The organism is Herbihabitans rhizosphaerae (assembly GCF_004216555.1).
GTDB classification, from domain to species: Bacteria; Actinomycetota; Actinomycetes; order Mycobacteriales; family Pseudonocardiaceae; genus Herbihabitans; species Herbihabitans rhizosphaerae.
Genome location: NZ_SGWQ01000004.1, coordinates 56,084 through 111,816, shown reverse-complemented (window position 1 = coordinate 111,816; position 55,733 = coordinate 56,084). Strand labels below are relative to the sequence as shown.

At 71.0% G+C, this 55,733-nt stretch carries 60 protein-coding genes (2 of these 60 running past the window's edge); 24 read left to right on the top strand and 36 right to left on the bottom strand.

Annotation, left to right across the window (positions count from 1 at the left end; all coding sequences use genetic code 11):
- The 10 genes from EV193_RS13845 to EV193_RS13800 all read right to left on the bottom strand — a co-directional run.
- On the bottom strand, window positions 1-2,187 hold the 5' portion of the coding sequence (locus EV193_RS13845; RefSeq protein ID WP_242613369.1) for a Pls/PosA family non-ribosomal peptide synthetase. The gene continues 1,662 nt to the left of window position 1, outside the view; only the first 2,187 of its 3,849 coding nucleotides appear in the window; it begins with the start codon at window positions 2,185-2,187; its stop codon lies off the left edge, out of view.
- A 147-nt stretch (window positions 2,188-2,334) separates the two neighbouring features.
- Window positions 2,335-2,772 (bottom strand): VOC family protein, encoded by a 438-nt coding sequence (locus EV193_RS13840; RefSeq protein WP_207222631.1) that lies wholly within the window; start codon window positions 2,770-2,772, stop codon window positions 2,335-2,337.
- Between the two features lie 28 nt (window positions 2,773-2,800).
- The gene (locus EV193_RS13835; RefSeq protein ID WP_130344523.1) at window positions 2,801-3,967 is read right to left on the bottom strand and encodes a glycosyltransferase family 4 protein; all 1,167 of its coding nucleotides are present in this window, start codon (window positions 3,965-3,967) and stop codon (window positions 2,801-2,803) included.
- Window positions 3,968-4,095: 128 nt separating this feature from the next.
- Complete coding sequence (locus EV193_RS13830; protein ID WP_130344522.1) at window positions 4,096-5,457, bottom strand: peptidase MA family metallohydrolase; 1,362 nt, start codon at window positions 5,455-5,457, stop codon at window positions 4,096-4,098.
- Window positions 5,458-5,548: 91 nt separating this feature from the next.
- Window positions 5,549-6,610, bottom strand: a complete 1,062-nt coding sequence (locus EV193_RS13825; RefSeq protein WP_130344521.1) for a C40 family peptidase — start codon at window positions 6,608-6,610, stop codon at window positions 5,549-5,551.
- Window positions 6,611-6,911: 301 nt separating this feature from the next.
- Window positions 6,912-7,193: a hypothetical protein gene (locus tag EV193_RS13820; protein ID WP_130344520.1), complete on the bottom strand. Its 282-nt coding sequence runs from the start codon at window positions 7,191-7,193 to the stop codon at window positions 6,912-6,914.
- A 118-nt stretch (window positions 7,194-7,311) separates the two neighbouring features.
- Entirely contained in the window at window positions 7,312-9,090 is a 1,779-nt protein-coding gene (locus tag EV193_RS13815; protein ID WP_130344519.1) for a D-alanyl-D-alanine carboxypeptidase family protein, read from the bottom strand.
- 80 nt (window positions 9,091-9,170) lie between these two features.
- Window positions 9,171-9,548, bottom strand: a complete 378-nt coding sequence (locus tag EV193_RS13810) for a VOC family protein (protein WP_130344518.1) — start codon at window positions 9,546-9,548, stop codon at window positions 9,171-9,173.
- Window positions 9,545-9,985, bottom strand: coding sequence for an SRPBCC domain-containing protein (locus EV193_RS13805; RefSeq protein WP_130344517.1), 441 nt, complete (start codon window positions 9,983-9,985; stop codon window positions 9,545-9,547). The genes EV193_RS13810 and EV193_RS13805 overlap by 4 nt, the downstream gene beginning before the upstream one ends.
- Complete coding sequence (locus EV193_RS13800; RefSeq protein ID WP_130344516.1) at window positions 9,982-10,296, bottom strand: ArsR/SmtB family transcription factor; 315 nt, start codon at window positions 10,294-10,296, stop codon at window positions 9,982-9,984. The genes EV193_RS13805 and EV193_RS13800 overlap by 4 nt, the downstream gene beginning before the upstream one ends.
- Before the next feature lie 104 nt (window positions 10,297-10,400).
- Between EV193_RS13800 and EV193_RS13795 the strand changes: the two genes are divergently transcribed.
- Window positions 10,401-11,201 carry a TIGR04222 domain-containing membrane protein gene (locus tag EV193_RS13795; RefSeq protein WP_130344515.1) on the top strand — a complete coding sequence of 267 codons (801 nt, stop codon included), beginning with the start codon at window positions 10,401-10,403 and terminating at the stop codon, window positions 11,199-11,201.
- Between the two features lie 4 nt (window positions 11,202-11,205).
- Here EV193_RS13795 and EV193_RS13790 read toward each other — a convergent pair whose 3' ends face one another.
- Window positions 11,206-11,820 (bottom strand): histidine phosphatase family protein, encoded by a 615-nt coding sequence (locus tag EV193_RS13790; protein WP_242613368.1) that lies wholly within the window; start codon window positions 11,818-11,820, stop codon window positions 11,206-11,208.
- A gap of 22 nt (window positions 11,821-11,842) precedes the next feature.
- Window positions 11,843-13,201 carry an NYN domain-containing protein gene (locus EV193_RS13785; protein ID WP_130344513.1) on the bottom strand — a complete coding sequence of 453 codons (1,359 nt, stop codon included), beginning with the start codon at window positions 13,199-13,201 and terminating at the stop codon, window positions 11,843-11,845.
- A gap of 79 nt (window positions 13,202-13,280) precedes the next feature.
- Here EV193_RS13785 and EV193_RS13780 point away from each other — a divergent pair, with 79 nt between their 5' ends.
- The gene (locus EV193_RS13780) at window positions 13,281-15,002 is read left to right on the top strand and encodes a DEDD exonuclease domain-containing protein (RefSeq protein WP_130344512.1); all 1,722 of its coding nucleotides are present in this window, start codon (window positions 13,281-13,283) and stop codon (window positions 15,000-15,002) included.
- On the opposite strand, the gene EV193_RS13775 is transcribed toward EV193_RS13780, so the two are convergent.
- Entirely contained in the window at window positions 14,962-15,381 is a 420-nt protein-coding gene (locus EV193_RS13775; RefSeq protein ID WP_130344511.1) for a DUF7660 family protein, read from the bottom strand. The genes EV193_RS13780 and EV193_RS13775 overlap by 41 nt on opposite strands.
- A 66-nt stretch (window positions 15,382-15,447) precedes the next feature.
- Here EV193_RS13775 and EV193_RS13770 point away from each other — a divergent pair, with 66 nt between their 5' ends.
- Window positions 15,448-15,729 carry an Lrp/AsnC family transcriptional regulator gene (locus EV193_RS13770; protein ID WP_130344510.1) on the top strand — a complete coding sequence of 94 codons (282 nt, stop codon included), beginning with the start codon at window positions 15,448-15,450 and terminating at the stop codon, window positions 15,727-15,729.
- A 70-nt stretch (window positions 15,730-15,799) separates the two neighbouring features.
- Here the strand turns inward: EV193_RS13770 and qcrB are convergent, their stop codons facing one another.
- The 4 genes from qcrB to ctaE are packed head-to-tail and all read right to left on the bottom strand — an operon-like array spanning window position 15,800 to window position 20,028.
- The gene (gene qcrB / locus EV193_RS13765) at window positions 15,800-17,428 is read right to left on the bottom strand and encodes a cytochrome bc1 complex cytochrome b subunit (RefSeq protein ID WP_130344509.1); all 1,629 of its coding nucleotides are present in this window, start codon (window positions 17,426-17,428) and stop codon (window positions 15,800-15,802) included.
- On the bottom strand, window positions 17,425-18,564 hold the full coding sequence (qcrA, locus tag EV193_RS13760) for a cytochrome bc1 complex Rieske iron-sulfur subunit (protein WP_130344508.1): 1,140 nt from the start codon (window positions 18,562-18,564) through the stop codon (window positions 17,425-17,427). The genes qcrB and qcrA overlap by 4 nt, the downstream gene beginning before the upstream one ends.
- The gene (gene qcrC, locus EV193_RS13755; RefSeq protein WP_130344507.1) at window positions 18,561-19,358 is read right to left on the bottom strand and encodes a cytochrome bc1 complex diheme cytochrome c subunit; all 798 of its coding nucleotides are present in this window, start codon (window positions 19,356-19,358) and stop codon (window positions 18,561-18,563) included. Before qcrC ends, qcrA begins: the two co-directional genes overlap by 4 nt.
- Before the next feature lie 37 nt (window positions 19,359-19,395).
- Window positions 19,396-20,028, bottom strand: a complete 633-nt coding sequence (gene ctaE, locus EV193_RS13750) for an aa3-type cytochrome oxidase subunit III (protein ID WP_130344506.1) — start codon at window positions 20,026-20,028, stop codon at window positions 19,396-19,398.
- 162 nt (window positions 20,029-20,190) lie between these two features.
- Between ctaE and EV193_RS13745 the strand changes: the two genes are divergently transcribed.
- A complete protein-coding gene (locus EV193_RS13745) occupies window positions 20,191-20,601 on the top strand; it encodes a response regulator (protein WP_130344505.1) in 411 nt (136 codons plus the stop codon).
- A 4-nt stretch (window positions 20,602-20,605) separates the two neighbouring features.
- On the top strand, window positions 20,606-21,649 hold the full coding sequence (trpD, locus tag EV193_RS13740) for an anthranilate phosphoribosyltransferase (RefSeq protein WP_130344504.1): 1,044 nt from the start codon (window positions 20,606-20,608) through the stop codon (window positions 21,647-21,649).
- Here trpD and EV193_RS13735 read toward each other — a convergent pair.
- From EV193_RS13735 to ctaC, 6 genes are all read right to left on the bottom strand, one after another.
- Window positions 21,646-22,188: a phosphoribosylanthranilate isomerase gene (locus tag EV193_RS13735; protein ID WP_130344503.1), complete on the bottom strand. Its 543-nt coding sequence runs from the start codon at window positions 22,186-22,188 to the stop codon at window positions 21,646-21,648. The two genes, trpD and EV193_RS13735, sit on opposite strands and share 4 nt — an antisense overlap.
- A 45-nt stretch (window positions 22,189-22,233) precedes the next feature.
- Window positions 22,234-23,484 carry a DUF1501 domain-containing protein gene (locus EV193_RS13730; RefSeq protein WP_423202166.1) on the bottom strand — a complete coding sequence of 417 codons (1,251 nt, stop codon included), beginning with the start codon at window positions 23,482-23,484 and terminating at the stop codon, window positions 22,234-22,236.
- 13 nt (window positions 23,485-23,497) lie between these two features.
- Window positions 23,498-24,805, bottom strand: coding sequence for a DUF1800 domain-containing protein (locus EV193_RS13725; protein WP_130344501.1), 1,308 nt, complete (start codon window positions 24,803-24,805; stop codon window positions 23,498-23,500).
- A 63-nt stretch (window positions 24,806-24,868) separates the two neighbouring features.
- On the bottom strand, window positions 24,869-26,053 hold the full coding sequence (locus EV193_RS13720; RefSeq protein WP_130344500.1) for a lipase family protein: 1,185 nt from the start codon (window positions 26,051-26,053) through the stop codon (window positions 24,869-24,871).
- Window positions 26,054-26,163: 110 nt separating this feature from the next.
- Window positions 26,164-26,562, bottom strand: a complete 399-nt coding sequence (locus EV193_RS13715) for a cytochrome c oxidase subunit 4 (RefSeq protein WP_130344499.1) — start codon at window positions 26,560-26,562, stop codon at window positions 26,164-26,166.
- Between the two features lie 55 nt (window positions 26,563-26,617).
- Entirely contained in the window at window positions 26,618-27,589 is a 972-nt protein-coding gene (gene ctaC, locus EV193_RS13710; protein ID WP_130344902.1) for an aa3-type cytochrome oxidase subunit II, read from the bottom strand.
- A gap of 165 nt (window positions 27,590-27,754) precedes the next feature.
- Here ctaC and asnB point away from each other — a divergent pair, with 165 nt between their 5' ends.
- Complete coding sequence (gene asnB, locus EV193_RS13705) at window positions 27,755-29,683, top strand: asparagine synthase (glutamine-hydrolyzing) (protein WP_130344498.1); 1,929 nt, start codon at window positions 27,755-27,757, stop codon at window positions 29,681-29,683.
- On the opposite strand, the gene EV193_RS13700 is transcribed toward asnB, so the two are convergent.
- A complete protein-coding gene (locus EV193_RS13700) occupies window positions 29,680-29,952 on the bottom strand; it encodes a helix-turn-helix domain-containing protein (RefSeq protein WP_130344497.1) in 273 nt (90 codons plus the stop codon). The genes asnB and EV193_RS13700 overlap by 4 nt on opposite strands.
- A 33-nt stretch (window positions 29,953-29,985) precedes the next feature.
- Between EV193_RS13700 and map the strand changes: the two genes are divergently transcribed.
- The gene (gene map, locus EV193_RS13695; protein ID WP_130344496.1) at window positions 29,986-30,756 is read left to right on the top strand and encodes a type I methionyl aminopeptidase; all 771 of its coding nucleotides are present in this window, start codon (window positions 29,986-29,988) and stop codon (window positions 30,754-30,756) included.
- Here the strand turns inward: map and EV193_RS13690 are convergent.
- Together EV193_RS13690 and EV193_RS13685 are read right to left on the bottom strand one after the other, a co-directional pair.
- Window positions 30,753-32,129 carry an FAD-binding oxidoreductase gene (locus tag EV193_RS13690; RefSeq protein WP_130344495.1) on the bottom strand — a complete coding sequence of 459 codons (1,377 nt, stop codon included), beginning with the start codon at window positions 32,127-32,129 and terminating at the stop codon, window positions 30,753-30,755. The genes map and EV193_RS13690 overlap by 4 nt on opposite strands.
- Window positions 32,130-32,148: 19 nt before the next feature.
- Complete coding sequence (locus EV193_RS13685; protein ID WP_130344901.1) at window positions 32,149-33,084, bottom strand: carbohydrate kinase family protein; 936 nt, start codon at window positions 33,082-33,084, stop codon at window positions 32,149-32,151.
- Window positions 33,085-33,255: 171 nt separating this feature from the next.
- Here EV193_RS13685 and EV193_RS33270 point away from each other — a divergent pair, with 171 nt between their 5' ends.
- Window positions 33,256-33,426, top strand: a complete 171-nt coding sequence (locus EV193_RS33270; RefSeq protein WP_165401347.1) for a hypothetical protein — start codon at window positions 33,256-33,258, stop codon at window positions 33,424-33,426.
- Between the two features lie 78 nt (window positions 33,427-33,504).
- Window positions 33,505-34,533 (top strand): SMP-30/gluconolactonase/LRE family protein, encoded by a 1,029-nt coding sequence (locus tag EV193_RS13680; protein ID WP_130344494.1) that lies wholly within the window; start codon window positions 33,505-33,507, stop codon window positions 34,531-34,533.
- Between the two features lie 174 nt (window positions 34,534-34,707).
- Here the strand turns inward: EV193_RS13680 and EV193_RS13675 are convergent, their stop codons facing one another.
- Complete coding sequence (locus EV193_RS13675; RefSeq protein WP_130344493.1) at window positions 34,708-35,058, bottom strand: HesB/IscA family protein; 351 nt, start codon at window positions 35,056-35,058, stop codon at window positions 34,708-34,710.
- Window positions 35,059-35,156: 98 nt separating this feature from the next.
- A complete protein-coding gene (locus EV193_RS13670) occupies window positions 35,157-35,798 on the bottom strand; it encodes a TetR/AcrR family transcriptional regulator (RefSeq protein WP_130344492.1) in 642 nt (213 codons plus the stop codon).
- Between the two features lie 59 nt (window positions 35,799-35,857).
- On the opposite strand from EV193_RS13670, the gene EV193_RS13665 reads away from it, so the two are divergent.
- Complete coding sequence (locus EV193_RS13665; protein WP_130344491.1) at window positions 35,858-36,148, top strand: antibiotic biosynthesis monooxygenase; 291 nt, start codon at window positions 35,858-35,860, stop codon at window positions 36,146-36,148.
- Here the strand turns inward: EV193_RS13665 and EV193_RS13660 are convergent.
- Window positions 36,136-37,263: a glycerate kinase family protein gene (locus tag EV193_RS13660; protein WP_130344490.1), complete on the bottom strand. Its 1,128-nt coding sequence runs from the start codon at window positions 37,261-37,263 to the stop codon at window positions 36,136-36,138. The two genes, EV193_RS13665 and EV193_RS13660, sit on opposite strands and share 13 nt — an antisense overlap.
- Before the next feature lie 45 nt (window positions 37,264-37,308).
- Here EV193_RS13660 and EV193_RS13655 point away from each other — a divergent pair, with 45 nt between their 5' ends.
- The 4 genes from EV193_RS13655 to EV193_RS13640 all read left to right on the top strand — a co-directional run bounded on the left by EV193_RS13655 (window position 37,309) and on the right by EV193_RS13640 (window position 40,771).
- The gene (locus EV193_RS13655; protein WP_130344489.1) at window positions 37,309-37,971 is read left to right on the top strand and encodes a DUF3043 domain-containing protein; all 663 of its coding nucleotides are present in this window, start codon (window positions 37,309-37,311) and stop codon (window positions 37,969-37,971) included.
- 17 nt (window positions 37,972-37,988) lie between these two features.
- Window positions 37,989-38,978, top strand: a complete 990-nt coding sequence (locus tag EV193_RS13650; protein ID WP_130344488.1) for an aldo/keto reductase family protein — start codon at window positions 37,989-37,991, stop codon at window positions 38,976-38,978.
- A gap of 231 nt (window positions 38,979-39,209) precedes the next feature.
- A complete protein-coding gene (locus EV193_RS13645) occupies window positions 39,210-40,019 on the top strand; it encodes a DNA-processing protein DprA (RefSeq protein ID WP_242613367.1) in 810 nt (269 codons plus the stop codon).
- Entirely contained in the window at window positions 40,016-40,771 is a 756-nt protein-coding gene (locus EV193_RS13640) for a ComF family protein (RefSeq protein WP_130344486.1), read from the top strand. Before EV193_RS13645 ends, EV193_RS13640 begins: the two co-directional genes overlap by 4 nt.
- A gap of 44 nt (window positions 40,772-40,815) precedes the next feature.
- Here EV193_RS13640 and EV193_RS13635 read toward each other — a convergent pair whose 3' ends face one another.
- Window positions 40,816-41,022: a hypothetical protein gene (locus tag EV193_RS13635; RefSeq protein WP_130344485.1), complete on the bottom strand. Its 207-nt coding sequence runs from the start codon at window positions 41,020-41,022 to the stop codon at window positions 40,816-40,818.
- Window positions 41,023-41,046: 24 nt separating this feature from the next.
- Here EV193_RS13635 and cobU point away from each other — a divergent pair, with 24 nt between their 5' ends.
- From cobU to cobS, 3 genes are all read left to right on the top strand, one after another.
- Window positions 41,047-41,580 (top strand): bifunctional adenosylcobinamide kinase/adenosylcobinamide-phosphate guanylyltransferase, encoded by a 534-nt coding sequence (gene cobU / locus EV193_RS13630; protein WP_130344484.1) that lies wholly within the window; start codon window positions 41,047-41,049, stop codon window positions 41,578-41,580.
- 18 nt (window positions 41,581-41,598) lie between these two features.
- Entirely contained in the window at window positions 41,599-42,645 is a 1,047-nt protein-coding gene (gene cobT / locus EV193_RS13625) for a nicotinate-nucleotide--dimethylbenzimidazole phosphoribosyltransferase (protein ID WP_130344483.1), read from the top strand.
- A gap of 103 nt (window positions 42,646-42,748) precedes the next feature.
- Complete coding sequence (cobS, locus tag EV193_RS13620) at window positions 42,749-43,498, top strand: adenosylcobinamide-GDP ribazoletransferase (RefSeq protein ID WP_341273161.1); 750 nt, start codon at window positions 42,749-42,751, stop codon at window positions 43,496-43,498.
- Here cobS and EV193_RS13615 read toward each other — a convergent pair.
- The gene (locus EV193_RS13615; protein WP_130344482.1) at window positions 43,491-44,594 is read right to left on the bottom strand and encodes a branched-chain amino acid aminotransferase; all 1,104 of its coding nucleotides are present in this window, start codon (window positions 44,592-44,594) and stop codon (window positions 43,491-43,493) included. The genes cobS and EV193_RS13615 overlap by 8 nt on opposite strands.
- Before the next feature lie 74 nt (window positions 44,595-44,668).
- Here EV193_RS13615 and EV193_RS13610 point away from each other — a divergent pair, with 74 nt between their 5' ends.
- Window positions 44,669-44,953, top strand: coding sequence for a hypothetical protein (locus EV193_RS13610; protein WP_130344481.1), 285 nt, complete (start codon window positions 44,669-44,671; stop codon window positions 44,951-44,953).
- 185 nt (window positions 44,954-45,138) lie between these two features.
- Here the strand turns inward: EV193_RS13610 and gcvT are convergent, their stop codons facing one another.
- The gene (gene gcvT, locus EV193_RS34090; RefSeq protein ID WP_242613365.1) at window positions 45,139-46,263 is read right to left on the bottom strand and encodes a glycine cleavage system aminomethyltransferase GcvT; all 1,125 of its coding nucleotides are present in this window, start codon (window positions 46,261-46,263) and stop codon (window positions 45,139-45,141) included.
- Between the two features lie 11 nt (window positions 46,264-46,274).
- Entirely contained in the window at window positions 46,275-47,129 is an 855-nt protein-coding gene (locus EV193_RS34085; RefSeq protein ID WP_130344480.1) for a hypothetical protein, read from the bottom strand.
- Between the two features lie 144 nt (window positions 47,130-47,273).
- Between EV193_RS34085 and EV193_RS13595 the strand changes: the two genes are divergently transcribed.
- On the top strand, window positions 47,274-48,761 hold the full coding sequence (locus EV193_RS13595) for a leucyl aminopeptidase (RefSeq protein WP_130344479.1): 1,488 nt from the start codon (window positions 47,274-47,276) through the stop codon (window positions 48,759-48,761).
- Here the strand turns inward: EV193_RS13595 and EV193_RS13590 are convergent, their stop codons facing one another.
- Both EV193_RS13590 and EV193_RS13585 read right to left on the bottom strand, forming a co-directional pair.
- Window positions 48,762-49,487, bottom strand: coding sequence for a DUF998 domain-containing protein (locus EV193_RS13590; protein ID WP_130344898.1), 726 nt, complete (start codon window positions 49,485-49,487; stop codon window positions 48,762-48,764).
- Between the two features lie 138 nt (window positions 49,488-49,625).
- The gene (locus EV193_RS13585; RefSeq protein WP_130344478.1) at window positions 49,626-50,129 is read right to left on the bottom strand and encodes a methyltransferase family protein; all 504 of its coding nucleotides are present in this window, start codon (window positions 50,127-50,129) and stop codon (window positions 49,626-49,628) included.
- Between the two features lie 97 nt (window positions 50,130-50,226).
- On the opposite strand from EV193_RS13585, the gene EV193_RS13580 reads away from it, so the two are divergent.
- A complete protein-coding gene (locus EV193_RS13580) occupies window positions 50,227-50,787 on the top strand; it encodes a TetR/AcrR family transcriptional regulator (RefSeq protein ID WP_130344477.1) in 561 nt (186 codons plus the stop codon).
- A 6-nt stretch (window positions 50,788-50,793) separates the two neighbouring features.
- Here the strand turns inward: EV193_RS13580 and EV193_RS13575 are convergent, their stop codons facing one another.
- Window positions 50,794-51,147, bottom strand: a complete 354-nt coding sequence (locus EV193_RS13575) for an oxidoreductase (RefSeq protein ID WP_130344897.1) — start codon at window positions 51,145-51,147, stop codon at window positions 50,794-50,796.
- 174 nt (window positions 51,148-51,321) lie between these two features.
- On the opposite strand from EV193_RS13575, the gene lpdA reads away from it, so the two are divergent.
- The 4 genes from lpdA to EV193_RS13555 form a co-directional block, all read left to right on the top strand.
- Complete coding sequence (gene lpdA, locus EV193_RS13570) at window positions 51,322-52,710, top strand: dihydrolipoyl dehydrogenase (RefSeq protein ID WP_130344476.1); 1,389 nt, start codon at window positions 51,322-51,324, stop codon at window positions 52,708-52,710.
- Between the two features lie 53 nt (window positions 52,711-52,763).
- Window positions 52,764-54,551, top strand: coding sequence for a 2-oxoglutarate dehydrogenase, E2 component, dihydrolipoamide succinyltransferase (gene sucB / locus EV193_RS13565; RefSeq protein ID WP_130344475.1), 1,788 nt, complete (start codon window positions 52,764-52,766; stop codon window positions 54,549-54,551).
- Between the two features lie 136 nt (window positions 54,552-54,687).
- Entirely contained in the window at window positions 54,688-55,569 is an 882-nt protein-coding gene (locus EV193_RS13560) for a TIGR01777 family oxidoreductase (RefSeq protein ID WP_130344474.1), read from the top strand.
- On the top strand, window positions 55,566-55,733 hold the beginning of the coding sequence (locus tag EV193_RS13555) for a phosphatase PAP2 family protein (RefSeq protein WP_242613364.1). Its footprint extends 444 nt past the window's final position; 168 of the gene's 612 nt are visible here — the first part of the coding sequence; its start codon is at window positions 55,566-55,568; the stop codon falls past the right edge of the window. Before EV193_RS13560 ends, EV193_RS13555 begins: the two co-directional genes overlap by 4 nt.

Sequence of the window (55,733 nt, the reverse complement as noted above, 5' to 3'; positions counted from 1 at the left end):
CACCGGCGGCAGCGAGTGCAGGTCGACGCCCGGCCCGACCTTCGCGCCGAGCGCCCGCGCGTAGTGCGTGATCCAGGAGCCGGACAGGTTGGTCGCACCGGACACCTCGGCCAGCCGCTCGGCCGCCCACAGTCGCAAGTGGACACTCCCGCCGCGCGGGTAGCTGCCGGGCTTGACCCCGCGCAGCAACAGTCGCGCTCCCCCGGCAGCGATCGCCAGCCGGCCGGGCGGGCTCATCAGCAGTACCCACCCGACGGCCACGAGCCACCAGGAAACCGTTGGCGCCCAGGGCAGAGCGGTCGCCGCGAGCACGTTGCCCGCCGCGCCGAGCAGCACCGTCCAGCGCAGCCCGATCAGCGTGAACAGCGGAATCATGGCCAGCGTCTGGATCACGCCGGCGGCGCGCGGCGTCGGCACGACGGTGCGGGACGGGCGGGTGGCCGCGTCCAGCGCCTCCAGCCGGGCCGCCTGCTCGCCCAGCGTCGGGTACTCGTAGACGTCGCCGACCGAGACGGTCGGGTACTGCTCGCGCACCAGCGAGACGAGCTGCGCGGCCGCGAGGCTGCCGCCGCCGCTGGCGAAGAAGTCGGCGTCCGGAGTGGTCGCCGGCGCGCCCAGCACCGCGCCCCACTGCTCGGCCAGCCACGCCGCGACCCCGTGCAGCTCAACGGTTTCCGTCGACGTGTCCACAGTGGACAGCGGCCACGGCAGCGCGGCACGGTCCACCTTGCCGGACGTGCGGGTGGGCAGCGTGTCCACGGTCGCGATCAGCGGGACGAGTGCGGCGGGCAGTGCGGACCGCAGCCGGTCCACCGCCCCGGCGGACTCGAAGCCCTCCTCCGGCACGACGTAGCCAACCAGGATCTGGTGGCCGCCGGCAGTGCTGCGCACCGCGGCGGCGGCACCCGTGACGTGCGGCAACGCCTGCAGCGCGGCGTCCACCTCGCCCAGCTCGATGCGCCGCCCGCCCAGCTTGACCTGCTCGTCCAGCCGTCCGAGGAACACCAGGCCCTCGGCGTCGGCGCGGACCAGGTCACCGCTGCGGTAGGCGCGCGCCCATCCGGTGGACGGCAGCGGCGCGAACTTCTCCGCGTCCTTGACCGGGTCCAGGTAGCGCGCGAGCCCGACGCCGCCGATCACCAGCTCGCCGGTCTCCCCCGCCTCGACGACCTCGCCGGCCGGGTCCACCACGGCCAGCTCCCAGCCGTCCAGCGGCAGCCCGATGCGCACCGGGCCCTCGCCGGTCAGCCGCGCGGCACAGGCCACCACGGTCGCCTCGGTCGGGCCGTAGGTGTTCCACACCTCGCGGCCGTCCACGGCCAGCCGCGCGGCCAGTTCGGGCGGGCACGCCTCGCCACCGAAGATCAGCAGCCGCACGTCGTCCAGCGCGTCGGTCGGCCACAGCGCGGCGAGCGTGGGCACCGTGGACACCACGGTGATCTCCTGCTCGACCAGCCACGGCCCGAGATCCATTCCGGTGCGCACCAGCGAGCGAGGCGCCGGCACCAGGCACGCGCCGTGCCGCCAGGCCAGCCACATCTCCTCGCAGGACGCGTCGAACGCCACCGACAGGCCGGCGAGCACCCGGTCGTCCGGCCCGATCGGCTCGTCGACCAGGAACAGGCGCGCCTCGGCGTCCACGAACGCGGCGGCGCTGCGATGTGTCACGGCCACGCCCTTGGGCTTGCCGGTCGACCCGGAGGTGAAGATGATCCACGCGTCGTCGCCGGGGCCGGGCTCGCCGGCGCGTCCGGACGGCGTCTCGCGCATGACGAGCTGGCGGCCGGCGGTGAGGGTCGCGCACACGGCGGCCTCGGAGAACACCAGCTCGGCGCGCTCGTCCGGGTCCTCGGCGTCCACCGGGACGTAGGCCGCACCGGCGGCGAGCACGGCGAGGATCGACACGTACAGGTCGACCGAACCGGAGGGCACCCGCACGCCGACCCGGTCGCCGACGCCGACTCCCTCGGCGGCCAGCTTCTGCCGCAGGCCGTCCACCTCGGACAGCAGCGCGGTGTAGGTGAGGGCGGTCGTGCCGTCGTCCACCGCCGGTGCCTGTGGATACGTGCGCGCGGTCTCGGTCAGGATGCCCAGCAGCGTGCGCTCGGACGCGGCGGCACCCGCGAAGAACAGCGCGGGTGCGTCGGGTGGTCCGGTCAGGACATCAGGCTCGACAACGGCGGTCACTTCATGGCCACGTATGAAGCCACACCAACGCCTTTCGAGAGGGAATCGGACAGCTCGGGACGCCGCCGAGCAGCGAGTTTACTCGGAGTTCATGTGATTCCCGGACTTCGTGGCTGGCTTCACACGACCGTGTCGGCCCCGGATCGGTCAGCCGAGCTGCTCCGCGAGCATGACGATGATCCCCTCCGGGCCGCGGACGTAGCAGAGTTTGTAGGCGTCCTCGTAGCGCACCAGCTCGCCGACGAGCCGCACGCCACGGGCCCGCAACCCGGCGACGGCGGCATCGATGTCGTCGACCGCGAAGCCGACGCGGTGCAGGCCCAGGGTGTTCGGCGGCGCGTGCCCGAAGCCATCCAGGGCCGCCGGGGCGCGGTACCTCATCAGCTCCAGCCGTCCGTTGCCGTCCGGAGTCCGCAACATCACGACGTCCAGGCGAACGCCCTCGAGCCCACCGACACGATCCACCCATTCGCCCTCGGCCGGCCCCTCACCCATCACCGTGAGCCCGAGGTCGACGAAGAACGCCTTCACGGCCTCGAGATCCTCGACCACGATGCCCACGTTCTCCAGGCGCTGAATCGTCATGCGCGCGACAGTAGCGAATCCTGCCGAGTCACTGTGCGCCGATGATCCGGTGCGGCGCGTTCCCGTCCAGCAGTCCGGCCAGCCGGTGCGCCAGGTCCTGCCACCGCCACTGCTCCGACACCCAGCGCCGGCCGGCCGCGCCCATGGTCGCCGCCCTGGTGGGATCGGCGAGCAGCGTGGACACCGCGTCCACCACGCCGGCCAGGTCGCGGCCGTCCGCCACGTGCCCGGTGACCTCGTCCACCACGGTCTCCGGTGCGCCGCCGGACCGTCCGGCCACCACCGGCAACCCGGACGCCGACGCCTCCAGGTAGACGATGCCGAGGCCCTCCACGTCCAGCCCGCCGCCGCGGGTGCGGCACGGCATGGCGAACACGTCGCCGGCCACGTAGTGCGCCGGCAGTTCCTCCCACGGCACCGACCCGGTCAGCACCACGTGCTCGGCGACGCCGTGCTGCTCGGCCAGCGCGCGCAGCCGCCCCTCGTACGGGCCGCCGCCGACCAGCAGCAGCACCGCGTCCGGCACCGTGCGGCGGATCGCCGGCAGCGCGCGGATCAGCGTGTCCTGGCCCTTGCGCGGAACCAGCCGGGACACGCACACCACGGTCGGCCGGCCGCCGAGCCCGTGCCGCGCCCGGATCGTCTCGCGTGCGACCGGGTCCGGCCGGTACACGGAGGTGTCCACTCCGGACGGAAGGTGCTCCAGCGCGGCCAGCGCGCCGAACGCGGCGGCGAACCGCGAGCGGGTGTACCTGCTCACGAACGTCACCACGTCCACAGTGGACCCGATGCGCCGCAAAGCGTTGCGCGACACGGGAAGCATCGACCAGCCGACCTCGTGGCCGTGCGTGCTGGCGAGAACTCGGGAGGCACCGGCGGCCCGCATTCTCGGCGCGAGCAACGCCAGCGGGGCGGCCGCGCCGAACCACACGGTGTCGCACGCCTCGGCCTTGACGATCTCCGCGGCGCGGCGTGCCACGTCGGCGGTCGGCAGCATCAGCGAGGTGGGATGGCGCACCACGCCGAACGGCTGCCGCGCGTCGAACTCCGGATGCGAGCCGGTCTTGCCCTGCCACGACGGCGCGTAGACCACGAGTTCGTCGGCCGGCAGCCGGGTGGCCAGCGCGTGCAGGTACGACTGGATGCCGCCGGGCCGGGGCGGGAAGTCGTTGGTCACCAACAGGGTCCGGCGCACGCGGGTGAGCCTAGTCGCCCTTCTGCGGGGTGCGAACGCGCGAGTCCCGCGCCCAGACACGGTGAGTCCCGCGCTCTGCACGGTGCAGGGCGCGGGACTCGCCGGTGCACAGCGCGGGACTCGCGAAGTCAGCGCAGCTCGGTGCGGAGGTAGTCCTGCCAGGCGGTGAGCAGGCCGGCCGCGTCCAGCCCGATGTGCCGGCGCAGCAGGTCGTCGGCGGCCTTCGGGGAGATCGAGCCGGCGCCGGCGATCGACCGGTACATCTCCACCAGTGCCGGTTCGCCGTAGCGACTGGCCACGAACCGGGTGACCGACCACGCCTGCTGGTAGGCGAGGTCCAGTTCACGGCCCCGGCCGCGGAAGTCCTCGTCGGACGGCAGCCGCTTCGGCGGGCCGCCGGTGCGCACCTGCTGGGCCAGATCGGGCGCGGCGACGGTCAGCGACAGCCCGCTCTCCCGGTGGCCGGCGTAGTCGGCGAAGCCCTCCTGCAGCCACATCGGCGCGCCGTCCACGGTCACCCCCCGGGCGGCGATGTGGGTGATCTCGTGCCGCAGCGTGATGCGCAACGCGGCGAGCGACAGCCCGCGCACACCCGACGGGTTGGTCACCACCCGCTGGCCCTCCACCCGGCGGGTGACCGGGTCGATCCGGTCCGCGATAGCCACCGCGACGACCGAGTCGCTCGGGAAACCGGGCCCGACCAGCGCGCGCATCTCGCCGACCGAGTCGGGCACGATCAACGCCACCCGGCCGGGCCAACCGGTGCCCCACAGCGCGGTCACCGCGCGCACGGACTCGTCCAGCTCGCCGGACAGCCGCTCGGCGATCGGCTCGCTGCCCGGGTGGAAGATCACCAGACCCTGCTTGGCGCGCCGCACCTTGCACGGCGCGTAGTCCCACGGCCCGCGCCAGCTTCGCCGGCCCACGCTCTCCAGCGCGGTGTCCGAACGCAGGTACCAGGACGGGCCGCGGCGCACGAACAGGTACGCCATGCCTCGGGCGGTCGGCGTCTCGTCCACCTCGCGCAGGCCGTAGCGCAGCCGCACGCCGGGCGCCCACAGCTCCTCGGCCATGGCCGAGGACACCACGCGCGACGGCAGGCCGGCCAGGTTCGCCGCGTCGTTCGGCTGGATCTGGTACGACCAGTCCGACAGCGGCACGCCGTCCAGGTTGGCGAACAGCTTTCGTTGCGTGGCAAGGAAAGTCGGCTCGGCGTTCGGGTCCACCGTGGACATGAACAGGGCCTCGTCGCGGCGCAGAATCGCGTCGGCGCGCTTGGCCAACAGCTCGGTGACCGCCGCCGCCCGGCCGGAGTCGCGCGCGTCCACCGGACCGGAGACCGGGGGCGGGCGGCCGGCGACGACCGGAGGTGCCTCGGCCACGGGCGGCGGGCCGGGGGCGGGTGGCCTGGACAGCAGGACCAAGCCGCCGGCGATCATCGCGACGATCACCGCGGCCAGCGTCACCCGCAGCCGGGTCGAACCGCGCACCAGGCGATCCTAGGGCCTGTTCCTCGGGTTCTGAACGTAATCAGGGCCGGCGCCACAATGGCACCGGCCCTGATTCGCACACTTCGTTCGGTCAGCCGACCAGGCGCTTGGCGCCGTAGAAGTCGGAGCCGCCGCCGCTGACGGACTCGACCTTCACGGGCACGCCGGATGTCGAGGCGTGCACGATCTTGCCGTCACCGATGTACATCGCGACGTGGTGGATCGACGAGGCGCTGTTGCCGTAGAACAGCAGGTCGCCGGCCGCCAGCTCGCTCTTGGACACCGAACGGCCGTAGCCGTACTGCGCCCGGCTGGAGTGCGGCAGGCTCATGCCGGCCGCCCGGTAGGCGTAGAGCACCAGGCCGGAGCAGTCGTAGGAGCCCGGGCCCTCGGCACCCCACACGTAGGGCTTGCCGCGCTGAGCCAGCGCCACCGCGACGGCCTTACCCGCGGCTCCCGCCGGCGGGATGATCACGGTCTGGTCGTCGTCCTGCTCGAGCTTCTTCTTCTCTGCCGCCGACAGCCGGCCCATGGCCTGCTGCAACGCCGTCTTGCGACCCTCGAGCGCGCTCTTGCGCTCGTTGATCTGGGCGATCAGCTTGGCTTGGGCGTCCTTGGCCGCCTGCGCGCGGGCCTGACCGTCCGCGGCGCGCTTCTCGGCGTCCGCGGCCTGGTTGACCACGCCGGTGTACCGGTCGATGGCCACCTTGTTGTCGTCCGCGAGAATGTTCAGCGCCGACGCGCGGTCCAGGAAGTCCTGGGCCGACTGGCCGGTCATCAACGCGGACAGCTTGCTGAATCGGGCTCCCTGGAACGCCGCACCGGTGAGTACGTCGACCTTGCCGTGGAGCTGCTCCTTCTGCGTGAGCGCGTGCTCCTTGACCTGCTTGGCCGAGTTCGTCTCGCCGGTGGCCTTGTCCAGCTCGGACTGCTTGGCACCCAGGTCGACCTGGGCCTTCAGCAGGTCCTCCTGGACCAGGCTGGCTTCCTTGCTCGCCTCTTGGAACAGCTTGAGTGCTTCGGAGGCGTTGGCTGGGGGCGGGGGGGCGGGGGGCTGGGCTGACGCCGGTGCGGAGAAAACGCTGATCGCCGCGATAACGGCTCCTGCGGCAAGGGCTCCGCGCACCGAACGCTTCAGTTGATGCGACGCCACGTCGCGCGTGTCTCCTTCGTCGTCGAACCGCCGACGGTGAGTCCCTTGGCCCGGGGGACGGTCGATCGTGTCGACCTCGACCAAGGCGCTCCCGACCTGTTCGGCACAGCTCCCCGACAAAGCTGATTCGGCGGCGATCCCACGTGCCGCCCTCGGGATGGACGGCTTCCTGGCGCGAGATCTCGGCCAGGTTACGAAAAGTGAGCCCCGACGTCTACCGAGTGGTCCGAAAAAGATGAACTAGTAGCGCCGAAACACCAATGGAGCAGTGCCAACTTCGCCCTGTGACCGGCACAACAGGTCAGCTCACCTGGGTCCAACGCCGCTCATCGCCTAGTTTCGACCGTTCAGCGCTCTTTTCGTTTCTCGCCGGTGTGTCGATCTTCGGGGCGTCGCCACCCGGTCGAGTGGCCTCCGAAACCAGCCGCAGGCGCGGCACCATGCCGGCGCTGGCGAGGGCGTCGATGGCCTGTTGTTCGGACGAGTCCAGCTCCACGCTCGGCGGCGCGCCGAGCAGCACGCTGATCACGCACTCCCCGCACGCGTCGCCACGCACCTCGCAGCTGTCGCAGTCGACGATCACGGCGGCTCCTCCCGCTCTACGTTGTGTCTCGGGCGAGACGCTAGGAGCAGCCACCGACAGTTTTCGGTCACACGTTCGAGTTGATCACCCGATCGGGTGTCCTCGGGTATGCGGATATCTACCCGCCCATGAACTCCCAGTGCCACGGCTCCTCGCGCCCCTGGCCCGGCCGCGCCCAGCCGGGGTTGGCCCAGCCGAACGCGGGCGCGTTGCGGGCCAGCCAGCCGTACTCCGCGGTGCCGAAGGACTGCACGCCGCCGCACAGGTCGACCGCCAGCCCCCACCCGTGGTTGCTGGTGCCGGGCACGGCGGCCAGCGACGGCTTCTGCCCGTACAGCCGCACCTGCGACTCGAACGTGCGGTACGAGTCGGTGATGCACAACTGCCGGCCGAACACGCCGCCGAACGCCTGTGACAGCGCCATGTAAGCCTGCGCGGCGTCACAGCGCAGCGCGTGCGCGCTCCCGATGCCGCACAGCGCGGCCATCGGGATCAGGCCGTTGGGATAGCCGCCCCACGCGCGCGGCACATCGCCGTTGGCACGCGGCGGCAGCACCGCTCCCCCGCACCGCCAGCGCGGGCCGTCGTCGGTGCGCTGCGGGACCGGTGCCGGTGGCCGGGCGGCCAGCGCGGGCCTGGCCATGCCGAGCACCGCGTCGCCGGCCGGGATGTCGGTGACCACCACGCCGGCGACCCGCGCGTCCGCGGTGAGCATGGTGCGCGGGTCGAGCACGATGCCCACGCCCTGCACGCCGTACCGCGCCGGGCCGAGGAACACCACGTCGCCCGGTTGCGCGTCGCCGATCGGCACCGGCGTGAGTACGGCCATCTGTTCGCCGGTCGCGCCGGGCAGGCCGATTCCGGCGCCCTCGTAGACCGCGCGCACCAGGCCGTCGCACGAGTACGCGGTGGGTCCACCGCCACCCTGGCCGGGCACGTACGGCTTGCCCAGCGTGTCCATGGCGGTGCTGACCGCCTTGATGATCTCGGCCGGCAGGACGAGCGTCTGCTCGCCGCCGGCGATCGTGGCGAGTGCCGCGCCCGGCTGCGGACCGGCCATGCCCGGCAACGACACCAGGCCGGCCGGTAGCCGGGCCGCGTCGCGCATGGCGATCATCGGCGGCGGCACGATTCCGTTGGCGCGCAAGCGTTCCACGTACGCGCGCCAGTTCGCCGCGGTCTTCTCGTTGCGCTCCTGCTGGCTCTTCTGGGACGCGATCACCGCGGAGTTGACCTCGGCGAGCTTGCCGCGCAGCTCGCTGGACACGGCGGCGGCGCGGTTGGTCGCGTCGCCGGTGCGCTTGTCCAGGTCGGCCTTGCGCCCGATGGCGGCGGCCTCGGCGTCCCGTGCTGTGCCTTCGGCCGAGGACGCGGTGCGCTGTCGCTGGACCGAGCCGGCCAACTGTCCACTGAGGACGGACCGGATGCGGTCCACGAAGCCGGCGCCGTCCAGGAAGTCGCGCGGGTTGCGGGCGGCCAGCAGCACCCGCAGGTCGCTCGGGCTGCCGCCGACACTGTTCAGCATCGCGGCGGCGTAGCTGTCCACTTCCTTCTGCCGCCCGGCGACCACGGCGTCGGCCCGCTCGCGCTCGACCCGCGCGGCGGCCAGCGTGTCCGACGCGCGCCGCAACTCCTCCTCGGCGACGTGGATCTGCTGCGCGAGCCCGCCCAACTCGCGCTGCACGGTGGACGCGGTGCGCTGCAACTCGGCGATCTTCGGGTCGGCGAACGCCTCGCCGGGCCGGTTGTCCGGCACCGGATCGCCCGGCTCCACCCCGGACTCCACCGGTGGCGGCGCGGGCGTGGGCTGGGCGTACGCGGTGGACAGGAACAGCCCACAGCTCGCCACGGCGGCCAGCACCGCGACCGGTACCCGACGCGTACCGGACAACCGCATGGGCGCACCCTCCCGCTGATCGTGCTTACCCCTAACAACGCCCGACCGGGGCCGGCGTGACGCCCCCGTTCGAGTGCTGGCTACTCGGGCGGGAGCGCCTCGCCCTGCCAGAAGTTCCAGCGGTAGCCCCACGGGTCGGTGACCGTGATCGTCCTCGGCCCCCACGGCTGGTCGGCCGGCGGCTCCACCGCCACGCCGGCGCCGTCGACCCGGCGGTACAGGGCGTCGACGTCGTCGGTGTGCACGATGATCAGCGCGCCACCGCCCTCGTCGGCGCCCGGCGCGCGGCCGGCCATCATCACGCGCGCCGGGCCGGCGGTGATCTCCGCCTCCTCGACCGTGCCGTCCTCGGCGGTGTACCGCACGTCCGGGCCGAAGCCGAACGTCGCGGTCAGCCAGTCCAGCGCGGCGGCCGCGTCGGTGTAGTACAAGTACGGCGTGACGCCTGTGTAGGTCATCTCTTCTCCTCGAATGCGCTCGCGTACCAGGGCAGCAACACGCGCCAGCCGTATCGGCGGGCCGGGTCAGCCGGGGCGAGACGGGCCAGCCCTCGGTGTTCGATGGTGACCGTGGTGCCGGTGTCCGCCGATGCGAAAGTCACCTCGATCTCGGTCCCCTTCATGTCCACGAAGGACAGCCGGCGACCTGGCTCCCACGCGGTGATCCGGCCCATTTCGACGCCCTCGCGGGTGTGCTCGTCGTGGACGTCGAGGAACCGCCCGCCGACCCACGGCTCGAACGCGATCTCCTTGGTGCGCCGGTAATCCAGCACCGTGTACCGGTCCACCCGATACCACGAGTCGATCTCCTCGGTGAACACGCGGAACGCCTCGGCCGGGTCGACGGCGACCTCGACGCTGGCTCTGACGACGTCGCTGACGGTGTCGTCGGTCATGACCGCTCCGCGTGCCGCTTGAACTCGGCGAGCTGGTCGGTCCAGTGCGCCTGCACCTGGTCGAGCCAGGCGCGCAGCGCGGTCAGCCCGTCCGGGGCGAGGCGATAGGTGAGCCCGCGCGCGTCGGTGTCGTCCAGGTCGACGGTGACGATGCCGGTGCCGCGCAGCACCTTCAGATGGCGGCTGAGCGCCGGACGGCTGGTGCCGATCCGGTCGGCCAGCTCACTCGGCCGGCTCGGCCCGGAGCCGAGCAGCTCGACCACCCTGCGCCGGGTCGGGTCCGCCAGCGCGGCCCACACATCGTTCACCATAGAGTTAACTATTAACGTTCACTGTCACAGATGTCAACCTGACCACCTCGGCAACCATCAGGCGTCCTCGTGCGTTCAGGACACACGAACCCTGGGGAGGCCTCATGGCGGGCTATTTGATCGCGCTCGGTGTTGCCGCGGTGCTGGCGCTCGCCGCGAGTTGGTTCCTGCGGCGCTGGCCGTGGTCGAAGAATCCACCGGACGACCTGGGTGTGTACGAGATCGCCATGCTGGCCGGTGGACCCCGACGGGTCGAGCACACCGCGCTGGCTGGGCTGGCCATCTCCGGTGCGATCAGGATCGGGCGCGACGGAAGGGTTCGCCGGATCGGTGAACCCGACGATGACGACATGCAGCGGCATGTGCTGAGCCGCTTGGGCAGCAAGGGAAAACTCAGCAGGCGGAGGATCCTCGGCGAGCGGGATCTCAAGATCGCCGCGCTCGTCTCGCGGCTGACCAACCGCGGTTATCTCGCGTCATCACGCGCCCTGACGGCGGCGCGGCACTCACACTGGCTCGTACTCGCGGTCGCCGTCGTCGGGTTCTTCCTGCTCTCCGGGGAGCTGACCGGATGGCTCGTGCTTGGCGCGACAGTGGCCGCGGTCGTGTGGCTGTCCACACTGATGGTCGTGACGCGGGGCGGGATGGCCACCAGCGGACGCGGTGTGGCGCAGCTGCAGGCCGTTCGCGACTCACTGGCCGGCGTATCCGGGATGAGCCCCTACGCGGCCGCGATCGGGGATCTCGTGCTGGTGGCCATGGTGGGCATCGCCGCGTATCCGGACGCCGAGGTGGCGTCAATCATGGAGGCGCAGACCGACACCGGCGGGTGGTTCTCCGGCGGTGACGGATCGGACGGTGGCGGCGACTCCGACGGCGGTGGTGGATCGGACGGCTCGGTCTGAGAGGTCAGGCATTGATGTGTGGCACGAACGCGTCGAGGTGGACGCGGCGGTTGTGGAAGCGGTCGTCCTCGTGCAGCACCACGACACTGCCCGGCCCGCCGGCGCGGAACTCGACGTGGCCCGCCGACTCGACGGGCATTCGGATCCAGGCCGCCACCACGAAGGTGAGCGCGCCGCCGTGTGTCACCACGACCTGGTGCTCGCACCGGCGCTCCTCGATCGCCGCCATCACCGCGTAGACCCGCCGCGCGAACGCGTCCTTGGTCTCCGCGTGCGGCACTCCCTCGTCGTGCCGCATGCGCTCGCCGGCCACCGGCGGCGGCACGAACCGCTCGGCCAGCCATTCCTGGGGCTTGCCCTCCGCCTCGCCGTAGGACTTCTCGCGCAGCCGCTCGTCGAACACCGGCGCCACACCGAGCAGATCACCCACCACGCCGGCCGTCCGCGCGGTGCGGCGCAGGTCCGAGGAGAACAGCTCGACCTCGGCGTCCTCGGGGATCCGCGCCCGCAACGACGCGGCGATCGCGGCCGCCGCACGCGTGCCGGCCGGGGTCAGCTCGGAGTCGTACCAGCCGCCGACCAGCCCGTCGACGTGGTGCGTGGCCTCCGGGTGCGTCACGACGTAGAGCGTGCGCACCGAGTCACACCCGGCCGAAGCGGGCGATCAGCACGGCGGAGGGCACCGGGTGCGCGCCGCGCCGGCGCACCGAGTCGGCCACCGCGCGGTCCGAGGTCACCACGACCACCGGGCGCCCCTCCGGCTCGGCCGCCACCAGCGCGCGGATCACGTCGTCGGCGAGCACTCCGGGATCGCTGAACAGCACGCGCACCCCGCGCGGCGCGGCGGTCGGCACGGCCACCACACCCGCGCCGTCGAACACCACGGTGACCTCGGCCGACGTGCGCGCGGCCAGCGCGGACAACTGCCGCACGAGCCGGTCGCGCTGGTCGGCCAGGGACAGCTCCGGATAGCCGGTCTTGGTGACGTTGTAGCCGTCCACGACCAGGTGCACCGACGGCAGCGCCAGCACGCGGTCCAGCGCGGCCGGGTCCTCCACCCTGCCGACCATGCCGTGACCCGCCGACGCGCCGCGCACCAGGTCGGCCGGCCTCGGCCCACCGCCACCGAGCGACAGCTCGCGCCGCAGCCCGGTGACCGCACCGTCGATCGTGTCGATCAGCAGCGCCAGCCGGACCTCGTCGGCCTGCCGCGCCTCGCGGGCGGACTGGCGAGCGATCTCCGCGTCGGCGACGGCCCGCGCCGCCCGGGCCCGCTCGGTCGCCGCGCGGTCAGCCTCCCGGTCGCGCTGGGCGACCAGCTCGGCCAGCTCGGCGGTCGCCTCGGCGCGCGCCTTGCCCGCCGCCTCCTCGGCCGCCGCCGCCGCGTCCCGCGCCTCGCGCAGCCGCACGCCCTGCTCGCGCAGTCGCTTGCGCAGCTTGTCCAACTCGGCGTCGCTCTCGCCGCGCACGGCCGCCGTCGCGCCGCGCACCTCTTCCAGCTCGGCGCGCACCTTCGCCAGATCGGCCGCCATGCGCTGCGCCCTGGCCAGCGCCGCGTCCCGCTCGGCACGCGCTCCCGCGTCACCCGCCCGCCGGGCCACCAGCTCCAGGTAGACCGGCGCGAGATCGTCGGACCGCAGCACCGCGGCGGCGGCCGCCTTCGCCGGATCGGCCGGCGGCATGTCCACACTGGACGGTCGGTTCTCGCGACACCACTCCAGCACCGCGCTGCGGAAGGCCGGCGAGGCCAGCTCCGCCACGATCGGCGCCGCGCCGAGCTTGGCCCGCTTGGCCGGCGCGAACCGGGCCACCGCACGGAGTTTGGCCGGGATGTCCACCGCGGGCAGCCCACCGAGCGCGTCCGCGCCGATCTCCGCGAGCCGCGTGCGCACCACGTCCGGCAGCGCGCTCCAGTCCACTGTGGACTCTGGTACGTCCACAGTGGACCGCTCGTCCTCCGGTGTGGACATCGTCTCCTCCACCGGTTGGGGCGATGTCATCGGTCAAGGCTAGTCGAGCGGCGTCCAGGGCACGCGTGGAATACCCGGCGTTGTCGGTGCACGGCGTTACGTTGCGGCCATGACCGCGGTGACCACACGGGAGCAGTTGACCTTCGACGAGCTGGGCACCCCGCTGCGGTCCACCACATTCGTCGTGTTCGACCTGGAGACCACCGGCGGCAGCGCGGCGACCGACGCGATCACCGAGATCGGCGCGGTCAAGGTGTGCGGCGGCGAGGTGATCGGCGAGTTCGCCACGCTGGTCAACCCCGGCGGGCCGATCCCGCCGGAGATCGTCACGCTCACCGGGATCACCCAGGCGATGGTGCACACCGCTCCCCCGTTCGACGAGGTGTTGCCCGCGTTCCTGGAGTTCGCCTCGGGTGCCACGCTGGTCGCGCACAACGCCGGGTTCGACATCGGGTTCCTGCGCACGGCGTGCGGGCGGCACGGCTACCCGTGGCCCAAGCCGGCCGTGGTGTGCACGGTGAAGCTGGCGCGCCGGGTGCTGTCCCGCGACGAGGCGCCGAGCTGCCGGCTGTCCGCGCTGGCGACGCTGTTCCGCGCGTCCACCACACCGAACCACCGCGCGCTGATGGACGCGCGGGCCACCGTCGACGTGCTGCACGCGCTGCTGGAGCGGGTCGGTTCGGTCGGCGTGCAGTCGCTGGAGGAGCTGCTCGACTACATCCCGGACGTGACCCCGACGCAGCGGCGCAAGCGGCACCTCGCGTCCGGTCTGCCGGACACGCCCGGGGTGTACTCCTTCCTCGGGCCCAACCGCGAGGTGCTCTACGTCGGCACGGCGTCCAACCTGAAACGGCGGGTGCGGCAGTACTTCACCGCGAGCGAGACGCGCCGGCGGCTGCGCGAGATGGTGACGCTGGCCACCACCGTGGACGTCGTGGAGTGCTCGCACGCGCTGGAGGCCCAGGTGCGCGAGCTGCGGCTGCTGGCCGCACACCGGCCCACGTACAACCGGCGCTCGCGCAACCCGAAGCACGGCTGGTGGGTGGCGCTCACCGAGGAGGCGTTCCCTCGGCTGTCGGTGGTGCGCACGCCCCGCGACGGCGCGCTCGGGCCGATGCGCTCCCGGCGGACCGCGGACGCCGTGGTGGCCGCGCTGCAGGACGCCACCGGAGTGCGGCCGTGCACGCAGCGGATCCCGGCGCGGGGCGCGTCGGCCGGCCCGTGCGCGCTCTACGAGCTGGGCCGGTGCGCCGCGCCGTGCGCCGGCCACCAGGTCGTCGAGGAGTACGCGCCGAACGTCGCCACGCTCACCGAGCTGATCGCGGGCGCACGGCAGGATCCGTTGCGGCGCTTGGAGAAGCGGCTCGCCACGCTGGCCGAGGCCGAGCGCTTCGAGCAGGCACGCGACGCTCGTGACCGGCTCGCCGCGCTGATCCGCGCGCTGGACCGCACGCAGCGGCTGACCGCGCTGGCGCGCATTCCGGAGCTGGTCGCCGCGCGGGCCGACCAGCGGGGCGGCTGGGACTTCGCGGTGGTGCGGCACGGGCGGCTCGCGTCGGCGGGCAACGCGGCGCACGGCGTGGCGCCGATGCCGGTGGTGGACCTGCTGGTGGCCTCCGCGGAGACCGTGCTGCCCGGGCCGGGGCCGCTCTACGGCGCGCCGGCCGAGGAGGCGGGCCTGCTGCTGCGGTGGCTGTCCACGCCGGGCACCCGGATGGTGCGGTGCGCCGAGCCGTGGTCCGAGCCGGCCGCCTCGGCCGCGAATTGGCGCGACTGGGCGGCGCGAGCGGCTACTCGTACACCGTCGCCGCACGGAACGCCGCCCGCATGACCTCCCACCCGTTCCACGGAATCGGAACACCGCGACCGGCGTAGTAGCCCTCGCAGTCGTCCAGCCATCCGGCGAGCGCCCCCAGATAGTCCGGCAGCGAATGGTTGTCCCAGTTCGCGGGTGGGCCGTCCGCCCACTCCTCGATCAACTGCCGCACCGCCGCGGCCATTCGATCCTTCTGCCGGGCCGCCGGCGCCGACGGACACCCAGGGTCACCGCAATCCTCGTCCGGATCCGCGTCCGGATTGGACACGTCGTGCTCGAACTCGTAGTGGAAGCACACGTAGTGCATCCGCTCGAAGACCTCGTAGCTGTCCCGGTAGATCCGGACAGGCTGACCGCAGCGGCGGCACCTCGACTCACGGTCGGCGTCAGGCATGCACCGATGATGGCAGCCGACACCGCCCCGTTAGGCTGGGCGTACCCGAATTCCTTGGAGGACAACGTGATCACGGCGTTCGTGCTGATCCGTGCGGCGGCGGAGAGCATTCCCGAGACGGCACAGGCCATCGCGGACATCGACGGGGTGGTCGAGGTGTACTCGTGCGCGGGCGACGTGGACCTGATCACGATGGTCAAGGTCGCCGAGCACGAGGACCTGGCCGCACTCATCCCCGGCAAGATCAGCCGCGTGGACGGCGTGCTGGACACCGACACGCACATCGCGTTCCGCTCCTACTCCAGCGCCGACACCGACGCCGCCTTCTCCCTCGGCGCGCAGGAGTAACCCGCGAGTTCCACCCTCAGACAGCACGAAGGCCGGCCACCGTGTGGTGACCGGCCTTCGTCGTGCAGCCTTAGTGCTTGCCGTTCTCCGAACCGTTCTCGGAGCCGTTCTGCTCGGAGCGCGCCTTCTCCAGCGCGGTGGTCTCCTCCACCGGGTCCGGCCGCATCAGCGTGCCGACCACCGGGTGACCGGCCGCGCCGAGCTGGTTCATCCGCTTGGGCACCGGAGTGCCCTGGTACTCCAGCGGAATCGGGTGCCCGTGGTCGTCCACCGGACCGAGCGGCTGGTGCAACTCGATGAACTCGCCGTGCGGCAGCCGCTTGATGATGCCGGTCTCCACACCGTGCTCCAGCACCTCGCGGTCGGCCCGCTGCAGGCCGAGGCACAACCGGTAGGTGATGAAGTACGCCAGCGGCGGCAGCAGCAGGATGCCGATGCGACCCATCCACGTCGTCGCGTTCAGCGAGATGTGGAACTTGTCGGCGAGCACGTCGTTCGCGGCGGACAACAGCGACACCATGAAGTAGGTGATCGCCATGGCGCCGAGCGAGGTGCGCACCGGAACGTCGCGCGGCCGCTGCAGCAGGTTGTGGTGCGCGTAGTCGCGGTTCATCCTGCGTTCGATCCACGGATAGGCCGCGGCGATTCCGGTCAGCAGTGGTAGACCGGCCATGAACGGGAAGAACGGCGCCGGGATCATGTAGTCCCCGAGATAGACCTCCCACGCCGGCCACAATCGCAGCAGGCCGTCCGTCCAGCCCATATACCAGTCGGGCACGGTGCCCGCCGATACGTTCGCCGCGCTGAACGGTCCGAAGTTCCAGATCGGGTTGATCTGGAACAACCCGCCGAGGATCGCGGTCACGCCGATCACGATCGCGGTGAACGCGCCGGCCTTGAGCGCGAACACCGGCATGATCCGCACGCCGACGACGTTGGTCTCCTTCTGCCGCACGCCGGGGAACTGCGTGTGCTTCTGGTACCAGACCAGGCCCACGTGCACCGCGATCAGCGCCAGCATGATTCCCGGGATCAGCAGGATGTGCAGCGTGTAGATGCGTGGAATCAGCTCGGTGCCCGGGAATTCCCCGCCGAACAGGATCCAGTGTGTCCACGTGCCGAGCACCGGGACCGACAACAGCAGGCCCGAGGTGATCCGCATGCCGGCGCCGGAGAGCAGGTCGTCCGGCAGCGAGTAGCCGAACAGGCCCTCGGTGCAGCCGAGCAGGAACAACAGGATGCCGATCACCCAGTTGACCTCGCGCGGCCGGCGGAACGCGCCGGTGAAGAACACGCGGAACATGTGCAGCACGATCGCGCCCATGAACAGCAGCGCCGACCAGTGGTGCACCTGGCGGGCGAACAGGCCGCCGCGCACGTCGAAGGAGATCTGCAGCGTCGACTCGTAAGCCCGCGACATCTCCAGACCGCGCAGGTTCACGAACGAGCCGTCGTAGACGACCTCCTGCATCGAGGGGTCGAAGAACAGCGCGAGGTACGTGCCGGACAGCAGCAGCACGATGAAGCTGTAGAGGGCGATCTCGCCGAGCAGGAACGACCAGTGCGACGGGAACACCTTGTTCATGGCCCGGCGCAGGCCGGAGGCCATGTGATACCGGTCGTCGGCCCAGGTGGCGGCCGCCCCCGCGGCTCGCTGCGCCGCGTTGGTCTGCTTCGTGGGCCTTGTCAATCCACTCATGACTTCCGCTCCCAGAAGGCCGGCCCCACCGCTTCAATGAAATCACTTCTGGCGTAGAAGTAGCCAGTCTCCTCGTCCACCGCGATCGGCAGCTGGGCCAGCTTGCGGGTGGCCGGTCCGAAGATCGGCTTGGCGTACTCCAGAGCGTCGAACTGCGACTGGTGGCACGGGCAGAGGATCCGGTTCGTGCGCTGCTCGTACAGCGAGGTCGGACAGCCGAGGTGGCTGCAGATCTTCGTGTAGGCGTAGAAGTCGCCGTAGTTGAAGTCTTCCTGGCCCTCGTGCTTGACCACCTTGCGGGCGTCCTCGGTCCGCAGGCGGATCAGCATCACCGGGTTGTCGCCGCGCTTGAGCGCCTGCGACAGCGCGTGCTGGTCGTGCTCCTCGGACTTGCGGAACGGGAACACCGTCTCCATCGAGCCCGCGTCCAGATCCCCCGGCTTGACCAGCACCACGTCGTGCGGGTTGCCGGTGTTGCGACGCAGGAACACCCGCTCGCCGTTCTCCGACTTCCAGCCGGTGTGCCACACGCCGTCCTTACCGTCGGCCTTGGCGTGCGGGTTGCGCACCAGGCCGGCGATCGGGAACACGGTGGCGGCGAGGCCGACCACGCCGACACCGGCGCCGGCCGCCCGCTTGATCATCGAGCGGCGGGCGATCGTGCTGTTGGTACCGGAGTGGGAAAGCTGCGCGACGATCGTCTTCTTGTCCAGCTCAGACGATCCGCCGTCGTGCCGCTCCTGGACCGCGACCTCGTGCGGGACGAACTTCTTCGTGTACATCATCACGCCGACGCCGACCGCGACGATCGACAGGCCAAGGGTGAACCCGAGCACCGGCGTGTACAGCGAGTACGCGAAGTAGCCGCTCTCGTTGGGCGCCACGTACTTCCACGGCCACCACAGGAACGCCACCAGGAACGCGAGCCCGGACAGCGCCGCGATCGCGAACCAGAGTGCGACCGCCCGCTCGGCCCGCTTCTCCGCGCGGGTGCCCTTGACCGGCCACGGGTCCGGGTACTCGACGAGCTCGACGCCGTCGAGCTTCATCCCGAGCGTGGCCAGCTCGTCCCGGTCCATCTCCGCGAGCTCGGCCTCGGTGGGCAGCTCCGGCTTGTCCTTCCCGTCGGCGCTCATGCCTTACTTCCAATCCACAGGGTCACGCCGAGCAGCGCGGCGAGGCCCACGATGAACGCGATAAAGCCCTCGGACTGTGGCCCGAGCCCGCCGATCGGACTACCGCCGGGGTTGTTGTTCCCGTCGGTGACCGACTTGACGTAGGCGATGATGTCCTTCTTCTCCTCCGGGCTGAGCTGCCGGTCGGAGAACTTGGGCATGTTCTGCGGCCCGGTCAGCATGGCCGCGTAGATCTCCTCGGCCGTCGCGCCGTCCAGCGCGGGAGCGAACTTTCCGGACGACAGCGCGCCGCCCCGGCCGGTGAAGTTGTGGCAGGACGCGCAGTTGAGCCGGAACAGCTCACCGCCGCGCGCCGAGTTCGAGCCGAGCAGCTGCGCGCCCCGCTCGTGCGGCATGACCACGCCGCCGCCCTTGGACTGCACGAACGCGGCGAGCGCGTCGATCTCGTCCGGCTTGAGCACCGGCGGCTTGCTCTCCGCCTGCGGGCTCTGCGACATCATCGGCATCCGGCCGGTCGAGACCTGGAAGAACACGGCCGCCTCGCCGATGCCGACCAGGCTCGGACCGCGGCCGGACTCGCCCTGCAGGTTGGAGCCGTGGCAGCTGATGCAGGTGTTGTTGTAGATCTGCTCGCCCTTGCGCAACACCGCCGGGTCCGTCTGGGCCTGCGCGGTCTGCGGCTCGGGGACCAACACGCTGTACAACGTGCCGACCGACAACAGCCCGATACCGATGGCCAGCGCCAAGGCCACGCGCCTGCGTAGCTTCGGGCGGCTCCGTAGTTTCTTGATCATCTAACCCTCGTGGTGGTTCGGCGTCGGTTCGGCTGGCTCAAGGAACGAGGTAGATCACGGCGAACAGGCCGATCCACACGATGTCGACGAAGTGCCAGTAGTACGACACGACGATCGCCGAGGTGGCCTGGGCCGGCGTGAACTTGCTCAGCTTGGTGCGAATGATCAGGTACACGAACGCGACGAGCCCGCCGAGCACGTGCAACCCGTGGAAGCCGGTGGTCAGGTAGAAGACCGTGCCGTAGCCGTTGGCCGGGATCGTCACGCCCTCGCCGACGAGCTGGACGTACTCGTACACCTGGCCGAACAGGAAGATCGCGCCCATGACGAGCGTGATCGTGTACCAGCGCCGCAGACCGAAGACGTCGCCGCGCTCCGCGCAGAACACGCCGATCTGGCAGGTGATCGAGGAGGCCACCAGTACCAGCGTGAACGGGAGCGCCCACGGCAGATTCAGATGGAAGGGCTCCGCCTCGTGCCACCCGGGCGGGTTCGGCGGCCAAGGTCCGACGTTCTGCGCCTTCACCGTGAAGAACATGGCGAACAGGCCGGCGAAGAACATCAGCTCGCTTGACAGCCAGACGATGGTGCCGACGCTGACCATGTTCGGCCGGTTCAGCGAGTGCACACGCTGGCTGATGGAAGGCGCTGCTGTCGTCACGCGACGCATTATGGCTTGGCCAACCTGAGATTGCGCCTCCGGGTCTCCGGCGAGTCCCACCTCGGGTCGTCGTTTGGTCGATCACACCGGTGGGCTACTCGAAACCTCGCCCTGGCGTGCGGATACGATCGCCACCTCAGGCCGCCCGCCGACCCGGAAGAGGACCACGCGATGACCACCTCGCCGCTGAAGATCCTGGTGTTCAGTCACCGGCCGCAGGTTCGCGAGACGATCATCACAGCTGTCGGGCGCCGTCCGGCCGCGGACATCGGACGTGTGACCTATGTCGAGGCCGGGACGGTCGCCGAGGTGCTGATGGAGGCCGACTCCGGCGAGATCGACCTGGCCATCCTGGACGGCGAGGCGCAGCCCACCGGCGGCATCGGCCTGGCCCGGCAGCTGCGGCACGAGATCGACGAATGCCCCCCGATCGTGGTCGCCGTGCGGCGCAAGGACGACCGCTGGCTGGCCACCTGGTCCCAGGCCGACGCGGTGCTCGTGCACCCGCTCGACCCGCTGACCGCCGCCGAGACGGTGGCGGACGTGCTGCGCACGCACCGCCTGCCCGTCGTCCGCGGGTAGCGCCATGGCCGACGCCAGAACCTGGCCCGCACTGCTGAACCAGCTCGTCGCCGCCACCGACCTGTCAGCCTCGGACACCACCTGGGCGATGGACCAGATCATGTCCGGCAGCGCGTCGTCCGCGCAGATCGCCGCGTTCATGGTCGCGCTGCGCGCCAAGGGCGAGACGCCGGAGGAGATCGCCGGCCTCGCGGAGGCGATGCTGTCGCACGCGCGGCGGGTGCACGTGGACATCCGCGCGGTGGACATCGTCGGCACCGGCGGCGACCAGGCCGGCACGGTCAACATCTCCACGATGAGCGCGCTGGTGACCGCCGCGGCCGGAGTGCCGGTGGTCAAGCACGGCAACCGGGCGGCGTCGTCCCAGTGCGGCACCGCGGATGTGCTCGAGGAGCTGGGCGTCGCGATCGAGCTGACGCCGGAGGCGGTGCGCGCCTGCGTCGACGAGCTGGGTATCGGGTTCTGCTTCGCGCCCGCGTTCCACCCGGCGCTGCGGCACGCCGGCCCGACCCGCCGCGAGATCGGCATCCCCACGGCGTTCAACGTGCTCGGGCCGCTGACCAACCCGGCGCAGCCGAACGCCGGCCTGGTCGGGTGCGCCAACGAGCGGGTCGCGCCGGTGGTGGCGGAGGTGTTCGCCAAGCGCGGCGGCAGCGTGCTGGTGGTGCGCGGCGACGACGGACTGGACGAGATCACCACCACGACCACCACCACGGTGTGGGCGGTCTCCGGCGGGACGGTGCGCCTGGACAGCATCGATCCGGCCATGGTGGACATCCCGCTGGTGACGCCGGACGCGCTGGCCGGGGGCGACGCCGCGGTGAACGCCGAGGTGGTGCGCGCCCTGCTGGCCGGCGAGCGCGGGCCGGTGCGCGACGCGGTGCTGCTCAACGCGGCGGCCGCGGTGGCCACCCACCGGGGACTGACCGGCGACCTCGCGGCCGATCTGCGCGCGGGTCACCAGCAAGTGAGCGAGGCCGTCGACTCCGGCGCCGGCGCCGAACTCCTGGCCCGCTGGGCGGCTCGCTCCACCAGTCTCGCCAGCTAATCCGCAGCCCTGACCGCCTGTTTGAACCGCTTCATCGATTCGTAGCTCTTGACGCCCGGAGCCGACTCCACGGAACTCGACACGTCCACTCCGAAGGGGCGATGGTCGGCGATCACGCCTGCCACGTTCTCCGCGTTCAGACCACCAGCCAGCACCACCTGACCAGGCAATTCGCGAACCCAATCCGGAAATGCGGAATAGTTTCCCGAGCCGGCGCTCGCATCGTAGAAGAAGTATTCGTATTCTTGACCGGGGCTGGGCTCACTCGACGAACAAAAGGCCAGATTAGGCAGCTCGACCCATTGGTAGAGCTGCACGACATCGAAGTGTTCGACCAGATCGGTCACCTCGGCCATGTCGAGCGCCACGACGAAGGTCGTGATCCGGCCACGCGCGTAGTCGGCGAGCACACGTGCTCTCGAGTGCTCGCAATGGCGTTTACTACGCGGAGTGCCGACGACGCCGATGGCGGAATAGCCGAGATCGACGGCCCAGTCGATCTGCTCCTCGGTGGTCAGACCGCAGACTTTCACGAACATGAACTCACCGTAGTGGAAAGTCTTGCACCCCAAGGGATCCGGTGCCTAGGTGATCACCGCGTCCAGCCGGCCGCGGTGATCGCCGATCACCCGTCCGGCGTCCGCGCCGAGCACCCGTTCCAGCATCGATCCGTACACGTCGCGGAAGTCCACGGTCGCCTTGAGATCACCGTCGTCCAGGTCGGTCAGGCTGGGCTGCTCGCCGTGGAACCCGCCGCGCACCTGGTCGCCCAGCACGAACAGCGGGCCGGCCGTGCCGTGGTCGGTGCCCTGGCTACCGTTGGCCCGCACCCTGCGCCCGAACTCGGAGTACACCAGCACCACGACCTGCCGGCCGCGATCGGTCGTCGCCAGCCGCCGGGCGAACCCGGACAGCGCCACGTCCAGCTCGGTGAGCAGCCGCTGCTGGGTGCCGCGCTCGTCGGCGTGCGTGTCGAACCCGCCGAGCGACGTGGAGTACACCCGGGTCGGCACGCCCACCTCGACCAGGCCGGCGATCAGGTCCAACTGCCCGGCGAGCCCACCGCCCCCGCCGGCCGAGGCACCCTTGTTGCGCTCCTCGTCGAAGTCGTGGTCCTCCTGCTCCTTGCTCTCCCGCAGCGCCGCGCCGAGCACCTCGGCCGCACGATGCAGATCGGTCACCGACTTCGCGGCCAGCGCCTGCTCGGCACCCTCGCCGGGCGACGGCGTGCCGAGCGCCCGGAACGCCGCACCGAGCTGGCCTTTCGGCAGGTTCAGCCCGCTGGCCGGCAGGCACGCGCCGGCCGTCTTCTCCCCCGCAAGCAACGGCGGGAGCACCGGCTCGACGGACACCGCGCGCAGCGGATCGTCGCCGGTGGTGTCCAGCCAGCGGCCGACCCACCCGGTGCGGCTCTGCGTCTGCGGCGAGGCGGTCTGCCAGATCGCCATCGAGCGGAAGTGGCTGCGGTCCGGCTTCGGATAGCCCACACCGCGCACGACGGCCAGCCTCCGCTCGTCCCACAGGCTCTTGAGGCCCTTCATGCCCGGGTTCAGCCCCAGCCCCTCACCGAGATCGAGCACCTCGTTCGGCTTGTACGCGAGAGCCGGGCGCGCGTCCTGGTAGGCGCGATCGCCCGCCGGGACGACGGTGTTCAGCCCGTCGTTGCCGCCGTACAGCGTGACCACGACGAGCACGCCGGCGTCCGGCGGCAGCGGGTCACGCTCGGCGGCGGTGAGCAGGTCGTCCCAGTTCACCTGGGTCGCGCCCACGGCGAGCGCGCCGGCCGCGGTCACCCCCGACATGGTGAGGAACCGCCTGCGAGTCAGCTTGTCCACGAGATCCACTCCCCTATCCGCTGACCACGTACTCGGGCGCGCAGGCCGCCACGGCGACCAGGTCGGGCACGCTGCCGGCGACCTTGCCGAGTGCCGAGGACGTGCGCTGGCTCCAGGCGTCCACGCCGAGCAGCTCGCGCAGCGCCGTCGGCTTGTCCCGCGCGCCGGTCAGCGGGCCGAGGTCGCCCCGGCGCGCGATCAGCCGCGCGAGGTTCATCCTGGCCAGGCCGGCCGAGGTGGACAGCCACGCGGCGCCGTCCGGCCAGCCGCCCACCGTCGGCGGCAGGAACGGCTGCTGGCCCATCGCCTTGAGATAGTTGTTCAGCTGCGCCTTCTCCTGCGGCGGCAACGCGGACGGCCGCACGCGCAGCGCCCGCATCAGCCCGACCGCCCACAGCACCGGCTCCTTGACCAGGGTGTTCGCGCTGTCCCGGAACGCGGGCTCGCGGGTGATCGCGTCGACCATCGCGCGCACGTCGCGGTTGGGGCCGTACGCGGCGGTCAGCCGGTCCACCACATCGCGCGCCGGCGGTGTGCCGCTCACCAGCCGGAACCACAGCCGCTCGGCCACGAACCGGGGCGCGCGCGGCTGGTCGGCCAGCAGCCGGGCGAGCCCGACGGCGTCCAGGTTGGCGGTGCTGCCGAGCACGGTCTTGTCCCGCGCGTCGTGCTGCTTGGGCCGCACGTCGACGGTGCCGGCGCGGCGATCGACCTGCCATCCGGTCAGCGCGCGGGCGGCCTCCTGCACGTCCTTCTCGGAGTAGTTGCCGATGCCGAGGGTGAACAGCTCCATGAACTCACGGGCCAGGTTCTCGTTCGGCTTGCCGATCTTGTTGCGCTGCCCGTCCAGCCAGATGATCATCGCCGGGTCGACGATCAGCGCCTCGCACAGCGCACGGAAGTCGCCGGTGCCGAGCCGGCGCATCGTCTCGTTCTGCGCCAGCATCAGCCGAGCGCTGTTGACCTTCTGCGCGCTGGTCGCGAAGTGCCCGTGCCAGAACCAGGTCAGCCGCTCGGTCAGCGGCACGTCGGCCGCGGACATCCGGTCCAGCCACCAGAAGAAGGCGGTGGTCCGCTGGTCGCGCAGGACCTCGCGGGCCCGCTGCCGGGCTTCCTTGTCCTTGTTCGCGTAGTCCGGTTCCGGGCCGAGGTCGGGCAGCGGGGTCGCGGTCGCGCCGGGGTCGGCGGCCGGCGCGAGCAAGCGCCGCGCGGTCGCCGCGTACCCGGCGCGCACACCGGTCGCCAGCTCGCCCGGCCTCGGGCCGAACCCGAGCCGGTCGATCAGCCGCCGCACGGCGGCGGGGTCGTCAAGCGTCGCCACGCCCTGATTGTTCACCCGCCCGGGGCGCGCCGCGGCTTCTCGGCGAGGACGCTCAGCGGATCTTCAGCTACACGTGGACGGCGCCGGCCGGCCGAGGAAACGCGCGTCCAGGTAGGCGACGGCGGCGGGTGCGCCGGTCACCGCGAGAATCGCGTGCTCGCTCAGAATGTCGGTGTAGAGCTTGACCTTGGTGCCCTGGGCGCACCACTGCTTGGACACGGTGACCGCCGACTTGTGCGGCACCAGCTCGTCGAACAGCGAGTGGTACAGGTACACGGGTGCGGTCGGCGCCTTCGAGCCCATCGTGTTCAGCGCCAGCACCTGCTTGGCGACCGGCTCGTTCAGCGGGTCCGGCGACGTGGTGAACTCCGCGATCTTGCGGAACGGGTAGCGGACGGTCAGGTCGGTGACACACAGGTCGGCCACCTCGTCGCGCAGCTCGCGGCCCGCGTCGTTCATGAGCTGCTCGAGCTCGGGGTACTCGCGCATCACGCCCATGATCGCGCCCACGGCCAGCCCGGCGCCGATCCCACCTTCGATGGTTCGGACCGCCGCCTCCGGATCGGCCGGCGTGCCACCGGCCGCCACGCCCTTGATCTGCAACTCGGGGGCGTAGGACGGCTGCAGCTCGGCGGCCCATCCGGACGCGAGCGCACCGCCGGAGTAGCCCCACAGCCCGACCGGTGAGCCGGCGAGTCCCGCCTCCGGCAGGGCGAGCGCACCACGCACGCCGTCCAGCACGCCGTGCCCTTCCATGCGACCGGCCGCGAACGCGTCGCGCGGGCCCTGGTAGTCGGTCACCACGACGGCCCAGCCCTTGGCCAGGCCCATGCCGAGCAGCACGGCCTCCTTCTCGGTGCCCGTGCGCAACGTGTACGACGGATTGCACTGATCACCGAGGCTGTCGATGGCCGGCTGGTAGGACAACAGCGGCCGCTTGCCCAGCGGGTACGGCGTCGGCGGCACCAGCAACGTGGACACCACGGTCGCCGGGTTGTCCTTCGCGTCGTTGGTGCGCACCTGGAACTGGTACGCCGTCACCGGCATCGGCACGCTGACCTGGCGCTTCTTCAACACCGTGCCAGGAGGCGCGGACTCGTACCCGGGAGCAGGCCGGAAGAACGGATCGTCGTCCGGCTCGGGAACGCTCACCACCGCGGCGGATTCCGCCGCGCCCGGCGCTACACCGACAACGAGCCCCAGGACGGCGAGCGCCACACCGACCACGGCGAGAGCGATTTTGCGCACCCTTGCACGGTAGAGCGCCCAACCTCACAGCGCGACCGGAACCGCACCCACAGTGTCAGCCATGGGTGCAGGGCGCGGAACTCGCCGGTGCAGGGCGCGGGACTCGCGCCTCAGTCGTGCGCCGGGCCGGTGTGGTACTCGAAAACCAGGCCGCCGATCGCGAGCAGGATCAGGCCGACCGCGATGATGATCAGCCACACCTGCCAGAACGCCAGCGCGACACCGCACAGCGCGGCCGACGCGGCCAGGCCGACCGGCCAGTAGCTGCCGGGGCTGAAAAAGCCCAGCTCGCCGGCGCCGTCACTGACCTCGGCCTCCGTGTTGTCCTCCGGCCGCTCCTCGATGCGGCGGGCGACGAACCGGAAGTACGTGCCGATGATCAGCGTGAGCCCGCCGGTGAGGGTGAGCCCGACGATGCCGACCGGCTCCTTCGCCCAGATCCCGTAGCCGATCGCGGCGATGAAGAAGAAGACCGTGCACAGCTCGAAGATCCTGGCTTCGACCTTCATGGTGTCCTCACTCTCACCCGTGCTTGTACCACTGTCCCGACGTGCACGTGCCTGATCAGCCCGACGGCACCCGTGCGGTGCGGTCGGTGTTGAACGGCACCGTGGTCACCGCCGTCGGCGAGCACAGCTGGCCGCACTTCATCTCCTCGAGCGCCTGCGCCGTGGTGTACAGCGCGTTGGTCTTCGGGTTGACCTGCTGCCGCAGCGTCATGAATCGGTCGAACTTGTCCGGGCTGAGCGCGCGGACCTCGAAGTTCATGCCCGAGTGGTACGTGCCGCACAGTTCGGCACAGCGGCCGACGAACGAGCCCTCTTGGTCGATCCGGTTCTGGAACGTGTTGTCCTGGTTGTTCTTCTCCGGGTGCGGGAACACGTCCCGCTTGAAGTTGAACTCCGGCACGAAGAACGAGTGGATCACGTCGACGGCGCGCAGGTTGTAGTGGATCGTGCGGCTGGTCGGCAGCACCAGCAGCGGGATCTCGCGCGAGTTGCCGACGGTGCGCACGAGCGGCCCGCCCTCGGGGTCCTTCGGCTCACGCAGCGTGCCACCGGCGTCCTTGTAGGACTTGTGGTCGAACTCCCAGTTCCACTGGAAGGCCACCACGTCCACGGTCACGTCCGGGTCCTTCTCCTCGGCCAGCACCGAGTTCTCCGTGGTGGCGGTGAAGTAGAACAGCACCACCACGATGATCACCGGGAGGCCGGTGTAGATGAACTCCAGGAAGTGGTTGTACTGGAACTGCTTCGGGAGCGTGTCGCCCTTCTTGCGGTGGAACGCCACCGGCCACAGGATCAGCGCCCAGGTGATCACGCCGACCACGAGCGCCGCGACGGTCGCCCAAGTCCACAACTGACGCATCTCGTCGGCCTGTGGGGTGACACCGTCCGGCCAGCCGAACCGGAGCACCTCGTCGGCGGAGCAGCCGCTTGCCGCGACGGCCACCAGCGCTACCAGGCCGAGCACCTTCACTGCCCGGGGGACTGTGCCCACTGCGTGACTCCTCACTCCGCCGTTCTCCAGACGCATTCGCGGCACCGGTGACCGGCACCCCGAAGTCATGGCGGAGCCTAGCTCAGCGACGCACGCCACACCGGCACGGGGTGATCGCGAGTCCCCGCCGGGGCCACCCTCCGTGAGCCGGCATACTTGGTGTCTCGTGGTACATCCCAAATCGAGAGGTGCGCGAAAAGCGTGTGCGGTCTGCTTGGCCTGATATGCCAGAACGAATCCGATGCCGCCGACGCCCGTGCGGCGGTGCAGAACGCGATGCGCTGTCAGCGCCACCGTGGACCCGACGAGCACGGCGCCCAGCACCGCGGTGAGGCCGTCTTCGGGTTCAACCGGCTGTCGCTGATCGACCTGGAGCACTCGCACCAGCCGCTGTCCTGGGGCCCGCCGGACGAGCCCAACCGCTACACGATGGTCTTCAACGGGGAGATCTACAACTACCTGGAGTTGCGCGCGGAGCTGGCCGACCGGTTCGGCGCGGCGTTCGCCACCGACGGTGACGGCGAGACGATCCTGGCCGCGTACCACCACCTCGGGCCGTCCGCCGTCGGCCGGCTGCGCGGCATGTTCGCGTTCCTGATCTGGGATTCCAAGCGCAAGGTCATCTTCGGCGCGCGCGACCCGTTCGGCATCAAGCCGCTGTACTACGCGGTCGGCGCGAACGGCGTGGTGTTCTCCAGCGAGAAGAAGTCGATCCTGGAGCTGGCCGACGTCGCGGGCCTGCGCCCGTCGCTGGACCGCACCGCGCTGCAGCACTACCTGGTGCTGCAGTACGTGCCGGAGCCGGAGTCGCTGCACCGCGAGATCCGCCGCATCGAGTCCGGCACATCGTTCACCGTGTCGCCGGGCGGGCAGCTCGTGACCGAGCGGTACTTCTCCCCCCAGTTCACCTCACGGCCGATCAGCACCCCGGGCGACAGCGCGCGGCTGCACCACGAGATCGCCGAGGTCATGCGCGACTCGGTGGCCAAGCACATGCGCGCGGACGTGACGGTCGGCTCGTTCCTGTCCGGCGGCATCGACTCGACCGCGATCGCGGCGCTGGCCAAGCAGCACAACCCGGACCTGATCACCTTCACCACCGGATTCGAGCGCCAGGGCTACTCCGAGGTGGACGTCGCGGCCGAGTCGGCGGCGGCGATCGGCGTGAAGCACGTGGTCCGCACGGTGTCCGCGGACGAGATGATGGCGGCGATGCCGCTGATCGTCTGGTACCTGGACGATCCGGTGGCCGACCCGGCGCTGGTGCCGCTGTGGTTCATCGCCCGCGAGGCGCGCAAGCACGTGAAGGTGGTGCTGTCCGGCGAGGGCGCCGACGAGCTGTTCGGCGGGTACACGATCTACCGGGAACCGTTGTCCCTCAAGGCTTTCGAGAAGGTGCCCGGCGCGCTGCGCAAGGCGATGGGCCGGGTGTCCACCAGGATCCCGGAGGGCACCCGCGGCAAGGACCTGCTCCGCCGCGGCGCGCTGTCGCTGGAGGAGCGCTACTACGGCAACGCCCGGATCTTCCGTGACGACCAGCTCCGCGAGGTGCTGCGCACGTTCGACCCGCACGTGGGCCACCAGGACATCACGGCCGGGCCGTACCGCGTGTCGGCCGACTGGGACCCGGTGACCCGGATGCAGCACGTGGACCTGTTCACCTGGCTGCGCGGGGACATCCTGGTCAAGGCGGACCGGGTCACCATGGCCAACTCGCTCGAGCTGCGGGTGCCGTTCATGGATCCCGAGGTGTTCAAGATCGCCTCGCAGATCCCGCTCGAGGAGAAGATCACCCGGGAGACCACCAAGCACGCGCTGCGTCGCGCGCTCGCCGAGATCGTTCCGGCGCACGTGCTGAACCGCCGCAAGCTCGGCTTCCCGGTGCCGCTGCGGCTGTGGCTGCGCGCGGAGATGTACGACTGGGCGCGCGGCATCGTCAACGACTCGAAGACCGACGAGCTGATCGACAAGCGCGCGGTGCTCCGGCTGCTGGACGAGCACCGGTCGGAGACGCTGGACCACAGCCGGCGCATCTGGGCGCTGCTGATGTTCATGATCTGGCACGGGATCTTCGTGGAGAACAGGATCAAGGTCGACGTGCCGGAGCCGCAGTACCCGGTGAAGATCTAAGTCACGCGGGTGAGCTTGCCGCTGCCCACCGGCTCGGTGGCGGCGGCGAGCTCGTCCAGCGGCAGCCCGACCGCGTTGGCGACGGCGGCCACGGTGAAGAACGCCGGTGTGGGGACGCGGCCGCGTTCGATCTTGCGCAGCGTCTCCGCCGAGATGCCGGCGGCCGAGGCGACCTCCACCATGCTGCGGCTGTGCCTGGCCGCGCGGAGCAGTTCGCCGAGCCGCTCCCCGCGCTCGCGCTCTTCCGGACTCAACGGCGGTCGCACCATGTCCGTCATAGTAATACCGGTATAGTTATCCGCGTGATCGAGCTGAAGACGCCAACCGAAATCGACGCCATGCACGCGGCCGGCCAGATCGTCGCCGCCGCCCTGACCGCCGTGCGCGCGCACGCCGGCGTCGGTGTCAGCCTGCTCGAACTGGACGAGGTGGCCGCGTCGGTGATCGCCGACGCCGGGGCGAAGTCGTCGTTCCTCCACTATCAGCCGAGATTCGCCGACACGCCGTTCCCCGCGGTGATCTGCTCCTCGGTCAACGACGTGATCGTGCACGGCATCCCGGACGGCTACCGGCTCGCCGACGGCGACCTGGTCAGCATCGACTGCGGCGCGCACCTGGACGGCTGGCACGGCGACTCAGCGATCTCCTTCACCGTCGGCACGCCGAAACCGGAGGACCTCGCGCTGATCGACACCGCCACCCGCGCGCTGGACGCGGCGATCGCGGCGTCCGTACCCGGCAACACGCTCGGCGACGTGGCCGACGCGATCGGCGTGATCGGGCGCGCGGCCGGCTACGGGATTCCGGACGACTTCGGTGGCCACGGCATCGGCCGCGCCATGCACGAGGCGCCCGCCGTGCCGAACGAGGGTGAGCCGGGCAAGGGCCTGCGGCTGCGCCCCGGCCTGGCGATCGCCATCGAGCCGATGTTCCACGCCGGCGGGCGCGACGAGTACTACACGGCCGCCGACGGCTGGGCACTGTGCACCGCCGACGGCAGCCGCGCCGCCCACGTCGAGCACTCGGTGGCGATCACCGACGACGGGCCTCGGGTGCTGACCGCGCGCGTCTAAGCGGGTACGGGTCTTTGCTTCGGCGGCACGTTGTGCCAGCGGTTGAACACGTTGTCCGGGTCGTACTCCGCCTTGATCGCGGACAGCCGCGCGTGGTTGGCCGGACCGAAACCGGCGAGCACCCGGTCGGCGCCCTCGTCTCCGATGAAGTTGAGGTACGTCGCGCCGGTCGTCCACGGCCGCATCGCGTCCCGAGTCTGCCGCACCCACTCCCGGCCACGCTCGTCGTTCTCGGCGCCCTCCCACATGCCGACCTGGTGCACCACCCAGGCCGCCTCGCGATCGGCCATCGGGGAGGTGCCGGCACCGCGCGCCACCGCCCCACCCCAGGGCACCAACTGGTACTGCGACGCGGACGGCACGATCATCCGCTCGGCGCTCGCGCGGTACGCGTCCAGCGCGGCGTCCGGCAGAGCGGCCAGGTAGTCGCTCGACCAGTGGTTGCGCATGCCGGGCGGGTCGTCCAGCGCACTCTGCAGGTCGGCGTAGGGCATCTCGGCGATCAAGCCGCCCGGCGGGTCCAGCTCCAGCAGCGGCGCGATCAGTCGCCTGGCCTCGTCCTCCGGCCCGAGGTAGGTGACCAGCGCGCCGAAGCAGTGCCGCCCGGCCAGTTCGGCCGGCGCGAATTGCCGCGGCGGACCGGTGAGGAACAACATCGCGCCGCCGGCGTGGTCGGGTGCCTCGGCGAACACGTCCCGGAAGCGGCCGGCGGCCTGTCTGCCGCGATCGGCCGGCCACAGCAGCAGCACGGCGGTCACCCGCTCGACCGGGTGCAGCCGGAACGTGAACGACGTGGCGATGCCGAAGTTGCCGCCGCCCCCGTGCAGCGCCCAGAACAGGTCCGGGTGCTCGGTCGTGCTCGCCGTGACCAGCTCGCCGGCCGCGGTGACCAGGTCGACCGACAGCAGGTTGTCCGAGGTGAGCCCGTACGCGCGCTCCAGCCAACCGGATCCGCCGCCGAGCGTCAGGCCGGCCACGCCCGTGGTGGACGCCCGGCCGCCGGTGGTGGCCAGCCCGTGCGGCTGGCACGCCCGGTCGACGTGCGTCCACAGCGCGCCGCCGCCGACCGTCGCGGTGCGCGCGACCGGGTCGACGGTGACCGCGCCGAGCATCCGCATGTCGATCACCAGGCCGTCCTCGACCAGGCACGCGCCGGTGACCCCGTGCCCGCCGCTGCGCACCGCGATCGGCAGGCCGCCGTCACGGGCGAAGGTGAGCGCGGTGCGCACGTCCCTGGCGTGCGCGCACTGGGCGATCATCGACGGCCGGATGTCGATCGCGCCGTTGAACAGGCCGCGCGCCTCGTCGTACTCGACGTCGCCGCTGGTGAGCACCCGACCGTCGAGCTGATCCCGTAACGCGCGGCTGATCATCGCCCGGCCGCCCCTCAGGTCAGGACGGCAGGATCTTCGCGATGTCCGCCGCCGCGTCCGACCCGTACGCGCCGGCCATCCGGGCCAGCGCCGATGTGCGGTCGAACGTCCACTCCTGGGTGCCGACGGTCTCCAGCACGAGCACCGCGAGCAGCGAGCCGAGCTGTGCCGCCCGCTCCAGCGACAGGCCCTGGGTGACACCGGCGAGGAACCCGGCGCGGAACCCGTCGCCGACGCCGGTCGGCTCCTTCTTCACGACCTCCGGCACCGCCCCCACGTGCAGCGACTCGCCGTCCGCGCTGACGATCTCCACGCCCTTGGCGCCGAGCGTGGTGACCCGCATGCCGACCCGCCCCAGTACTTCCTCGGCCGACCAGCCGGTCTTGCGCTGCAACAGTTCCCACTCGTAGTCGTTGCTGAACAGGTAGGCCGCGCCGTCGATGAAGTCGCGGATCTGCTCGCCGTCCATGCGCGCCATCTGCTGCGACGGGTCGACGGCGAAGGAGTACCCGCGCTGGCGGCACTCCTGCGCGTGCCGCAGCATGCCCTCCGGGTCGTCCGGGCTGATCAACACCAGGTCCAGCCCGCCGGCCCTGGCGGCGATCGGCGCCAGCTCGATCAGCCGCGCCTCGGCCATCGCGCCGGCGTAGAACGTGGCGATCTGGCACATGTCGGAGTCGGTGGTGCAGACGAACCGCGCGGTGTGCGCGGTCTCGGAGACGCGCACGCCCGCGCAGTCCACGCCGTGCCGCTCGAGCCAGGACCGGTAGTCGGCGAAGTCGTCGCCCACCGCGCCGACGAGCACCGGCTTGCAGCCGAGCACCCCCATGGCGAACGCGATGTTGGCGCCGATCCCGCCGCGGCGGACGACGAGATCGTCGACGAGGAAGCTGAGCGACACCCGGTGCAGTTGTTCTTCGACGAGATGGTCGGCGAAGCGACCTGGAAAGTGCATGAGATGGTCGGTGGCGATGCTTCCGGCGACGGCGACGGCCACGTGGTTCTCCCCTGCTCTGCGGACAGCGACGGCGACTCGTAACCCTTACGGGCGAACGGAGGCACCAGCGGTCAACACTACTAGCTGGTAAGGGTGTTCGGGTGCGAGGAAGCGGCTTACCGTTCAGGTGTGGAAAGAACTGACGCGGAGTCCATCGCCGAATTCATCACCGACTGCTCAGACATCCCGGAGTCGCTGCGCGGCAGCCGTGGCGATGTCCCCCAGCCGAGGGCCGTCGTGCCGTGGCGAGTCGACGACGCGTGCCTGAATCAGGTCCGGGAACTCGACGAATACGTCTGATCGACCGGACGAATACGTCTGATCGGCCGTTCGACGGTTGCCAAGATCCACGAACGCGCGGAGTCTGGCCTTGGGGCGATGAGAACACCCGAGGAGATCTCCGCGATGAAGTCTGTTCTACGTCGGCGTGCCGTGCTCACGGCCGCCGTCACCGCGCTGGCCGGCCTGGCGGTCGCGCCGTCGGCAAGCGCTGAGACGCACGCGCCGCCCGTGATCAACGGGTCCGCGTTCGAACTGCACCCGGAAGGCGTTGCCTGGGACCCGATCCGCCGCGCGTTCCTGGTCGGCTCGGTGCGGCACGGCACGGTGTCCGTGGTGCTGCCGGACGGTTCGGTGCGCACGCTGGTGAAAGACGACGTGATGGTGTCCACCGTCGGCGTGCACGTCGACTGGCGCCGCAACCGCGTACTCACCCCCTACATGGACCCGGGCGTCGGCACGAAGTCCACGCTGGCCACGAAGGGTAAGCAGTCCGGGCTCGGCATCTTCGACCTGACCACGGGCGCGAAGCTGCACCACGTCGACCTGAGCGCGGTGCCGGGCGCCTCGCCCGGCACGCACGGCGCGAACGACGTCGCGATCGACGCGGACGGCAACGCCTATGTCACCGACATCGGCAGCGGCGACATCCTGCGTGTCGATCCGGACGGGCGGGCCAGCGTGTTCGTGAGCCGGCCGGACCTGCTCGGCAAGGACGGCGGCGGGCCGAACGGGATCGCCTGGCACCCGGACGGCTACCTGCTCGTGGTCCGCTACGACCGGGGCGCGGTGTTCCGCGTCCCGGTGCGCAAGCCGGAGCGGATCAGCGAGGTCAAGCTGGATGTGCCGGTGGTCGGCGCGGACGGGATCGCGCTGCGGCCGGACGGTTCGCTCGCGGTCGTGGTGAACACGATGGCCGCGCAGCGTGACCACGAGGGTGTCGCCGTGCTGCGCTCGCACGACGGCTGGACGTCCGCGCGGCAGACGTGGCTGTCGGGTCCGTGGCCGGAGAAGCACCCGACGACGGCGGCGGTCACCCCGTTCGGCACCTACGTGGTGGCCGGCAACCTGGCCGAGATCTTCGGCGACAAGCCACTGTCCAACGAGTTCACGCTGCGCCGGATCTGAGACGCGACGAGGGCCGGGACCGCGCTGCGGTCCCGGCCCTTTCGCACAAGTCCGAGTTCGGGGAATCGGCGTGATGAGATGCAAGGCGGAGGGGCGCGCCGCGTACCTTGGTTGCGGTTCTCGTCGTACGCAAGCGCCCCGACAACGCCGCAGATCGCGCGCCGAGCCCCGAAATCAGTGGAAGCTGTCGCCGCAGGCGCAGGAACCGCCGGCGTTCGGGTTGTCGATCGTGAAGCCCTGCTTCTCGATGCTGTCCACGAAGTCGATCACGGCGCCCTGCAGGTACGGGGCGCTCATCCGGTCGACGGCCACGGTCAGGCCCTCGAAGTCGCGGGTGAGGTCGCCGTCGAGCGTGCGCTCGTCGAAGAAGAGCTGGTAACGCAGGCCCGCACAGCCACCCGGCTGGACGGCGATGCGCAGGTGCATGTCATCACGGCCCTCCTGCTCCAGGAGGCTCTTGGCCTTCTGGGCGGCGGCGTCGGACATGGTCACGCCGTGGGTCGTGGTGCTCTCGGCGGTCGTCATCGTTCTCCCTCGGGTCGCACTCGAGCGCTACAACGATGGCCAACGCTAGCGCTGTGTGTCTTGTTCCATGGTGACACACACCGCGGCGGACGCGGTTGTTAGCCGAGCCACGCCGCGCACAACTGGGGTCGCAGCGTGTCGAGCACCCAGTGCTCCCAGCGCCGCGCGCCCCAGCCGCGGTCGCGCACCAACAGCAGGTACAGCTCCGGGCTGAGCATCGCGTACAGCATGTCGGCGGCGTGCCGTGCGGTGATGTCCTGTCGCGCGCCCTCCTTGGTGATCAGTGACTCGGCGGCGGCCGTCTGCACGACGTACCTCGGGTCGGATTCGGCCGGCCACAACTCGACGATCTCCGGGTCCGTGGTGGCCGCCGCCTCGAGCATCTTCATGATCGGCGCCACGCGGGCGAGTACGGCGGCCGTCCCCCGGACGTGCGCTCGAAGGTGCTCCTCCGCGGTCTCCGCGGCCAGCGCGTTGCGGAACCACGGGCGGTCCATGGTGGCGATCGGCGCGTCGTCACCGGCGATCGTGGTGTCCACGAGTTCCTTGAGCAGCGCCCGCTTGTTCCGGAACACGAAGTAGATCGTCTGCACCGCGACACCGGCACGATCGGCCACGTCCTGCAGGTTGGTCGCGCCGTATCCGTGCTCGACGAACAGCTCGCGTGCGGCGTCCACGATCTTGCCTCGGGTGGCCCGCGCCTTGACCGCCCGCTTCCCCTCGTCCTTGACAGGTGACATGGCTGGAGTCTATCTCTAGAGTCAGTCACTAGAAGTCAACTCTAGAGAGGAACTCTAAAATGTCGATCGCCGTCATCACCCGTTTCACCGCGAACCCGCAGGACGCCGAGCAACTCACGGCCCGGCACGCCGCGCTGGTCGCCGCGACACGCGCGAGCTGTCCCGGCCCCGCCGAGGCGCGACTCGGCAGAGTGGACGACGAGAGCTGGGTCGCGATCTGGCGGTGGGAGTCGGCCGAGCACCTGGCCGCCGCCCGTGCCAGTGCACCGGGCAGTGCCGAAGCGCGGGCCGCGTTCGAACTGGCGAAGGACCCGACCGGGGAGGATGTGGAGCTGGTCTACGAGGCCTGACCGGCGGAGTCCGACCAGGCGCGGGCGACATCGGCGGCCAGCGCGGCGAGCGTGCCGGCCGCGTCGGCCATGGCCGCCTGCACCGAGCCGGCGTGGTCGGCCAGCGAGTAGGACGACTCCACGCCGACCGCGCCGGCTTCCCGGCGGCCCACGCTCACCTGGCCGGCCAGCACCAGACAGGGCAGCCCGCGTTCGGCCGCGCCCTCGGCCACGGCGGTGATCAGCTTTCCGCGCAACGACTGCCAGTCGAAGCTGCCCTCGCCGGTGATCACCAGGTCGGCCGCGTCCAGCGCGGCGTCCAGCCCGGTGAGCCGGCGGACCAGTCCCGCCCCCGACTCCACCCGCGCGCCCAGGGCCAGCAGCCCCGCGCCGAGGCCGCCCGCCGCGCCGGCACCGGACTCGGCGCGCACGTCCTGCCCGAACGTCGTGGCGAGCACGTCCGCCCACACGGTCAGCGCGCGCTCCAATCGTTGGACGCCGGCCTCGTCGGCGCCCTTCTGCGGCGCGAAAACCGTTGCGGCACCGTGGATTCCGAGTAGCGGGTTGGTCACGTCGGAGGCCATGGTCAGCTCCACGCCGGACAGCCCTGGCGCGCCGGAAAGCCGCGCACACCCGGCCAGCGCTCCCCCGCCCGGCGACAACGGCTCACCGTCGTCGTCCACCGCGACCGCCCCGAGCGCTGCCAACATGCCGGAGCCGCCGTCGGTGCTGGCCGATCCGCCCAGGCCGACCACGATCCGCCGCACGCCGGAGTCGACCGCGTGCCTGATCAGGTCGCCGACACCCGCGGTGCTCGCCTCGAGCGGCCGGCGCTCGGGGGCCGGCACCAGGTGCAGCCCGCACGCCTGCGCCGACTCGATGTAGGCGGTGCCGTCCTGCTCCAACCAGACCGCGTCCACCTCGGCACCGAGCGGGCCGCGCACCGCGAGCCGGTGCGGGGTGCCGCCGAGCGCGGTGTGCAGTACCTCGACGAAACCGGGCCCGCCGTCGGCGAGCGGTCGCAGCGTCAGCCGATCCGCGGGCGCCGTGCCGCGCCAACCCGATGCGACGGCCGCCGCGGCCTCCGATGCGGTCAGCGTTCCACCGAAGCAGTCCGGAGCGATCAGCACGCGCACCCGGCCAACATTAGAGGGTTCACACGAGTGTCCTAATCTGGTGGCGTGAGGTTCCTGCGCCGCAACAGCACCGATACCGCGTCCGACGACACGGCCGACACCGCCGAGGCGGAGGTCGAGGATGCGCAGGACACCGCGCCACGGGGCCACACGCCCGCCAAGGGCCGCCCCACCCCGAAGCGCCGCGAAGCCGAGGGGCGCAAGCGCGGGCCGGTCGCTCCCCCGCCGCGCACCACCCGCGAGGCGATCAAGCGCTCGCGGGAGATGCGCAAGAAGAACCCCGTGTCCAAAGAGGACAGGCGCAACGCCGCGCGGACGCGCCGCGAGCGGATGATGGCGGGCGACGAGAAGTACCTGCTCCCCCGCGACCGCGGCCCGGTGAAGGCCTACATCCGCGACCTGGTCGACTCCCGGCGCAACTTCCTCGGCCTGTTCATGCCGCTGGCGCTGCTGGTGTTCGCCGCGATGCTGGTGCAAAACCAGGTCGTGCAGTACTACTCGACGCTGCTCATCACGCTGATGTTGCTGCTGATGATCGTCGAGGGCGTGCTGCAGGGGCGGCGGATCACCAGGAAGATCCGCGCGAAGTTCCCCGACGAGCACGTGCGCGGGCTGTCGGTCGGGTGGTACTCGTTCATCCGCGCCAGCCAGATCCGCAAGCTGCGGGTTCCCAAGCCTCGGGTCAAGCCGGGCGACAAGGTCGCCTGACGGCTAGTTTGGGGCGCATGGAGTTTCGTCGCCTCGGCCGCAGTGGCCTCAACATCAGCGAGATCTCGTACGGGAACTGGATCACCCACGGCTCCCAGGTCGAGGAGGACGCGGCGCACGCGTGCGTGCGGGCCGCGCTCGACGCGGGCATCACCACGTTCGACACCGCCGACGTGTACGCCAACACGCGGGCCGAGTCGGTGCTCGGGCGGGCGCTGGCCGGGCAGCGCCGGGAGAGCGTGGAGATCTTCACGAAGGTCTACTGGCACACCGGCCCCGGCGGCCCGAACGATCACGGGCTCGGGCGCAAGCACATCCACGAGGCGATCAACGGGTCGCTGGAGCGGCTGCAGACCGATTACGTCGATCTGTACCAGGCGCACCGGTTCGACCGGACCGTGCCGCTCGAGGAGACCATGCTTGCCTTCTCCGACATCGTGCGGCAGGGCAAGGTGCTGTACATCGGTGTGTCCGAGTGGACCGCGGAGGAGATCACCCGTGGTGCGGCGATCGCCCGTGAGCTGAAGGTGCCGTTCATCTCGAACCAGCCGCAGTACTCGATGCTGTGGCGGGTGATCGAGTCGCAGGTCGTGCCGGCGAGCGAGCGTGAGGGGATCAGCCAGATCGTGTGGTCCCCGATCGCGCAGGGGGCGTTGACCGGGAAGTATCTGCCTGGTCAGGCCCCGCCGTCCGGCTCGCGCGCGACCGACAAGAACAGCGGTGCGGAGTTCGTCCAGCGGTGGCTGCGCGACGACGTGCTCACCAAGGTGCAGTTGCTCAAGCCGCTGGCTGAGGAAGCCGGCCTGTCGATGGCCCAGCTGGCCGTGGCGTGGGTGCTGCAGAACCCGAACGTGGCCTCGGCGATCATCGGCGCGTCGCGGCCCGAGCAGGTCGCGGAGAACGTCAAGGCGTCCGGCGTGAAACTGGAGCAGGAACTGCTCGACAAGATCGACGCTGCACTCGACGGCGTGATCGAGTACGACCCCCGCCACACCAAGAGCCCGTAACTCCGAATCCCTCACCACTCTCGCACACATGTTCGATATACTGGGGTCGAGGGAGGTGACATGACCGCAGGACACGCCCGCGATCCGTTCGGTCCCGCAACGCCGGTTTCCGGTGTCGGGACCGCTACGGTGTCGGGCATGCGAGCGTGGGGCGGCGACGAGCGGGCGGCACTGGTCGCGCTCTTGCGTACCCGGCCGGACGGGCAGTCCTGGTCCCAGCTCGCCGCACGCGTGGCGGAGGTGGGCAGCGCGCGTCAGATCTGGGAATCCTCGTATCCAGGTGATCTGTTCGGCGAGAACGACGAGGCGATCACCAGTGCGGCGGGAGACATCGCCACGTGGCGAGACCAGCCGTATCGATTCCTGACGTTCATGGACGCCGATTACCCCGCGCAACTTCGGGACGTGCACGAGTTCCCTCCCGTGCTGTTCAGCCGCGGCCGGCTACGACCGAACGACGCGGGTGTCTCCGTGGTCGGTTCCCGAGCCGCATCGGACGCGGCTGTGCGTGACGCCTCCGAAGTGGCGCGGCTGATCGTCGACCGTGGACTGACAGTGATCTCCGGCCTCGCCGCCGGCATCGACGCGGCAGCACACGAGGCCGCGTTGGCGCACGGTGGCCGTACCGTCGCCGTCATCGGCACGGGCATCGAGCGGTACTACCCTGCCGCCAACCGTGATCTCCAGGATCGCATCGCCCACAACGGGCTGCTGCTCTCACAGTTCTGGCCGAACTCGCCGCCGACCAAGCTGAGCTTTCCGTTGCGCAACGCCACAATGAGCGCCTACGGCAAGGCGACGGTGATCGTCGAAGCCGGGGAGAAGAGCGGCGCCCGCATCCAGGCGCGCGTGGCCGTCGCCCACGGCCGCCCGGTGATCCTCATGAAGTCGGTGGTGCTGGCCACGGAGTGGGGCCGCGCACTTCGCGACCAACCGGGCGTGACCATCGCCGACAGTCCCGACGAGGCCGCCGCGCAGATCGACAAAATCCTTCTCGATGACGAACTGGTCGCGAGACTCCTCACTTCCGCGGGCGGATGACGGCAGGCGGCGATCCCGATGCGTTGCGGCGCCTACTCGACCGGCGAGTGGGTGCCTTCTTCCGAAACACCGTCCGCCGGCCCGGAGTCACCTGCACGGTCTGCACCGGACCGGCCACATCGACGCTGTGCGGCCGGTGTCGTCGCCACGAAGACGAGTTCGGCGATCGCCTGGCCGACCACGTCGTGATCCTCACCTATGTACGCCTCGGCGACGGTTCGGACTGGCATCAGTCCGCCCACACCGTCTGGGCGTACAAAGAACGGCCGCCGGCGCCCAAGTGCGCGAACGACATGGCGCTCATGATCAAGGCTGCCGAGACGCTGCACGGTGATTGCATCGCACGTCAGGCCGGCGGCCCCTGGACGGCGATCACGTTCGTCCCCTCAGCCGGTCGCCCCGGCGCGAGCCACCCGGTCGCGAACCTCGCGCGTCAGATCCGGACCAACAACGCCGCCGAGAACCGCCTGCTGCTCGACATCGGCCCCGGCTTCGACGCCCAACCGGCCCGCAGTGTCCGAGGTGACCGCTTCGAGGTGCCGCTCAGCTACCTGGCACGAGTCCGAGACCGGCACGTTCTGCTGATCGATGACACCTGGACCACCGGCTCGAAGGCGCAGTCCGCGGCCGTCACCCTGCACGACGCGGGCGCGGCCAAGGTCACCGTGCTGTGCGTCGCCCGTGGTGCAAGGACGAATGGCCCGACCACAAGGCCCTGCTCGACCGCTGCACCGAGCCCTACAACGCGATGACCTGCCCTGTCGGTGGCGGCACCTGCCCCACGTGACCGATCGACTCAGTCCGCGGGGTCGAGGCTCATGGGGCCGTAGACTTCGGTGTCACCGTCCTTGAGCACGACCTCGCGGACGCCGGCGTCGCGCAGTTCGCCCCAGTTGGCGCTGAACCACTCCTCGGCGGAGTCCTGGTCCTCGAACTCGTGATCGCGCCCGGGCGCGGGGCCGGGCTTGCCGTCGTCGTAGCGGTACTCCCAGGTGAATGCCACGAGCCGCAGGGTAACGTCCGGCCCGTGCGACGGACCCTGGTGCTCGGCGGCGCGCGTTCGGGCAAGTCGGCGCACGCGGAGGGCCTGCTGTCCGACGAGCCGGCGATCTACGTGGCCACCGCACGGCGCGATCCGTCCGACGCGGAGTGGACCGAGCGGATCGCGGAGCACGAGCGACGGCGACCGTCCACTTGGGACACAGTGGAGGCGCCGACCACGGACACGCTCGTGGAAGCGTTGCGGCACACGGGAAACCCGCTACTCGTGGACGATTTGACCACCTGGCTGGCCGGCGCGATGGACGACGCGAGCGTCTGGGACGGCGGCGCGGACGAGCTTGCCGCGATGCGTGCCGAGCGCGACCGGGTACTCCAGGCGATCACCGCGTGTGAGTGCCCGCTGATCATGGTGACCAACGAGGTCGGCCTCGGCATCGTGCCGGCGACCCGCTCTGGCAGGCTGTTCCGCGACGAGCTCGGCTGGCTGAACGCCGCCGTCGCCGAGCGCTGCACGGACGTGCTGCTGATGGTGGCCGGGATCCAACTCCGGCTGCGCTGACCCTGCCGAGGAGGACCGTTGAGCACCGAGTTCGCGCCCGTCAGCCCGCCGGACGAGACCGCCAAGCGCGAGGCCGTGGCCCGGCACGCCCAGCTCACCAAGCCCGCCGGCTCGCTCGGCAGGCTGGAGGAGCTCGGCGTCTGGGTGACCGCGTGCCAGGGCCAGTGCCCGCCGAGGCCGTTCGGCCGGCCACGGGTCGTGGTGTTCGCCGGCGACCACGGGGTGACCGCGCGCGGCGTGTCCGCCTACCCGAGCGAGGTCACCGGCCAGATGGTGGCCAACTTCCTGACCGGTGGCGCGGCGATCAACGTGCTGGCCGCCACCGCGGGCGCGACCGTTCGCGTGGTGGACATGTCGGTGGACTCGGAGGCGTCGCCACCCGCCGTCACGGCGCACAAGGTGCGGCGCGGCAGCGGGTCGATCGACCGCGAGGACGCGCTCACCGAGGACGAGGTGCGCACGGCGATCGAGGCCGGGCAGGCGATCGCCGACGCCGAGGTGGACGGCGGCGCCGACCTGCTCGTGGCCGGCGATATGGGCATCGGCAACACCACCCCGGCATCGGTGATCATCGCCGCGTTGACCGGCTCGGAGCCGGTCGCCGTGGTCGGGCGCGGCACGGGGATCGACGACAACGGGTGGATGCGCAAGGCGGCGGCGATCCGGGACGGGCTGCGCCGCGCCCGCCGGGTGAGCACCGATCCGGTGGCACTGCTGCGGACCACGGCCGGCGCGGACATCACCGCCATCGCGGCGTTCCTGGCACAGGCGGCGGTGCGGCGCACGCCGGTGATCCTGGACGGCGTGGTGTCCGGCGCGGCGGCGCTGGTCGCCGAGGAGCTGGCGCCGGGCGCGCGCGAATGGTGGGTGGCCGGGCACCGGTCGGTCGAGCCGGCGCACTCGCTGGTGCTGGAGCACCTGGACCTGAAACCGTTGCTGGAGCTGGACATGCGGCTCGGCGAGGGCTCCGGCGCGGTGGCGGCACTCCCCCTGGTGACCATGTCCGCACGAGTGCTCGCCGAGATGGCCACCTTCGCCGACGCCGGCGTCACCACGTCCCCGTGATCGCGAGTCCCGCGCCCTGCACCGGTGAGTCCCGCGCCCTGCACGATGCACAGCGCGGGACTCACCGTGTCCCAGCGCGGGACTCGCGCGTTCGCAGTACGCCGTGATCTCCGGGCTGCGGCTGGCACTGTCCTGGCTCACCGTGCTGCCGGTGCGCGGCCCGTCCACTGTGGACACCCGGACGGCGAGAGCGGCGATCGCCACCGCGCCGCTCGTCGGGGCGCTGCTCGGGGTGATCGCCGCCGGGCTGGGCCAGGGTGCGCACGCGCTGGGCACGCCGGCGCTGCTCGCCGGGTTCGTCACCGTCGGCGCGCTGGCCCTGCTCACCCGGGGCATGCACCTGGACGGGCTGGCCGACACGGCCGACGGCCTCGGCTGCTACGGCCCACCAGAACGCGCGCTGGCGGTGATGCGCGACGGCGGCGCGGGCCCGTTCGGCGTGGCCGCCCTCGTGATCGCACTCGGCGCGCAGGCGGCCGCCCTCGGCGCGTTGATCGCACACAACCGTTGGGGCGCAATCGTTCTGGCCCTCGCGACGAGTCGCGCCGCGTTCACCTGGTGCTGCCGCCGAGGCGTGCCGGCCGCCCGCGAGACGGGCCTCGGCGCACTCGTCGCGGGCACCCAGCACCCGGTGATCCCCGCCGCGTGGTTGATCATCCTCGCGGCGATCGGCATCGTGGCCGTGCCCGGCTACCCGTGGCTCGGGCCGATCGCCGTCGCCGCCGCTGCCGCCGTCACGGCAGGACTGTCCTGGCACACGACACGGCGATTCGGCGGCCTCACCGGAGACGTGCTCGGTGCGGCCGCCGAACTCGCGACGACAATCGTTCTGGTGGTGTGCGCGCTCAGCTGAGCTTGGTGAGCCAGCCGTGCGAGTCGGGCACCGTGCCGCGCTGGATGCCGGTCAGCGTCTCGCGCAGGCGCATGGTCACCTCACCGGTGGCGCCACCGGACACGCTGAACTCGCCGTCGGCGTGCTTCACCCGCCCGACCGGCGTGATCACCGCGGCCGTGCCGCACGCGAACACCTCGGTCAGCTCGCCGGACTCCGCCTTCTTCTCCCACTCCTCGGTGGAGATGCGGCGCTCCTCGACGGTGTAGCCGAGGTCGGAGGCCAGGCGCAGCAGCGAATCGCGGGTCACGCCGGGCAGCAGCGCGCCGGACAGCTCGGGCGTCACCACCCGGACGTTGGCGCCGGACCCGAAGACGAAGAACAGGTTCATCCCGCCCATCTCCTCGATCCAGCGGCGTTCCACCGCGTCCAGCCACACGACCTGGTCGCAGCCCTTCTCCACGGCCTGCTGCTGCGCGACGAACGCGGCGGCGTAGTTGCCGGCGAACTTGGCCGCACCCGTGCCGCCGGGCGCGGCGCGCACGTACTCGGTGGACAGCCACACGGTGACCGGCTTGACCCCGCTCGGGAAGTACGGCCCGGCCGGCGAGGCGATCAGCGCGTAGGTGTACCGGTCCGACGGGCTGTTCACGCCGAGCCCGATGCCGGAGGCGATCATGAACGGCCGCAGGTACAGCGACTCCTCGCCGCCCGCGGCGGGCACCCAGCGCTCGTCGATCGCGATCAGCTCGCGCAGCGAGTCGATGAACACCTCGTCGGGCAGCTCGGGCATCGCGATGCGGCGCGCGGAGGCGCGCAGGCGTGCGGCGTTGACCTCGGGGCGGAACGCCACGATCGAGCCGTCGGCCTGGCGGTATGCCTTCAGGCCTTCGAAGATCGCCTGCGCGTAGTGCAGCACCGAGGTGGCCGGATCGAGCTCGAACGAGCGGTACGGTCCGACCTCCGCGTCGTGCCAACCCTGCTCGGCCGTCCAGGCGATCGTCACCATGTGATCGGTGAAGTACCGCCCGAAGCCCGGGTTGGCCAATACCTCCGCGAGCCGATCCGGGGTCGCCGGCGACGGGTGCGGGGTCTGGGTGAAGGGCATGGTGGTCATGTCAGGAATGTATCTCGCCGGGACTCTCCGGGAAATCGCACTTTGGCGGAATCGTGTCAAGTATCGTGTGCGGCGTGAACGACGTCGAGAACACCGTTTCCGCCGGCACCGGCTCGGACATCCGCGTGATGACCGTCGCCTTCGTGATGCCGATGATGGCGCTGGCCGCCATCGTCGGCTTCGTGTGGGGCAGTTGGATCGGCGGCATCATCGGCGCGGCCCTGTGGGTCGGGTGGCTCGTGTGGTGGCGCAGCAAGCACAAGGGCAAGTTCTTCCCTCGCGACGTGCAGACCGGCCCGTTCGTGATCACGTTGATCATCGCCGCGATCGTGTTCTTCGTGACGCTGGGCATCAGCTAGTCGACGGAAGACGACCCGCCGGGCGCGTCCAGGTGGATGAGCTGAGCTACATCGGGTCGTGTGATGGGAGCGACTCGTATTGGGCATACTCGAGCGGACGCCAACGCACGTCCCGGGTGCGGGTGTCCCGCATAAACCGAGCGCCGCCTGGGCGTGCCCCAAGGGACCACCCACGCAGCTCAGGGTCACTTCACGTGTGACTCCACGAAGGGCGGCTTGATTACCTCGCAGCGCAGCGTGCGCCCGCGCACGTCCAGCGCCACCTCGGTGCCCGCCTCGATACCGGCGGCGGTGTCGATCAGCGCCAGCGCGATCCCGGTGCGCAGCGTCGGGGAGAACGTGCCGGACGTCGTCTCGCCGATCTTCTGACCGTCCGCGTCCAGCACGGGCATCCCGGCGCGCGGCACACCGCGGTCCAGCGCCCGCAGGCAGCGCAGCCGCCGCGCCGGCTTGTTCTCCCGCTCGGCCAGCAGCACGTCGCGGCCCCAGAACGCGTCCTTCTTCCAGCCGACCGCCCAGCCGGCGCCACCCTGCGACGGCGTGATCGACGAGGACAGCTCGTGGCCGTGCAGCGGGTAGCCCATCTCGGTGCGCAGCGTGTCCCGCGCGCCGAGGCCGGCCGCCCGGCCGCCCTGCTCGGTGACCGCCGCGAGCAGCGCGTCCCACAGCGCCGGCGCGTCGGCCCAGCGCGGCACCAGCTCGTAGCCGTGCTCACCGGTGTACCCGGTACGACAGACCCGCACGGTGGTGCCGTTCCACTCGCTGTCCACGAACGACATGTACTCCAGGTCGGTCGGCAGGCCGACAGCCGCGAGCACCTCGGTGGACTTCGGACCCTGCACGGCCAGCACGCCGTAGTCGCCGTGCTGGTCGGTGACGGTGATCGACTCGGGCGCGGCCTCGGCGAGCCGGCGCACCACCTCGGCCGTGTTGGCGGCGTTGGGCACGAGGAACACCTCGTCGTCGCTCACCAGGTAGGCGATCAGGTCGTCGACCGTGCCGCCCTCCTCGGTGGCGCACAGCGTGTACTGCGCCTTGCCCGGCACGATCTTGCCCAGGTCGTTGGTGAGGCAGGAGTTCACAAACGCCGCGGCACCCTCGCCGACGACCAGCGCCTTGCCGAGGTGCGACACGTCGAACAGGCCGACGGTCTCGCGCACCGCGGTGTGCTCGGCGACGACACCGCCTCCGCCGTACTGGATGGGCATCTCCCACCCGCCGAACGGGGCGAACGTCGGGTCGAGTTCGACGTGCTTGGCGTGCAGGGGGCTGCGACGGAGATCGTCCGTCGAATTCACTGAGGCGCTCACGCCGGCAGACGTTACCGGGGCCGGACGGCGATCACGCCAAGGTGGTGTACCACCAGCAGCCCGCCCGCGACGAGCACCGAGGTCCGCGCCGGCACGGCGAGGCACACCATCAGCATCGCGACGGCGGCGAACATCGTCGGGGTGTCCCCCGGTGCCACCACAGCCGAGGTGGCGCGCACCGCCTTCAGCAACACCGTGACCGTGAGCGCGGCGGCCAGCACGACGACCACGGCGAGGAACCCGTGCAGCGCGCCGGCGTCGGCGGCCACCACCGCGTCGCGCAGTGGCGCCCGGGACAGCCCGAACCGGGCGGCACCCATCTGGTGCAGCGCGGCCGCGGCGACGGCGGCACCGGTCACGCCGACGACCACGGCGGCCAGGACCCGCCCGACGGCGAACGCCGGGTAGCAGGCCAGCGCGGCGACGAGCGCGCCCGCCGCCGAGCCGCCGCCGGACACGACTACGGGCTGTTCCGGCGTGATTGTCACGCAGGTGAGTACGAACACAGTGAGCCCGATCAGCACGGCGGCGGCGAGCGGCACGGTCAGGCGGTCCGGCGACGCCAGCGCGGCGAACAGCCCCACCACGATCACCGCGGCCGACGCCAGTGCCCACCACGGGATCACCAGGTACAGCCCGACCGTGCCGGCGACCGCGCCACCCGCGGCGGCGAGCCCGAGGATCTCCAAGTACGCCAACGGTTTCGCCGCACGCCCGGTGTCCACAGTGGACCGCCGGCCGAGCGGCGCGACACATGCGGCGATCGCGATACCGGCCAGCAGCCACCATCCGGCGTGCGCACCGGCGGTCGGCAGTGCGGCGATGATCACAGCGATACCGCCGAGTGCGGAGAGAGCAGGTGCCACGTCAATACGGTGTCAAACCGGGAAGACCGGCAACGACCTGGGGCTTGTGGCGGAAACCGATGTCGTTAGCATGGGTCACTACCCACCGCAGCCAGGGCGGTCCCAAGAGGACTGTCCAGATAAGACAGATATCGAGGAGACCGCGTGAGCAACCCGAAGCCGGCCTTGACCGACACTCCTGTCGCCGAGGCCACCGCCGACGTCGTGATCGTCGGAACCGTGCAGGGTGGCGACGGGGTCGAGTTGGCGCCGGGCGCCGACACGGTGGACGCGGCCTTCGAGGGTGGTCTGCTCGACGTGCTCTCCTCGCTGGGCGCCAGCGGCAAGGCCGACGAGGTGGTCAAGCTGCCGACGCTGGGCAAACTGCGCGCCCCGGTCGTACTCGCGGTCGGCCTCGGCCGGCCCGGTGACACGGGAACCGTTGCGCCGGAACAGGTTCGGCGCGCCTCCGGTGCCGCGGCCCGCGCGCTGTCCGGCACCAAGCGCGCGCTCAGCACGCTGTCCGAGCAGGACCTGCAGGCCGCGGTCGAGGGCAGCGTGCTCGGCGCGTACGCCTTCACCGAGTACAAGTCCGAGGCAGGCGACGCGCCGCTGGGCAAGATCGACTTCGTGGGCGCCGCGACCAAGGAGAACCGCGCGACGCTGAAGGCCGCGACCGCGATCGCCGAGGCCGTGACCACCGCCCGCGACCTGGTCAACACCCCGCCCAACGACCTGTTCCCCGCCTCGTTCGCCGAGCGCGCGCGCAAGCTCGGCGAGGCCGCCGGCCTCGAGGTCGAGGTGCTCGACGAGAAGGCGCTGCGCAAGGGCGGCTACGGCGGCATCCTCGGCGTCGGCGGCGGCTCCAGCCGTCTGCCGCGCCTGGTTCGCCTGCGCTACAAGGGCTCCAAGGCCACGAAGAAGGTGGCGCTGGTCGGCAAGGGAATCACGTTCGACACCGGCGGCATCTCGATCAAGCCCGCGCCGAACATGGACCACATGACCGGCGACATGGGCGGTGCCGCGGCCGTGGTCGCCGCCGTGGTGCTGGCCGCCAAGCTGAAGTACCCGCTGGAGGTCACCGCGACCGTGCCGATGGCGGAGAACATGCCGTCCGGCGAGGCGTACCGCCCCGGCGACGTGCTCACCATCTACGGCGGCAAGACCGTCGAGGTGCTCAACACCGACGCCGAGGGCCGGCTGATCCTGGCCGACGCGCTGGTGCGCGCCGCGGAGGACGAGCCCGACTACATCATCGACACCGCCACGCTGACCGGCGCGCAGACCGTCGCGCTGGGCAACCGCACGGCCGGCGTGATGGGGACCGACGAGTTCCGCGACCGGGTGGCCGAGATCGCCAGGGCCACCGGCGAGGGCGGCTGGGCCATGCCGCTGCCCGAGGAGCTGCGCGCCGACCTGGACTCGCGGCTGGCCGACCTGGCCAACGTCACCGGTCACCGGTTCGGCGGCATGCTGTCCGCGGGCCTGTTCCTGCGCGAGTTCGTGGCCGAGGACGTGCCGTGGGCGCACATCGACGTGGCGGGGCCGGCGTTCAACACCGGCTCGCCGTGGGGCTACACCAGCAAGGGCGGTACCGGCGTGCCGGTGCGCACCATCGCCGCCGTGCTGGCGGACATCGCCGCCAACGGCTGATCAGCCGAGGGTGGACCCGCCGGTCTCGGTCGCCACTTCGACCGGGCGCAGGCGGGCCACCCGCCGGGCGACCACGACGAGCGTGCCCAGCAGGGTCAGGTCCGCGAGCAGCGCCAGTCGCTGGGCGAGCCCGACCGGCATCACCGTGGACAGCTCGTCGAGCACCGGCACCTCCGGGAACGCGGCGACCAGGTAGGCCAGCGCGAACAGCGCGAGGCACACCAGGCTGATCACGAGCAGGCGGCTGAGCAGCACCCGCAGCCGCTCGATGCCGGGCTGATCTCGCAACTTGTCGATCAGCGAACGGATCGCGCCGGGCAGGCTGAGGAACGCGATCAGGCTCGCGTACTGGTGGATTTCCCCGGACATGGCGTTGCCGCTGGTGCCGTAGCTGGCCGGGAAGATCGCGGCGAGCGCGAGGCCGACCGTCCACGCGCCGAACAGCACGGAGCTGGTGAGGTCCAACGGGACGCCGGCGATGAGCAGCGCGCCGACCACCGCGGCCGAGCCGATGGCCAGCGACAACACGCTCGCCTCGAGGATGCCGGCACCGCGGTCGGTCGCCGTGTAGCTGCTGATCGTGTCCCGTACCGGACTGCGCGAGCTGACCACGTGCAGGACGGCCATCATGAAGGTCGCCCAGCCGAGGGTCGCGGTCGCGGCGACCGTCCATGGCCGAACCCGGGCAGCCGTCACCGGCAATGCCGGGTCGCGCCGCACGTCCATATTGTTCACAACGTCAAGAGTGACGGAAAAACTCCCGGATGTGCTCCGGGAAGAACCCTGATTTCACCCTCTTTGACGAACCCTTGACCCATTTCCGAGCCACCCTCCGGTTGACCATCCACAGTGGACCGCGACTTCTCAGTCCCGGTCGGTCCACGGGCGCAGCCTCGGCCACCACCCCGGCACGGCGCGCCGGTAGCGCTCGTACTCCTCGCCGAAGGTGCGCCGCAGTGTCGGCTCCTCGTAGACGCGCACGAAGGCGACGACCGGAACCAGCACGATCACCGCGTACACCAGCAGCGCCGGCGAACCGAGCAGCGACGCCTGTCCGATGATCGCGGCGAGCACGGCGACGTACATCGGGTTGCGCACGAACCGGTACGGCCCGCGCACGACCAGCCGCGTCGGCGGAGCGATCGGCGCGGGCGTGCCGAGGCCGTCGACGACGAACTTCACGAACGCGTGCACCACCGCCGCGCCGCCGGCCACGATCAGCACGGCGCCGACGATCCGCAGTGCGAGCCATGGCGGCGGGTCGGACATCCGCCAGTCCGTGATCAGCCAGGGCACCAGGCCCGTGACCACCACTGGTGCGACGGCGAAGAAGGCCGCACTGCCGATCGCCGCATGCGCCGTGCGCATCTCGATCACCGCCAAACCGAATCTCAACGTGTGTTGGAATTCCAGCGTGGCGCGGCGTGCGGCGAAAGTCAACAGTTGTTGGCCTACGCTTGTTGGCATGCATGGACCACGGTCCGCGGCGACCAGGGCGGCGATCCTCGACGCGGCGAAGGCGCACTTCGCCGTGCACGGGTACAAGGGCGCGACCATCCGCGCGATCGCCGCCGACGCGCGGATCGACCCGTCGATGGTGATGCGCTACTACGGCAACAAGGCCGACCTGTTCACCGCCGCCGTGGACGTCGACCTGCGCCTGCCCGACTTCACCAAGGTGCCGAGATCCCGGCTCGGCGAGCGGCTCGTGGCACACTTCCTGGAGCGCTGGGAAGGCGAGTCCGGCGGCGACCTGCTCGTACTGCTGCCCCGCGCGGTCGCCGTGGACGACGTGGCCGCCGAGACCATGCGGACGATCTTCAAGCGCCAACTGGTCCCGGCGATCAGCCCGGTGATCGACCGCGAGATCGAGGCGCCCCGGCGCGCAGGACTGATCGCCACCCAGATGCTCGGCCTCGCACTGTGCCGGCACGTGCTGCGCCTGCCGCCGGTCGCGGAACTCGATCACGACGAGCTGGTGCGCCTCATCGGCCCCACGATCCAGCGCTATCTGCGGGGGCTTTGAGCGGGGTCAGTCCTTCTGCTGGCGCTTCATCCGCTCGGTGTACTCGCGCATCCGCTTCGGGTAGCCGACCCGGTTCACCTCGTACACCGGCATGCCGCGCTTGCGCGCGAAGTCCTTCGCGGCGTCCTCGCTCGGCACCCGGCGCCGGGTCCACTCGCCGTCATGCGCGATCAGCACGACCGTCGTGTCGGTCACATTGGTCTTCGGCTCGAGGTAGGCCTCCACACCCTGGCGGGTCGCCGCCCATTCCTCCAGATGCGCCGTGTCCTGCTTGTTCGCCGTACGCAGCGTTCCCGGCTTGCCCTTGCGCTTGCCGCCGGACTTGCGGCGCAGCGAGTCGAACAGACCCACGTCGACCACCTCCTCGTCGCTGCTTCCATCATCCACACACAGGTGTTGATCAGTGACCGCCCACTGTATGGCCACCTCGCAAGCGTGCCCGACGTAGTGACAAGATGATGTGTGGTGGGCACACACCCGGTGCTCACCACTCGAGCACCGGAACCACCGATGTCGCCGCTTCGAGGAGAACCTGTGACCGAAACTTCCGCTGACCTCGTGATCCTGGGTGGCGGATCGGGCGGATACGCCTGCGCCTTCCGAGCGGCCGAACTCGGCCTGTCAGTGATCCTGGTCGAGAAGGACAAACTCGGCGGAACCTGCCTGCACCGCGGCTGCATCCCGACCAAGGCGCTGCTGCACGCCGCCGAGGTGGCCGACAGCGCGCGCGAGGGCGATCAGTTCGGCGTGAAGAGCTCGCTGTCCGGCATCGACATCGCCGGCGTGAACTCCTACAAGGACGGCGTCGTCGGCGGCCTGTACAAGGGCGTGCAGGGCCTCGCCAAAGCGCACAAGGTCAAGATCGTCGAAGGCACCGGCACGCTCGTGTCGGCCGACACGGTCGAGGTGGCCGGCGAGCGCTACACCGCCAAGAACATCGTGCTGGCGACGGGTTCCTACGCCCGGTCGCTGCCCGGGCTGGAGATCGGCGGCCGGATCGTCACCAGCGACCAGGCGCTGCACCTGGACTTCATCCCGCAGAGCGTGATCGTGCTCGGCGGCGGCGTGATCGGCGTCGAGTTCGCCAGCGTGTGGAAGTCCTTCGGCGCCGAGGTGACGATCGTCGAGGCGCTCCCCCGCCTCGTGCCCGCCGAGGACGAGTGGGCCTCCAAGCAGCTCGAGCGCGCGTTCCGCAAGCGCAAGATCGGGTTCAAGACCGGCGTGAAGTTCACCGGCGCCACACAGGGCGACTCCGGCGACTCCGGCGTCTCGGTGACCCTGGACTCCGGCGACACGATCGACGCCGACCTGCTGCTGGTCGCCGTCGGCCGGGGCCCGAACACCCAGGGGTACGGCTACGAGCAGGCCGGCGTCACGCTGGACCGCGGCTTCGTGCCGACCGACGACCGGCTGCGCACCAACGTGCCCGGCGTGTACGCCGTCGGCGACATCGTGCCCGGCCTGCAACTCGCGCACCGAGGGTTCCAGCAGGGGATCTTCGTCGCCGAACAGATCGCCGGCCTCGAGCCGCGCTCGATCGACGAGGCGGGCATTCCGAGGGTCACCTACTGCCGCCCGGAGGTCGCCTCCGTCGGCCTCACCGAGGCGCAGGCCAAGGAGCGCTACGGCGAGATCGAGACCTACACCTACTCGCTTGCCGGCAACGGAAAGAGCCAGATCCTCAAGACCGGCGGCGGCGTGAAGCTGGTCAAGGCCGGGGAAAAGGGTGCCGGCGGACCGGTCGTCGGTGTGACGATGGTCGGCGATCGCGTCGGCGAACTCATCGGCGAGGCACAATTGATCTACAACTGGGAGGCGTTCCCCGAGGATGTCGCTCCGTTGATCCACGCGCACCCGACCCAGACCGAAGCGCTCGGCGAGGCCCTCCTCGCACTCGCCGGCAAGCCGCTGCACGTGCACTAGCGCGGCGTCCCAACAAGCGAGTAGCCACCACCAACAGAGGAGTCAGCAAGACAATGGCGTTCTCCGTCCAGATGCCGGCGCTCGGCGAGAGTGTCACCGAGGGCACGGTCACCCGGTGGCTCAAGCAGGTGGGCGACTCAGTCGAGGTCGACGAGCCGCTGCTGGAGGTGTCCACCGACAAGGTCGACACCGAGATCCCGTCCCCCGCGGCGGGTGTGCTGCAGAAGATCACCGCTGAGGAAGACGCGACCGTCGAGGTCGGCGGCGAGCTCGCGGTGATCGGCGACTCCGCCGACGGTGACGGCGGGAGCAGCGACGGGGGCCAGTCCTCCGGCGGCTCGACCGCCACCGAGGAAGCCCCCGCCGAAGAAGAGGCCCCCGCCGAGGAGCCGGCCGCCCAGGAAACCCCGGCTGCCGAGGAAGAGCCCGAGCCCGCGGCCGAGTCGTCGGACGAGTCCTCCGGTGGCGGCGGCGCGGGCGGCACTCCGGTGACCATGCCCGCGCTGGGCGAGAGTGTCACCGAGGGCACCGTCACCCGGTGGCTCAAGCAGGTCGGCGACACCATCGAGGTCGACGAGCCGCTCCTGGAGGTGTCCACCGACAAGGTCGACACCGAGATCCCGTCACCGGTCGCCGGCACGCTGCTGGAGATCACCGCGGACGAGGACGCGACCGTCGAGGTCGGCGGCCAGCTCGCCGTGGTCGGATCCGGCTCGGCAGCACCCGCCAAGGCCGCGCCCGCCCCGTCCGCGCCGGCCCCGTCCGCGCCGGCCCCGGCCGCGGAGGAGAAGCCCGAGCCGGCCCCCACCGCCGCTGCTGCCCCTGCCGCGCAGGAACCGGCCGTGCAGGAGCCGGAGGCCGACACCAAGGCCGACCGCACGGACGGCAGCACCCCGTACGTGACGCCGCTGGTGCGCAAGCTGGCCGCCGAGCACGACGTCGACCTTGCCGCCGTGCGGGGCACCGGCGTCGGCGGGCGCATCCGCAAGCAGGACGTGCTGGCCGCGGCCGAGGCGGCCAAGGCACCGGCCCCCGCTCCGGCCGCCGCCGCACCGGCAGCAGCGGCCACACCGTCCGCGCCCGCTGCCTCCGCCGCCGCTTCCCCGCAGGCCCAGGCGCTGCGCGGGACCACGGCGAAGCTGCCGAGGCTGCGGCAGATCGTCGCGCAGCGCACCCGCGAGTCGTTGGCCGTCTCCGCGCAGCTGACCCAGCTGTTCGAGGTGGACGTCACCAAGATCGCGCGGCTGCGTCAGCGGGCGAAGGCCAACTTCGAGCAGCGCGAGGGCGTGAAGCTGACCTTCCTGCCGTTCTTCGCCAAGGCGGCCGTCGAGGCGCTCAAGCAGCACCCGGTGATCAACGCCTCGATCGACGAGGAAGCCAAGGAGATCAACTACCACGGTGCCGAGCACCTGGGTATCGCGATCGACACGGAGAAGGGCCTGCTCAACGCGGTGATCCACAACGCGGGCGAGCTGAACCTGTCCGGCCTGTCGCACAAGATCGCCGACCTCGCCGCGCGCGCCCGGTCGAACAAGATCAAGCCGGACGAGCTGGCCGGCGGCACGTTCTCGCTGACCAACCTCGGCAGCAACGGCGCGCTGTCCGACACGCCGATCATCGTGCAGCCGCAGGTGGGCATCCTCGGCGTCGGCTCGGTGGTGAAGCGCCCCGTGGTGATCACCGACGAGAGCGGCGACGACACGATCGCCATCCGCTCGATGGTGTACCTGGCGCTCACCTACGACCACCGCCTGGTGGACGGCGCGGACGCCGGACGGTTCCTGACCACGGTGAAAAACCGCTTGCAGGAGGGCAACTTCGAGGCCGATCTCGGTCTCTAGGCCACACGCCGCGAACGCCGGCCGTCCACTGTGGACGGCCGGCGTTCGTCGTGTCGATCACTACTCCGCGCAGCGAAGTGGATGTTGTTCACCACCCGAACGTGCGTGACGCGCCGTGGTCGGACACGATCGGATCATGCGCATCGTCGTCGCGGGCTCTTCCGGTCTCGTCGGTACCGCACTCGTCCCGGCGCTCCGCGCCGCGGGCCACGAGGTGTTACGGCTGGTCCGCCGGCGGCCGACGGCCGGCGACGAGCGCCAGTGGGACCCGCCGGCCGGCGTGATCGAGCCGCTGGACGGCGTGCACGCCGTGGTCAACCTCTGCGGCGCCAGCGTCGGCGGCAAGCGGTGGAGCCACGCGTACAAGCAGGAACTGCGCGACAGCCGGATCGAGCCGACCGAGGTGATCGCCGCCGCGATCGCCGAGCACGGCGTACCAGTCATGATCAACGCGTCCGGAGCGCACTTCTACGGCGACACCGGTGACACGATCGTGGACGAGGACAGCCCGTCCGGCGGCGGGTTCCTCGCCGCCCTGTGCCGCGACTGGGAGGCCGCCACCGTGCCGGCGGCCGACGCGGGAGCGCGCGTGGTGCTGCTGCGCTCCGGGCACGTGCTGTCCGGCGCGGGTGGCCTGCTCGGCCGGCTGCGCCCGCTGTTCAGGGGAATGCTCGGCGGCACGCTCGGCGGCGGACGCCAGTACATGCCGTGGATCCACATCGACGACCATGTCGCCGCGATCAGGTTCGCCATCGAGCACGAGGTGATCGCGGGGCCGGTGAACGCGTGCGCGCCCGAGTCGGTGTCCAATGTGGACTTCACCCGCGCGTTCGGCCGCGCGTTGGGCCGGCCGGCGCCCTGGTTCGCGCCGAAGATCGCACTGCGGGCGATACTCGGCGACTTCGCCGACGAGGTCGTGATGAGCCAGCGAATGGTGCCGAAGGTGTTGCGGCACAACGACTTCGGCTACCGGTACGGCGATCTCGACGCGGCCATGGCCGCAGCGGTGGCGCGGTGACCAGACTCGCGGCGCGATTGATCGCATCAGGAGCCGCACTGCTCGCCTTCTTCATCGCGCTCGGGATCGCGGTGAACTCGGGCACGGCCGTGGACCGGTTCGTGGCCGACGCGCTGGACGGCCAGTCCGACGGCGTGCTCGGCCGGATCGCCCAGGTCGGCAGC

Coding starts and splice junctions, on each gene's coding strand:
- EV193_RS13640 (WP_130344486.1), top strand. CDS start 40,016: ATGACGGCAGGCGGCGATCCCGATGCGTTGCGGCGCCTACTCGACCGG.
- EV193_RS13585 (WP_130344478.1), bottom strand. CDS start 50,129: ATGCGCACGGCGCATGCGGCGATCGGCAGTGCGGCCTTCTTCGCCGTC.
- ctaC (WP_130344902.1), bottom strand. CDS start 27,589: ATGCGTCTGGAGAACGGCGGAGTGAGGAGTCACGCAGTGGGCACAGTC.
- EV193_RS13735 (WP_130344503.1), bottom strand. CDS start 22,188: ATGTTCGTGAAAGTCTGCGGTCTGACCACCGAGGAGCAGATCGACTGG.
- EV193_RS13675 (WP_130344493.1), bottom strand. CDS start 35,058: ATGACGACCGCCGAGAGCACCACGACCCACGGCGTGACCATGTCCGAC.
- EV193_RS13685 (WP_130344901.1), bottom strand. CDS start 33,084: ATGCACTTTCCAGGTCGCTTCGCCGACCATCTCGTCGAAGAACAACTG.
- trpD (WP_130344504.1), top strand. CDS start 20,606: ATGGCCGACGCCAGAACCTGGCCCGCACTGCTGAACCAGCTCGTCGCC.
- EV193_RS13805 (WP_130344517.1), bottom strand. CDS start 9,985: ATGACCGACGACACCGTCAGCGACGTCGTCAGAGCCAGCGTCGAGGTC.
- EV193_RS13670 (WP_130344492.1), bottom strand. CDS start 35,798: ATGTCACCTGTCAAGGACGAGGGGAAGCGGGCGGTCAAGGCGCGGGCC.
- EV193_RS13810 (WP_130344518.1), bottom strand. CDS start 9,548: ATGACCTACACAGGCGTCACGCCGTACTTGTACTACACCGACGCGGCC.
- EV193_RS13780 (WP_130344512.1), top strand. CDS start 13,281: ATGACCGCGGTGACCACACGGGAGCAGTTGACCTTCGACGAGCTGGGC.
- qcrB (WP_130344509.1), bottom strand. CDS start 17,428: ATGAGTGGATTGACAAGGCCCACGAAGCAGACCAACGCGGCGCAGCGA.
- EV193_RS13650 (WP_130344488.1), top strand. CDS start 37,989: ATGGAGTTTCGTCGCCTCGGCCGCAGTGGCCTCAACATCAGCGAGATC.
- ctaE (WP_130344506.1), bottom strand. CDS start 20,028: ATGCGTCGCGTGACGACAGCAGCGCCTTCCATCAGCCAGCGTGTGCAC.
- EV193_RS13560 (WP_130344474.1), top strand. CDS start 54,688: ATGCGCATCGTCGTCGCGGGCTCTTCCGGTCTCGTCGGTACCGCACTC.
- EV193_RS13590 (WP_130344898.1), bottom strand. CDS start 49,487: ATGGACGTGCGGCGCGACCCGGCATTGCCGGTGACGGCTGCCCGGGTT.
- EV193_RS13775 (WP_130344511.1), bottom strand. CDS start 15,381: ATGCCTGACGCCGACCGTGAGTCGAGGTGCCGCCGCTGCGGTCAGCCT.
- EV193_RS13665 (WP_130344491.1), top strand. CDS start 35,858: ATGTCGATCGCCGTCATCACCCGTTTCACCGCGAACCCGCAGGACGCC.
- EV193_RS13840 (WP_207222631.1), bottom strand. CDS start 2,772: ATGACGATTCAGCGCCTGGAGAACGTGGGCATCGTGGTCGAGGATCTC.
- EV193_RS13700 (WP_130344497.1), bottom strand. CDS start 29,952: ATGGTGCGACCGCCGTTGAGTCCGGAAGAGCGCGAGCGCGGGGAGCGG.
- qcrC (WP_130344507.1), bottom strand. CDS start 19,358: ATGATCAAGAAACTACGGAGCCGCCCGAAGCTACGCAGGCGCGTGGCC.
- EV193_RS13815 (WP_130344519.1), bottom strand. CDS start 9,090: ATGCGGTTGTCCGGTACGCGTCGGGTACCGGTCGCGGTGCTGGCCGCC.
- EV193_RS13690 (WP_130344495.1), bottom strand. CDS start 32,129: ATGATCAGCCGCGCGTTACGGGATCAGCTCGACGGTCGGGTGCTCACC.
- EV193_RS13785 (WP_130344513.1), bottom strand. CDS start 13,201: ATGACATCGCCCCAACCGGTGGAGGAGACGATGTCCACACCGGAGGAC.
- EV193_RS13680 (WP_130344494.1), top strand. CDS start 33,505: ATGAGAACACCCGAGGAGATCTCCGCGATGAAGTCTGTTCTACGTCGG.
- EV193_RS13745 (WP_130344505.1), top strand. CDS start 20,191: ATGACCACCTCGCCGCTGAAGATCCTGGTGTTCAGTCACCGGCCGCAG.
- qcrA (WP_130344508.1), bottom strand. CDS start 18,564: ATGAGCGCCGACGGGAAGGACAAGCCGGAGCTGCCCACCGAGGCCGAG.
- EV193_RS13615 (WP_130344482.1), bottom strand. CDS start 44,594: ATGACCACCATGCCCTTCACCCAGACCCCGCACCCGTCGCCGGCGACC.
- EV193_RS13795 (WP_130344515.1), top strand. CDS start 10,401: ATGGCGGGCTATTTGATCGCGCTCGGTGTTGCCGCGGTGCTGGCGCTC.
- EV193_RS13800 (WP_130344516.1), bottom strand. CDS start 10,296: ATGGTGAACGATGTGTGGGCCGCGCTGGCGGACCCGACCCGGCGCAGG.
- EV193_RS13580 (WP_130344477.1), top strand. CDS start 50,227: ATGCATGGACCACGGTCCGCGGCGACCAGGGCGGCGATCCTCGACGCG.
- EV193_RS13715 (WP_130344499.1), bottom strand. CDS start 26,562: ATGAAGGTCGAAGCCAGGATCTTCGAGCTGTGCACGGTCTTCTTCTTC.
- sucB (WP_130344475.1), top strand. CDS start 52,764: ATGGCGTTCTCCGTCCAGATGCCGGCGCTCGGCGAGAGTGTCACCGAG.